Raw genomic sequence first — 55815 nt, 5'->3', positions numbered from 1 at the left:
GTTCAAAGACAGCTTCTGCAAGACCTAGGCAGAGAACCAACGCCAGAGGAAATTGCTGAAGATATGGATTTAACGCCAGAAAAGGTTAGAGAAATTCTTAAAATTGCACAAGAGCCAGTATCTTTAGAAACACCTATTGGTGAAGAAGATGACTCGCACCTTGGTGATTTTATTGAAGACCAAGAGGCGACATCTCCATCTGACCATGCTGCATACGAATTGTTAAAAGAGCAGCTTGAAGATGTACTAGACACGCTAACGGACCGTGAAGAAAATGTACTGAGACTACGTTTCGGACTAGATGACGGAAGAACACGTACGTTAGAAGAGGTTGGAAAGGTGTTCGGCGTCACAAGAGAGCGTATCCGCCAAATTGAAGCGAAAGCTCTGCGTAAATTAAGACACCCAAGCAGAAGTAAACGATTAAAAGACTTCTTAGAGTAGAAACTGGACGGATCTTGAAAGAGATCCGTTCTTTCTTCATCAAAAATGAAAACGCTTTTTTCAATCTGATTATATTTTACTGAATAAATAATAAATTTGCAACGTTCTTAGAGAAAAGATGTATAAAAAATACATCAAAATGTGCTGAAGGCTTCATTTCTCATCTTTGCATCATTTTTGTCTAATCTGTGAACTTGACCAAAGTTTTGTATCATAATTCGTTTACTTTTTGTAAAATTAAAGTAGAATTAGAATTGTTTGTATAGTCTTAAAGGGGTTTTCACAAAGGGGAGGATGAAAGAAATGAAACGGAATCCACTTATACCATTTTTATTGATTGCCATTTTAGGTATTGGACTCACTTTTTTCTTATCAATGAAGGGGCTGAAAGATGAAGAAAAAATCGCCTCTGGAGGCGAGGAGCAAAAGCAAGAAGAAACAGCGAATGCGACGCCGGAAGAATTGTATAAGCAAAACTGTCTGAGTTGTCACGGGGAAAACTATGAAGGCGGTGCAGGTCCTGCATTAAAAGGTGTTGGAGACAAGCTTGAAGTAGCAGACATCAAGAAGAAAATTCAAGAAGGCGGCAACGGGATGCCAGGCGGGCTAATCCCGAATGAAAAGCTCGATGAAATGTCAGAATGGGTATCCAAAATTAAATAATGTTACGCAAAAAGCTCTTTTTGATCAGAAGAGCTTTTTTCATTTGAAAACGACTTTTAAAAAGTCCATAATTTATATAAGATAGACAAGTATGAACATTAAAGAAAAGTAGTGATACGTATGAATGAAATGAATTTATCAAAACGACTAAAAAGAGTCGCAGACTTTTTACCACATGAGGCTGTCTTTGCTGATATCGGCTCAGATCATGCCTATTTGCCGTGCTATGCAATCCTGCATCAAAAAGCATTAAAAGCGGTTGCTGGTGAAATTACAGAAGGACCGCTTCAATCGGCGAAGCAGCAAGTACATAGACTTGAATTAGATGACCAGATCTCGGTCAGAAAAGGTAATGGTCTTGAAGTCATTGAAAAGGGCGAAGTGAATGCTGTAACGATTGCAGGTATGGGCGGAGCACTCATCGCAAGCATTTTAAATGACGGCAAGCATAAGCTCACAGGCCATGAAAGGCTTATTCTTCAGCCGAATATCCATGCTCACCACATTCGTTTATGGCTCTATCAAGAGGGGTATGAATTGATGGGTGAAGTCATTTTAGAAGAGGATGGCAAAATATACGAAATCATCATCGCCGAAAAAGGCGACAAAGATAAAGCCTATGAAGGGATGTCAATTGAAACAGGCATGCTAGTTGGTCCGTTTCTTGCGAAAGAGCAAAATGACGTCTTCCGGCGCAAGTGGATGCAAGAGCTCCAGCATATGGAGAAGATAGAAAGTCAAATTCAGCAGGCAGCGCGAACAGAAGAGAACAAGGAGCGTCTTGAAGAGCTGCATGTAAAAATAAAGATTCTAAAGGAGGTTTTGACTGTTGGCTAAAACAGTAAACGGACATGAAATCATCCAATTATTTGAACAATTTTCACCAAAGGCATATGCCATGGAAGGAGACAAAATCGGTCTCCAGATTGGGACGTTAAATAAAAAGGTAAACAATGTCATGATCACCTTAGATGTACTAGAGAATGTGGTAGATGAGGCGATCGAAAAAAATGTGGATCTCATGATTGCTCACCATCCGCCGATCTTCCGTCCGTTAAAACATGTAGCGACAGATCAGCCAGCTGGACGAATCATTGAGAAATGCATCAAACATGATATTGCAGTATATGTGGCACATACGAATTTAGATGTGGCTGATGGAGGAGTCAATGACTTGCTTGCGGAGGCTTTAGAGCTTGAAGAAACAAGTGTGTTAGTCCCGACATATGAAGATCAAATCAAACAGCTTGCCCTCTATGTCCCGCAGGAATTTGAAGAAGCCATCCGGACAGCTTTAGGAAATGCGGGCGCCGGCCATATTGGCAACTACAGCCATTGTGCGTTTTCAAATGAAGGGACAGGCAGCTTTTTGCCATCAGAAGATGCGGACCCGTTCATTGGTGAGACCGGTCAATTGGAATTTGTTAAAGAAGTACGGATTGAAACCATTTTCCCGGCAAGTATTGAAAAACAAGTCATTCGTGAAATGATCAAAGCACATCCTTATGAAGAAGTCGCTTATAGTGTACACACGACAGACCTTCCTCCTATTCAAAAAGGGCTTGGCCGTATAGGGGAGCTAAGAGAGCCTATGACCCTTGGAGACTTCGCGCGATTTGTGAAGACAAAGCTGGATGTAAATGGTGCTCGCTTTGTAGGTGATCAGGACGCTGTTGTGAAAAAAGTAGCTGTGCTTGGCGGAGACGGAAATAAATACATTCATCAAGCAAAAAGAATGGGTGCTGATGTGTATGTGACAGGGGATCTTTATTTCCATGTCGCCCATGATGCCATGATGCTCGGGCTGAACGTAGTGGACCCAGGGCATTATGCAGAAAAGATGATGAAAGAGGGCGTAAAGGCGAAGCTTCAATCGCTATGTTCAGAGAAAAAGTATGATGTACAGCTCTTTGTTTCTGAATCAAACACAAATCCATTTCAATTTATGTAAACAAAAAACGTCAGAGCATAGAAGCTCTGACGTTTATTTATTTCTTTGTTTTCACGCGCGGTAGTATTTTCGAAAGAGGAACCGATCGTTCAATCTTCCAAGTTGATTCATCATCCGGCTCGTAGTTTTCTAAGAAACGGATCACTTCTTTTGTAATAGGCGTTGGTGTAGAAGCGCCAGCAGTAATGGCAACGGTATTTACGCCTTGCAGCCACTCCAGCTTGAGCTCACTTAGGTCACCAATACGGTAAGCCTGCGTTCCAGCAATCTCCATTGACACTTGTGCCAGACGGTTGGAGTTATTACTTTTTGGATCGCCGACAACAATGGTAAGATCGGCTTGGCCAGCTTGCTGAGATACAGCTTCCTGACGTACTTGTGTCGCAAGACAAATTTCTTGATGGTACTCGACGTGAGGATATTTCTCTTTTATGAGCTCCATCAGATCGTGGACATCCCACTGAGACATCGTTGTCTGATTGGTGATAAGCAATTTATCTGATGTTAAATCGAGCGCCTCAATGTCCGCTTCTGATTCGACAAGATGCACCTTGTCAGGGGCTACTCCGACAGCTCCCTCTGGCTCAGGATGACCTTTTTTTCCGATATAAATAATGTCATACCCATCGGCTGTTTTCTCTGAAATGAGTTCATGTGTTTTCGTTACATCGGGACAGGTTGCATCAATGGCGACAAGACCTTTTTCTTCTGCAATTTGACGAACCTCAGGTGAAACGCCGTGAGCAGTGAAAATAACTGTTCCGCTTTCAACCTGCTTTAAAATGTCCAAGCGGTTTGGGCCGTCCAGTGTGTAGATCCCATCTTCTTCGAAGGCATCTGTCACGTGTTTGTTGTGCACAATCATACCTAATATATAAATTGGGCGTGGCAAGTTTTTATCAAGTGCGGCATTTTTAGCAATGACCATTGCATCTACAACGCCATAGCAATAGCCACGCGGCGAAATTTTAATTACATTCATTTATTCGTCCTCCTGTAGGGAAGTGCTGCTAGAGAAGAACAATATAAAAAGCCGTGGAAAAACGGCTTTTTATCATTCTCTAGCTTCCATTATAGCCAAAGTAAGCGTATATATCAAAGATTGTTATACGCAGGGGACACTTCGCCGTTAAAAGATCACTAGACATATAGTTTTGGAACAGAGCTGCCAGGTCTTTTTTTCGGTTTTGCTTCAGGAGCAGGTGATGTGTGAGGAGCTGCTTTTTTGACGAGGATGTCCTCTGGTTCTTCGTTTTCTTCTATTTCATCATCTCCTGATGCAACCTCTTTTTGCACTTCTGTTTCCTCGCCGATTTCTTTAGGTTCTTCATCTGTACTTGTTTCATCATCATCTGCACTGCCAAGCTGGCTGTACAGCTTAATCATCGCAGGCAAATTTCTGACTAAAGGACCGTATTGCTGAATCATTGGCGTAAATTGCTGCGCCATTCCGAGCACCTTTTGAACATTTCCCAACATGCTTGAGAGGGTTGCAGGATTTGCGAAGCTCTGGATTCCTTGTAATCCCGCACCACCTCCAGAAACCCCTGCTCCCCCTGCGCCAGGAAGAAATTTAGAGAGCAAGCCTTTCATTCCTGCTCCGCCGCCTAGTGCACGGCTTTCGCCTCCTGGAATTCCGCCCATTCCGCGTACACCGCCTCCCTGTACAGACGGGGAGCGAGGCATCATTTGCTGAAATTGATTGCCTTGCCCTTGAAAAGGCTGTTCGATAGGAGCCTGCTGCCTCCTTTGAAAAATTCCGGGCTGTCCGCCATTTCCAAGATGCCGGCGTGAGGGACGGTGCGGCTGAAAATCGCCCATAGGCCTTTGCCCTAACATACTTGTACCTCCCTTACTGCATTCTCTTTCTAATCATAGGTTATGCAAGGAAGCATCAATTGGTTTCCTGTAAGAAAAGCGGACATGGTTTTTTTGCTGAAAATCAGCTATAATGAGGAGATGAGCAAAAAGGCATTGCCTTAAGGAGTGAAAACATGAACGAAACAAAATTTACGACATATGAATTAAAGTCTTTTATAATAGATGCTATTCATGAACTGGGCTTTTATGAGCCAACTGATATTCAAAAAAGAATTATCCCTGCTGTGTTAAAAGGAGAAAGCGTGATTGGTCAATCACAAACAGGAACAGGGAAAACCCACGCGTACTTATTGCCGCTTATTCATTCAATTGATCCAAGCAAAGAGCACGTACAAGTCGTGATTACTGCACCTACAAGAGAATTAGCCAATCAAATTTTCAAAGAAGCCCAAACGATCTTAAAGAAGGCCTCTCCAGAAGAAGAAATTAAAGCAAAGCTTTACATTGGCGGAACGGACAAGCAGAAATCCATTCAAAAGCTAAAAAACCAGCCGCATTTGGTTGTCGGCACACCTGGACGTATTGCGGACCTCATTCATGAGCAGGCGCTGAACGTTTACAAAGCGACATCTCTTGTCATTGATGAAGCGGATTTAATGCTGGATATGGGCTTTTTAGAAGATGTGGACCGTATTGGTTCACAAATGCCAGAGCAGCTGCAAATGCTTGTGTTCTCAGCAACGATTCCAGAAAAACTAAAGCCATTCCTGAAAAAATATATGGACAATCCAAAATATGCCCATGTTGAACCAAAACGGATTACAGCTGAAAACATCCAGCATATTTTAGTCCCATCTAAACAGCGCGACAAGCTAAAATTGCTCCATGAAATGGTGACGAATGTACAGCCTTATTTAGGCATCATTTTTGCCAATACAAAAACAACCGTTGATGAAATCGCATCATTCCTACAAGAAAAAGGAATGAAAGTTGGAGTGCTTCATGGCGGATTAACGCCGCGCGAACGTAAAAAAGTGATGAAACAAATTGATGATTTAGAGTTCACTTATATTGTGGCATCTGACCTTGCAGCCCGCGGAATTGATATTAAAGGTGTCAGCCATGTGATCAACTATGAGCTTCCATCTGATCTTGATTTTTATGTTCACCGTGTTGGTCGAACGGCTCGAGCTGGTTCATCTGGAATTGCGATGACTATTTATGAGCTTGCTGATGAGGATGCACTCATTCAAATTGAGAAAATGGGCGTTGTGTTTGAAAACAAAACCATTGTTCATGGCGAATGGCGAGATGCAGATGACCGCTTGAAGCGTCAAAGACGTAAAAAAGCACCTAATGAAATTGAAGAAAAAGCAAAGCGTCTTGTGAGAAAACCGAAAGCCGTCAAACCTGGATATAAAAAGAAAATGACACGTGAGATGGACAAAATCAAAAGACAGGAACGTAGAAAGTCAAAGCGTAATGGAAAGTAGGGGGAAACATTGTTGAAGGTTGGTTCACATGTATCCATGAGCGGAAAACATATGCTTCTTGCAGCGAGTCAAGAAGCTGCCTCTTATGGTTCGAATACGTTTATGATTTATACAGGTGCACCGCAAAATACGCGCCGTAAAAAAATTGAAGACCTCAATATTGAAGCTGGACAAGCGCATATGAAAGAGCATGGTATGACAGATATCGTCGTGCATGCACCATATATTATTAATATTGGGAACACCGTCAATCCAGCGACGTTTGAGCTTGGTGTGGACTTCCTTCGCTCTGAGATTGAACGTACAGAAGCGCTAGGTGCGAGGCAGATTGTTCTCCACCCAGGTGCACATGTCGGAGCAGGACCAGAAGCAGGAATCCAAAAAATCATTGAAGGTTTAAACGAAGTCATCGTAAAAGGGCAAAAGGTTCAAATTGCACTTGAAACAATGGCTGGCAAAGGATCAGAGTGCGGGAGAAGCTTTGAAGAGCTTGCCCAAATTATCGACGGAGTGACACATAACGAAGCACTTTCTGTCTGCTTTGATACGTGTCACACACACGATGCTGGTTATCCGATTGTGACTGACTTTGATGGGGTGTTAGAAGAATTTGATCGAATCGTCGGTATTGACCGAATCAAGGTTCTTCATATTAATGACAGTAAAAACGTACAAGGCGCAAGAAAAGACCGACATGAAAATATCGGCTTTGGTGAAATTGGCTTCGATGCACTGAACAATATTGTGCATCATCCGCAGCTTCAAGATGTACCAAAAATCTTAGAAACGCCTTATGTAGGTGAAGATAAAAAGAACAAAAAGCCACCTTACAAATTCGAAATTGCAATGCTAAAAGAAAAGCAATTTGACGAAGGCTTACTAGATAAAATTAAGAATCAGTAAAAAAGCATATAACATCATGAGGTGCCGCTAAATGCGGCCCTTTTTTGTTTAACTTGTAAACTGATTAAACAGATCATTGACAGTCTGAGCTGTCTGTTTAGATGTAATCGCTTCTACTTGCTTAAGAAGCCGGCTACGCTCTGCATCATTAAAAATATTGATGTTCTTCCCATTCATGAGTTTGGCCACCTCAGCAGCTTGGTTTGACGTTAAACTGACACCATACTGCTTCGCATACCTTAACAGATCATTTGCTGTGATCTGATTGAGCCGTTGCAGGACAATTTTTTGAATTAAAATCAATTCCATTCCTCCCCTCTGTAACAATGTATGGGCGAAAACGGAAAATGTGCAAAAAATTTTATTTTACCCTGTGAAATGATAAAATAGTAAAGTGAATAAAATGTTCATTGAAAATTTAAGTTGTGTAGAGGGGAGAACGTATGGCAAATAGTAAACAGCATAGAAAGGAATCAGTGCCTCATTTTATATTTAGAATTTTCCTGATTCTAGTAGGAGCTACATGCGCAGCAGTCAGCATTGAATTATTTTTAGTGCCAAACAATATTATCGATGGAGGCATCATCGGCATTTCGCTTATTTTGGATTATCTCTTTACAGATAACCCATTCATCAATTTTGCGACGATTGTTGTCATTTTGAATATTCCATTTATGATATCAGGATACAAACATATTGGCAAAACCTTTCTGGTTTCCACAGTAATTGGGATTGTCAGCTTAGCCGTGATTGAATCTTCACTCCATCATGTAGAGGCATTTACAAATCAGCCAATCTTAGCCACTGTATTTGGCGGGCTATTACTTGGTTTTGGTGTGGGACTTGTCATTCGAAATGGAGGCTCAATGGATGGAACAGAGATCTTAGGCATTCTGCTAACGAAAAAAATTCCATTCTCCGTCGGTGAGTTTGTCATGATCGTCAATGTGTTCATTTTTATTTGGGCAGGCTTTGTCTTCGGACCAGAGCAGGCTATGTATTCTGTTATGACATATTATTTGGCAATGAAAACAATTGATGCTGTCATTCAAGGGCTTGATGAAACAAAAGCTGTCATTATCGTGTCAGATTATTATGATGAAATTTCAGATGCGATTCTTCATCGACTTGGCAGGGGAACGACAAAGCTGAGAGGGAAAGGCGGTTATACAGATGAAGAAAAAGATGTCATCTACGCCGTTGTCACAAGACTTGAAATCACAAAGCTAAAATCCATTGTATTTGAAATTGATAGTCAAGCATTTATTACGATTATGGATACGCATGAAACAAAAGGCGGTAAGTTCAAAACAGCCATTCATTAGCTTTTATTTTACTTTTTAATCTTTCTTTTATATAATGAAATGTATGTATGGACAGAGAAAATGGCAAAAGCCATTTTCTTTTTGTTGTATAAATCGTAATCATTCTTTTTATATTGATTAAAGGTGGAAAGATTCATGGCAAAGCCAATTATTGAAATGAAGGACATTTCGTACTCGTATGGACAGCGAAATGTCATAGATCACATTCATTTAACAGTCGAGGAAGGAAATTTTCTAGCACTTGTTGGACCGAATGGATCTGGTAAAACAACCTTATTAAAGTGCCTGCTTGGGCTCATTAAACCACAGCAAGGTGAATTAAAGCTATTTGGCACGCCTGCTTCAAAATTTAGAGACTGGGATCAAATTGGATTTGTTTCTCAAAAGGCGAATAGTTTTAATACAGGTTTCCCTGCTTCTGTTTACGAAGTCGTCGCAAGTGGATTGACGGCGAAAATAGGTTTATTCAAACGAATGAGCAAGCAGGACAAATGGCAAGTTGAGGAAGCCATTCGTTCAGTTGGGATACAAGATTTAAAGCACCAAAACATCGGGGAACTTTCAGGCGGTCAGCAGCAGCGTGCCTTTATTGCACGTGCGCTCGTCAGTCAGCCGAAGCTGCTCATTTTAGATGAACCGACGGTTGGGGTAGACCAGCGGACAGTAGAAGGCTTTTATCAGCTGCTCGAAACATTAAACAAAGAAAAAGGAATGTCTTTAATTCTCGTCACACACGACGTGGGCACCGTTTCTGATAAAGTCACCCATGTGGCTTGTTTAAATCAGACACTTCATTTCCACGGAGATGCAGCAACGTTTGATTCAATGGATGATCAGGCGTTATCTCAATTTTACGGACATGACATTCAAGTGATTCATCACGATCATCACCATCATGGGGGACATGAATAATGCTATTTCCATTTTTTCATTATGAATTTTTACAAAATGCGTTTATCGCAGGAATGCTGATCGGTTTTATTGCGCCCTTGCTTGGTGTATTTATCGTCGTGAGAAGGCTCTCGCTGATTGCAGATGCCCTCAGTCACGTATCACTTGCCGGTATTGCAGCTAGTTTATTTCTTGATAAAAAGTTTGGCCTCTTGACAGGGGTAAGCCCGCTGTACTTAGGGATGGCGTTTTCTGTTGCCGGTTCGTTATTTATTGAACGCCTGCGCTCTGTGTATAAGCATTATCAGGAGCTGGCGATACCTATTATTTTATCTGGCGGGATTGGGATTTCCGTCATCTTCATTTCACTAGCGAATGGCTTTAATACAGATTTGTTTAGTTATTTGTTCGGAAGTGTCAGTGCGGTGTCGAGATTAGATCTTTGGATTGTTGTTGGGATCTCACTCGTTGTGGTGTTAGTTGTCGTGCTTTTATATAAAGAATTATTTTTACTTTCTTTTGATGAAGAGCATGCAAAGGCTTCTGGTATTTCAGCGAAATGGATTCATTTTATTTTTATCTTAGTTGTCGCACTTGTCATTGCGGCATCGATGCGTATCGTAGGTACACTACTTGTCTCTGCGCTCATGACACTTCCTGTTGCGGCAAGTATCCGCATTGCCAAAGGGTTCAAACAGGCGATTTTCCTTTCGATCTTGTTCGGTGAATTGTCTGTATTGGCGGGATTGATCTTAAGCTATTATCTAGATTTAGCGCCAGGCGGAACCATTGTGATGCTGTCCATTTTGATTTTAATCGGATGTATTTTTATTGGAAAATTCAAAAGGGGGAATCATCATGAACGTACAAGAAGCGCTTGATTTATTAAAGGAAAAAGGCTACAAGTATACAAGCAAACGTGAAGACATGCTTCAACTGTTTTCTGATTCTGATAAATATTTGACTGCTAAAAATGTGCTGACGGCACTAAGTGAAGACTACCCGGGTCTTAGCTTTGATACGATTTACCGAAACCTGTCGCTATATGAAGACTTAGGTATATTAGAAACAACGGAATTGTCAGGTGAGAAGCTTTTTCGTTTTAAATGTTCCTTTTCTCATCACCACCATCATTTTATTTGTCTGACATGCGGTAAAACAAAGGAGATCGATGCCTGCCCTATGGACAAGTTAGACGCCGATCTAGAGGATTATCACATTAGCGGACATAAATTCGAAATATACGGAACGTGTCCTTCCTGCGAACCGAAGGAAGTTCACTCATAAAACAGCCAGCCGCAGAGCTGGCTTTTTCTCTTGTCTTTTTGAAAACGTTTTACAAAGGGCGGCTGTTTCATTAAAATGAGAACAAGGTACTGAAGAAATTTGTGTCTTTTGGAGTAAAGGGAGGGTCAAAAGTGGCGTATTATGTCGTGTTTGATGTAGGCGGGACGAGAACAAAACATGGATTAATGGATCGGGATGGGGGGCTGGTCACGAGCGGTGACTATGAAACGAATTGCCGTCAGCTTGAACCGTTTTTAGAAGCGATGGCGGATGTGGTCAAACAATATCAGAGAACGTCAGATGTTAGCGGAATCGCCATTAGTCTTCCGGGCTTTGTGGACAGTGAAACAGGTTATACAGAATTTGCAGGAGCCATCATTGCCTTAAATGGTCAAAATGTAAAAACTCTTTTAGAAGAGAAAACCTCTCTTCGTGTTGAAGTCGAAAATGATGCGAACTGTGCAGCTCTTGCAGAAAAATACAGTGGCCATGCGAAAGAGTGTGACAGTTTTATTTGTATGACGCTTGGCACAGGTGTTGGCGGTGGTATTTTCGCTGGCGGTCAGCTTGTACGCGGGGCTTCCTTCCGCGGCGGTGAATTTGGCATGATGCTGACAGAGACAGACAATGGACAATTTACAACACTCAACAGCAGTGCTTCAACAGCTGGTTTAATTCGCAGCTATAAAGAAAAGCAAGGAATTCCGCAAAGCACGCAAATAGACGGTCAAGACATTTTTGAAAAGGCAAAGCATGATCCGTCCATTGAAAAGCTAGTGGATCAGTGGTACAAGCGAATCGCCATTGGTATTTACAATGTAGCAACTGTCCTTAATCCTGAGAAAATCCTCATTGGTGGGGGCGTTAGTGCCAGACCAGATTTGCTATCAAATATTGAGAAACATTTACATACTCTGCCTGCGTGGAAGAACATTCAAGTGAAGGTGGAAACGTGCTATTACTTGAATCAGGCAGGCATGAAGGGAGCGCTGTACCATTTCCTCATGACAGAAGGGAAGCTTGCTCCATCAAAAAAGCCGATACATTAGAGTATCGGCTTTTCTGTATTAATAAGCAGTTTCCAAACGCTGCTCGTATTGTTTAATCCATTGAGATGCTTCCTGCCAGTTGTTGACACGTATAATCCTCTCGTCAATGGGCATTTGATTATATGGGGAGTTAAAAAGAATAACCGGGATGTCAGCCTCTTTTGCAATCATTGTGGCATTTCCATGATGATCCTCGAAAAACACATCAATTTTGTGCTTTTGAACAGCTTCGAGCTTATGATGACCGCCAACCAGCTCAATGTCATCATAGTGCACGTGATGTTTGTGAAACCACTCGTAGGTGATATCCGCATGATGCTGCCTTCTCGCTGTAATATAGATCAGCCTGTGTTGATGTTTCATTTGATCAAGCATCTCTTTTGCGTCCTTAGCAGGCTTTGCCTGTTTATATATAAGAGGCTCATGCTGATTCATCCAGCCCCAAAACTCTTCTTGAGAAATATTTAAAAGCTTCGTCAAATCATATTCTGTCATATCATCTAGTGTCATGGCACATTGGAACGACTCATTTAAATAGGGAACAAAGGTGTCCTGCGCCGTCACTGTGCCATCTATATCAATTCCTAAACGTAACATGCCCACACTCCTCATTTTTATACTCTTAAAGTGTAACATAATCAATTCACAATTCCAGCAAGTTTTAGCAAACATGAAACAGACATTTTTGCTCATACTAAAAAAGCTCCTTTCTATTAACCAAAAGGGGGAATTGATCATGGAAAGAGACGAAGATTTCAGAAGAAATGATCGTGAAATCGACACACACTTTAGTAATGATGATGGCTATCTAGAGGAAACAGCTGCTGAAATTGCAGAGCCATATCAGGCTTCAAGAGATCGAGTAGACAGACGAGAACGTGACCAAGTAGGTGACGATTCAGGCAGTAAGGGGATAGGCTATACAGCACTCGCGATTGCGATTATCTCGTTATTTGTCTTGCCGGTGCTATTAGGAGTAGCGGCAATCGTCGTTGGTTATATTGCAAGAAGAAAAGGAGCACATGCGCTTGGCGCATGGTCAATCGGGATCGGAATTGTTTCCGTCATCCTTGGCATATTTATCACCCCGTTCTTTTAACAAGAACAGAAAAACGCCTGACAGTGACGTCAGGCGTTTTTTGTTATGCGTTGGCTTTTGCTTTTTCAGCTTCCATTTTTGCATAATGCTCTTCAGCAATTTTATCGATTTCTTTTTTCAGTTCTTCGACCATTGTTTCTTCTGGCACTTTACGAACAATTTCACCTTTACGGAACAATAGGCCTTCTCCTCTAGCTCCGGCAATTCCGATATCAGCTTCACGCGCTTCACCTGGACCGTTTACAGCACAGCCAAGAACAGCTACTTTAATCGGTGCTTTAATCGTGGAGATATATTCTTCGACTTCATTTGCAATGCTAATGAGGTCAATTTCGATTCGTCCACAAGTTGGGCAAGAGATCAGTGTGGCTGCATTTGCTGCAAGACCAAATGATTTCAACAGTTCACGTGCTACTTTTACTTCCTCAACTGGATCAGCACTTAATGAGATGCGGAGTGTATTCCCAATCCCCATATTCAAGATAGCACCGAGACCAGCTGCACTTTTGACCGTACCTGCAAATAATGTACCTGATTCTGTAATTCCAAGGTGAAGAGGGTAGTCAAATGCTTTTGCAGCTTTTTCGTACGCCTCAATCGCTAGGTTGACATCAGATGCTTTCATGCTGACGATGATATCATGAAAATCTAGATCTTCAAGAATTTTAATGTGGTGCAGTGCACTTTCGACCATACCATCTGCTGTTGGGTAGCCGTATTTATCAAGAATTTTTTTCTCTAATGAACCAGCGTTTACCCCAATACGGATTGGAATGCCTTTTTCTTTTGCTGCTTTCACAACCGCTTCGACTTTTTCTCGTCTTCCGATGTTTCCTGGGTTGATTCGAATTTTGTCTGCACCTGCTTCAATCGCTTTCAGTGCAAGCTTGTAGTCAAAATGAATATCGACAACTAGCGGGATGTTGATCTGTTTTTTTATGTCTGCAATCGCATTTGCTGCACGCTCGTCTGGGCATGCGACACGCACAATTTGACAGCCAGCTTCTTCAAGACGCTTAATTTCAGCTACTGTCGCTTCGACATCATGTGTTTTGGTTGTTGCCATACTTTGAATGACAACCTCATTATTTCCACCTATAGTTAAAGGTCCCACTTTGACGGGACGTGTTTTAGTACGATGTGTGACTTCACTCACTTGTCAATCGCTCCTTAGTGTACAAGCAATTCTTTGCCATGTACGTCTTGTTTTACAGTTCATATTGTAACAGTCTCTTTGTATGAATGACAAGGAATTAACGTTTTATCTCTTATATACCGGAAACTTATATGTGCTGCCTGCCCGAATTTCGTTTGCTTTGACGCCTTGATTCAGCTCTTCAAAATCTTCAATGACTTCATCAAGAGGCTTACTTGTATGGACGATAGAGACGACGGTTTCACCTTGTTTCACTGTGACGTTCTTATATGCTTTTTTCTCAGGTGTTTGAAAGGCATTTGCAGGGACAGCTGGACCTTCTTCAACGGGAATGGTGCCATTTTTTAAATCAAAAAAGATAATAAAGAGGACAAACAAACTGATTAGCAAAAAAATAATACGCCGCATTTCACTCACCGCTTTTAAGAGTTTACTTCAGTCTATGCGTGTCCCGAAATGATAGAACCAATATGAGGAAAAAAGCTGGAAAGGGAGGTTCTAGTTCGTTCTAGTGTGTCTTGTATTGAATTTACGCTCGGCGGTGCTTTTTCAAGCTTCTATCACGATTATGATAAAATAAAAGCAGGGGGGAGAGTTTATGAAGAAAATCAGTCAGCATATATATGTGAGAGCGCTAACAGAAGAAGATGCACAATCACTACTCGCACTTGAACTTGAGAATCGCTCCTATTTTCAGCAATTTACACCTTTGGTCAAAGATGATTTTTTCACGTTATCTCGTCAAATTGAACGAATTCAGCGCAGTGTGGAAAGATGCGTACAGGATGAAGCCTACATGCACGGTATTTTCTTAAATGAAACAGATGCCTTAATTGGGACAATCTCATTAAATTCTGTCGTAAGAGGCCCGGTAGAAGGAGCTTGGCTGGGGTATGTACTTGATGAAAAGCATGGCGGGAAAGGGTATATGACAGAAGCCATTCGTTTAATCATCGATTATGCCTTTGATGAGCTGCACCTGCATCGTATTGAAGCTGGAGTAAAGCCGAGTAATATAGGTTCCATTCGTGTGCTTGAAAAGACAGGTTTTGAAAATGAGGGACTCAATCGTAAAAAAGTAAAGATTAATGGCGTGTGGGAAGATCATTATTTGTTTGCGATCATTCATCCGGATGAATCATAGAGAATGCACATACATAAAAAGCTCCTCCAAGTTGGGGGAGCTTTCATATACTAAATTAATTTTTGACAAGTGGTTTATGTTTAGCGGGTATTTCCTTTACAACAAGGTATAAAAAGATAAAGTTAATGACCCAATTTAATAAAAATGAATTCGCAACAGGCGTGTTTAATGCACTCATGATGGCGAAAAAGACTGTTGTTAATGTGAGTGAGTAAGCAGAGAGCTTCCATAGCATTTGGAAGGACAGCTCTTTTTGCTGCATGCGTTTAATAAATGTACCAAGCATCGCAAGGAAAGTTGCGCTAATGAACATGAGAGCCGCAGTTGATAGATATAGCAGCACACAGATGACTGGGATAATAATCGCTTGATTCTGATTTGTGACGCGGGCGAGTTCGTCTTTTGTCAGCGTCCCACCAAGCAGCTGATACGGGATATCTGTCATTTGCCCATCAATAGCAATCACAGCTTTTTCTTTTAATAATGCGATGGCCGTTTGCTTTGATTCAAGCTCACTTGCTTTTATTTTTTCAGCAGGATCAAAAATGATCGTAATGCCGTTTTCTTCTTTTTCTATCGGTTCACTTTGATCCGCTTGAAGCTTTCCTTTTTCGATTGAGAAATCAGGTAAATCTTTTTTGATCACATGCTGAAATCCTGACATCGCATTCGAGATCTCTTGACTCATATGATAGCCCTGTGGAACTGCTGCGATGATCGAAAGGATAAAAATGAATAAAATCGCTTTGCCAATCCCTGTAAACCGTGCTTTCGCAATATCTTTTGGTGAATAAATGCCTTTTAACAATAGTTTAAATACGTTCAATCAATTCACTTCCTACATTCTTTTCTATTTCTCATATTGTATCAATGTCTATCTAACAAGTACAAGTATGGCCTTCATTGCTGGTTAAGATAGAGGGAATGAGGCATAATGTATACAGCAAATAAAAAGGAGGCGGCTGTGACTTGGACGTGCTGTATTGGATTCTGATCATTTGTGCATTTATCATTGCATTTGTTGGACTTGTTTATCCAATTATCCCTAGTGTGGTTTTTATGGTTCTCGGATTTATTCTATATGGTTTCTTTTTCAGCTTCGAGCCGCTGACACTGACGTTTTGGCTCATTCAAGCCGTATTTACCGCGGTATTATTTGCGGCAGATTATGTCTCGAACCTGATTGGGGTCAAGCGTTTTGGCGGTAGCCGTGCAGCTATTTGGGGAAGCACCATTGGGTTATTAGTCGGTCCTTTTGTGATTCCGATTGCAGGAATTATCATTGGTCCATTTATCGGAAGTGTTATAGCAGAGCTCCTTGTTCATCAAAAAGATGTGAAGACAAGTGTGAAAGTAGGATTAGGCTCGTTAATCGGATTTATATCAGGTGTATTTGCCAAAGGATTGATTCAAGCGCTGATGCTGGGCATCTTTTTATTTTATGTCCTTCGATAAATAGAAAAAGGGCGTTTAAAACTCTTTCTAAAGGGTTAAATACAAAATAAACACTGAAATGTTTCAGATCATGAGCAATAACGTTGAAACAAGCCAATTCTTTTGATACTCTTTGAGTAGGGTGAATTGCTTGCTTACGACCTAAGGAAGCATTTCAGTACATACATTTCTAAGGAGGAATTTAACCATGGCTTTTAAACTTCCAGAATTACCATATGCTTACGATGCATTAGAACCACATATCGACAAGGAAACAATGACGATTCACCACACAAAACACCACAACACATATGTAACAAACTTAAACAAAGCAATCGAAGGTGTATCAGCTCTTGAAGATCAATCAATCGAAGAGCTAGTGGCTAACCTAAACTCTGTACCTGAAAACGTTCGTACAGCTGTACGTAACAATGGCGGAGGACATGCTAACCACTCATTATTCTGGACGCTTCTTTCACCAAACGGTGGCGGCGCACCAACTGGTGAACTTGCAGATGCAATCGAAAAAGAATTAGGCGGATTTGAAAAATTCAAATCTGATTTCGCTGCAGCAGCTGCAGGACGCTTTGGTTCTGGTTGGGCATGGCTTGTTGTGAACAATGGCAAACTTGAAATCACAAGCACGCCAAACCAAGATTCTCCTTTAACTGAAGGAAAAACACCAATTCTAGGACTTGACGTTTGGGAGCATGCTTACTACCTAAACTACCAAAACCGTCGTCCTGATTACATTTCAGCTTTCTGGAATGTTGTGAACTGGGATGAAGTGGCTCGCCTTTACAGCGAAGCTAAATAAACCATTTGATTTGAAAAGACCTGCTCTTTAGAGAAGCAGGTCTTTTTATATTTTCCCTCCTTTTTTTACATATCTGTCTTTTGATGAGACAGACTATTGTGTAGAAAAGGAGAATGAAATATATGAGCAGATTAAAGAAAATGTTCGGGGACATGGATGTTACAAGAGATTTAATGCTCCTCCTCACGATTGGCGGATTATACGCACTTGCCATTGCGCTTTCTAATACGTTTGTAAACGTGTATTTATGGAAACAGTCTGGGAAATTCACAGATCTTGCGATTTACAATCTGGCTATTGTTGTGCTTCAGCCCATTACATTTTTATTCGCAGGCCGGCTTGCTAAAAAAATAGACCGGGCGTTTGTCCTTCGTTTCGGCGTGATCTTCTTAGCCGCTTTTTACTTAATTGTCTTAATAGCAGGAGAGCACGCGGCCGCGCGGCTTGTTTTATTAGGGAGTGTCCTTGGGATCGGCTATGGTTTTTACTGGCTTGCTTTTAACGTACTTACCTTTGAGATCACTGAGCCTGAAACAAGAGATTTCTTTAATGGGTTTCTCGGAGTCCTCACCTCTACAGCTGGCATGATCGGTCCACTGATCGCGGGTATTGTCATTTCTCAATTAACAGATGATACGGGCTATACAGTGATTTTTACTTTATCGCTAATTTTGTTTTCATTAGCGGTTGTGATAAGCTTTTTCCTCAAGAGAAGGCAGTCCAAAGGAAAATTTATCATCAAGCAAATATGGAAAGAACGCCATGCCGACGAGAATTGGCGTAAGATTACAACAGCTCACTTTTTTCAAGGGCTTCGTGAAGGGGTCTTTGTCTTCTTAATCAGTGTCTTTGTGTTTATCGCAACAAACAGTGAGCTTGCTCTCGGGACATTTGGTTTGGTGAACTCAGGTGTTGCCTTTTTCGCTTATTTCTTCGCTACGCGTTTGATTAAGAAAAAATGGCGTAAGAAAGCCATTATGCTTGGCGGGCTGATTTTATACGGCGCCTTGTTCTTAATCGTCTTTCACTTGTCCTATGTATCACTTCTCATGTATGCGGTAGCCATCGCGATAGGATATCCGCTTCTGCTTGTTCCATATGTATCCTTAACATACGATGTCATCGGTCATGCAAGGTATGCAAGGAAAGCCCGAATTGAATATATTGTGGTCAGGGAGCTGTTTTTAAATGCTGGCCGTATTTGTTCCATTGTGTTGTTTCTTCTGTCTGTCACTTTACTTGGTGATGAGCTCGGGATACCTGCATCTCTTGTTGTGCTTGGAGCGGGACATACCCTCATTTATTTCTTTGTAAAAGATATTCATTTGAAAGAAAAAACTGCTGATATGAAAGAGGCAGACGGTCAAAAGCCAGTTTCTCAGACGAACCTTATTAAGGGAGAAAGGTAAAATTTCTTACCAATGGAACATCAAATTTCTAGATAAATAATAGAAAAACCGCTAAAATGATGATGGCACCTTTTATACACAAAAAGGGGTGCCATTTCTTTCTTGATAGAAAAGGTGATGTGATGAGAAACAAGAAAAACAAAAAAGACGCGAAGGAAGGGCGCAAAACACTTCCACTTCGGCTGAATTTATTATTTTTAGCTGCGTTTATTATTTTTACCGGTGTTGTTGTAAGACTCGGATTTGTACAAATTGTCAATGGAGAAGATTATAAAAAGCAGGCAGAAAAACAAGAGGATGTGAATGTCAGCTCATCTGCTCCGCGCGGAAAAATTTACGATCGAAACTATAATACGATTGTCAGCAATAAAGCGCTAAATGCCATTACATATACGAGAACCTCGACGACTTCACAAGAAGAGCGGCTCAAAGTGGCTACAAAATTAGCGGATATGATTCATGTGAGTACGAAAAAAATCACCGATCGTGACAAAAAAGATTTCTGGATTTTAACGCACCCGAATGAAGCGAAAAAGCTTGTTCAAAAGGAATCGGAATTAAAGGGTGACGATAAGGTCGCTGATGATAAATTATATGAGCTTCAGCTGAAACGCATCACGGACAAGGAATTAAATCAACTGACGAAAAAAGACTTACAAGTGCTTGCGATTAAAAGACAAATGGATGCAGGCTATGCACTTACGCCTCAATTCATTAAAAATGATGATGTGAAGCCAAGCGAAATTGCTTACGTCTCTGAGCATTTGGACGAGCTGCCAGGTGTGGATGTCACAACAGACTGGTCACGCAGCTATCCGTATAAAGGACTGCTTCGCAGTATGCTCGGCAGCGTGTCCTCAAGTGATGAAGGACTTCCGCAGTCACTTCTTGAACATTATTTATCGCTCGGCTACAGCCGAAATGACCGTGTAGGAAAAAGCTATCTAGAATATCAATATGAAGATGTCCTGCAAGGCCAAAAGGAAAAAGAGCAGAGTACAACTGATAAAGAGGGCAATGTGACAAGCTCTAAAGTGCTAACAGAAGGAAAGAGCGGGAAAGACCTAGTGCTCACCATTGATATTCAGCTGCAAAAAGCAGTAGAAAAAATCGTTGAAAAGAACTTAAGAAGTGCGAAACAAAGAGGCGGGACAGAGCTTCTTGATCGTGCGTTTGTTGTCATGATGGACCCTAGAAATGGAGAAGTTCTCTCCGTTGCGGGGAAACAGATTTCAAACAAAAACGGAAAATACAAATTTGATGACTACGCATTAGGAACGATGACTTCATCCTATGCGATGGGCTCAGCTGTAAAAGGGGCCACTGTACTGACGGGATATAAAACAGGCGTGATTCATATTGGAAGTACCCAGTACGATGAACCGCTGTATATCGCGCAGTCACCGCCTAAGAAATCCTATCAAAATATGGGACTCATTAATGATTTAACGGCACTCGAACGTTCATCTAACGTGTATATGTTTAAAACAGCGATTGCCGTTGGAAAAGGGGAGTATCGTAAGAACCAGCCGCTCCCAATCGATCCGAAAGCTTTTGATACATTCCGTTATAATTTCAGTAAATTTGGTCTTGGCGTCAAAACAGGGATTGACCTGCCAAACGAAGCGACAGGCTACCGGGGAACGTCTACACAATCTGGTCTCCTGCTTGACTATGCAATTGGACAGTATGATACGTTTACACCGCTGCAAATGGCGCAATACGTTTCAACGATTGCCAATGGCGGATATCGTTTACGTCCGCAGCTTGTTAAAGAAGTGAGAGAGCCAGATCCGCAGCGCGGCATTGGTGCTGTAACAGAATCCGTCAAACCGGACGTATTGAATAAGCTAGACATGACAGGTGATGAGATCAAGCGTGTTCAGCAAGGCTTCAAGCTTGTCATGCAGAACCCAAGAGGGACGGCCTACTCGAACTTTGGCAACAAAAAGTATAACCCAGCTGGCAAAACAGGAACCGCTCAATCATTCTATGACGGCCCAATTAAAAGCAAACGCGGCACACCAACATATAACACAACACTTGTTGCGTATGCGCCTGCTGATAATCCAGAAGTGGCCATTTCCGTCGTTGTACCATGGGTGTATCAAGACTACAATCAGCGCTATCCAATTACAAATGATATCGGTGAACAAGTATTAGACAAATACTTTGAGCTAAAATCAAAACAGGAAAGCAATGATACACAAGCGAAGAACAAAAATAAAATTGAAAATGAAGCAGAAACAAACGACTAGACCTTTTCTAGGTAAAAACGCTCACTTTTTGTGGGCGTTTTTTTACGTTTTCTTCAAAATTTTCGAGATAAATTGACAAAATACATAAAAAACATCGCAAGATCTCTACAAAACTTCGACATTTACAAAACCTTAACATTCCATTTAAACGAAATTAATAAAGAACCTTTAATGTATTACTCGTAGGACAAATTATTCAGGGGGTATTCTTGAAATGAAAAAGAACAAATTATGGCTGCTTACTTTCCTTACTATCGCATTGTTAGCATTCGTCACAGCATGCGGAAACAGCAGCTCAAGCGGAGATTCAAAAGACAGTAAAGGAAATGCTTCAAACAAAGATGAGGCATCAGGTTCCATTACCATCTCAGGATCATCTGCGATGCAGCCTTTAGTTCTTGCGGCAGCAGAAAAATTCATGGATAAACATCCAAAAGCCGATATTCAAGTACAAGCCGGCGGTTCAGGAACAGGACTTTCTCAAGTGTCAGAAGGATCTGTACAAATTGGTAACTCAGATGTATTCGCAGAAGAGAAAGACGGAATCGACGCAAAAGCTTTAACAGACCACAAAGTAGCAGTTGTTGGAATGGCCGCAGCTGTAAACCCTGAAGTGGGTGTCAAGGACATCACAAAGGACGAATTGAAAAAAATCTTCACTGGTAAAATCAAAAACTGGAAAGAGCTTGGCGGGAAAGACCAAAAAATCACTCTTGTCAACAGACCTGACTCTTCAGGAACTCGTGCAACATTTGTGAAATATGCACTTGATGGTGCAACACCTGCAGAAGGAATCACAGAAGATTCTTCAAACACAGTGAAAAAACTGATTGCAGAAACGCCAGGTGCGATTGGATACCTAGCATTCTCTTATTTAACAGATGACAAAATTACACCGCTTAGCATTGATGGTGTGAAACCGGAAGAAAGCAATGTAGAAAGCGGTAAATATACAATTTGGGCTTACGAGCATTCTTATACAAAAGGTGAGCCAGATGGTCTAGCAAAACAATTCTTAGATTACCTCATGAGTGATGAAGTACAAAAAGAAATCGTCAAAGACCAAGGCTACATCTCAGTTGCTAATATGAAAGTAGAAAGAGACGCAACAGGCAAACAAACAGATAAGTAAGAGGTCTTGAATTGCTGATGAAGGAAAAGTGGAGCTTTTCACTTTTCCTTTTATGACATTCATAGGAGTGTAGAAAAAGATGAAGCAGATAGAACATACAGAAGCGAGCGATCGACTGATCAGCTCGAAGAAAAATAGGCAAATGGATGAAGTAAGAGGAAGTATTTTGGTGAGATTTTGCGCATTCTTAATGATTGCTGTATCAATCGCCATCACCATCTTCCTTGGCATTAAGGGTTTACAATCTTTCATCGTAAATGGTGTAAGCCCAATTGAGTTCTTAACCAGTATCAATTGGAACCCAACAGCAGAAAACCCGCAGTACGGCGCATTTCCTTTTATTTTCGGATCAATCGCTGTCACGCTCCTATCGGCACTCATTGCAGCGCCACTAGGCATCGCAGGCGCAATCTTTATGACAGAAATTGCACCTGCTTGGGGACGTAAAATCCTCCAGCCAGTCATTGAATTGCTTGTAGGGATTCCATCCGTTGTTTACGGATTCATAGGTCTTACAGTATTGGTGCCGTTTATCGGACATTTTAAGTCAAGCGGCTCAGGGCATAGCGTGCTAGCAGGAACGATTGTCCTGTCTATTATGATCCTGCCAACCGTTACATCCATTGCGACTGATGCAATGGGTTCACTACCAAAAAGTTTACGTGAGGGATCGTACGCATTAGGCGCAACAAGATGGCAAACGATTAGACGTGTGCTTGTCCCAGCAGCTCTGCCAACATTAATGACAGCGGTCGTTCTTGGCATGGCTAGAGCATTTGGAGAAGCCCTTGCTGTACAGATGGTCATTGGAAACACGCGTAATTTACCAGAGAGCATTATGGATACAGCTGGTACATTAACAACCATTATTACGTTAAACATGGGTCACACAACGTATGGAAGTGTTGAGAACAATACACTTTGGTCAATGGGACTTGTCCTTCTAGTTGTATCATTTATGTTCATACTCATTATCAGATACTTGTCGTCTAGGAGGAAGATTTAATGAATAGCAAAATGACCGATCGTTTTGCCACATTTATATTTGGATTATGTGCTGCCATTATTACGGCGATTCTCGTTGGTTTGTTTTCTTATATCATTTTCAACGGTGCAAAAGAATTAAACTTCGACTTTTTAACAACCCGCTCAAGTGCGATTGGCTCTGGCGGCGGTATCAGGGATCAGCTCTTTAACTCGTTTTATATTTTGTTTATTACGATGCTGATTACAGTACCGCTTGGCGTCGGCGGCGGAGTGTATATGGCAGAGTACGCGCCTCAAAACAAAGTCACAGACTTTATTCGTACATGTATCGAAGTGTTGTCTTCACTTCCGTCTATCGTCATTGGTATGTTTGGTTTACTCATGTTTGTGAATTTAACAGGCTGGGGCTATACGATTATTGGAGGAGCTCTTGCGCTCACTGTGTTTAACCTGCCGGTGATGGTCAGGGTGACAGAAGATGCGCTGCGCTCTGTACCGAAGGATCAAAAGGAAGCATCACTAGCGCTTGGTGTAACGAAGTGGCATACAGTCAAAACGGTCCTTATTCCAGGTGCGCTTCCGTCTATTATCACTGGTGCGATTTTAGCATCAGGAAGAGTCTTTGGTGAGGCGGCTGCTCTTCTTTTTACAGCAGGTCTCTCCACACCGCGCCTTGATTTCACAAACTGGAGTCCTTTTTCTGATACGTCACCGCTGAATGTGTTTAGACCGGCAGAAACATTAGCCGTTCATATATGGAACGTCAATACACAAGGAATCATTCCAGATGCAGAGGCCATTGCAAATGGTGCATCAGCTGTACTTGTGCTTTCAGTTTTATTGTTCAACCTAGCTGCTAGATGGCTTGGTTCATTTATTCATAAAAAGCTTACGTCAAAATAATGTGAGAGAGGTGTGAAGGGGATATGGTTCAAATGCTAGCAGAAAAAAAAGAGATTGCAGCGAAAAAGGCTCCACTTCAGGCGGAACAGATTTTACAGGTGCAGGATTTAAGCATTTATTATGGTGAAAAAAGAGCGGTCAATCACATTTCATTCGAGATTGAGAAGAATGCAATCACCGCATTAATCGGCCCATCCGGCTGCGGGAAATCTACCTTTTTACGCAGCATTAACCGCATGAACGACTTAATTTCAGGTGCGAGAAGTGAAGGGGCGATCATGTACGAAGGATTAAATATTTTGGATGACCGTATTAATGTGGTGAATTTAAGAAGAGAAATCGGCATGGTCTTCCAAAAACCAAATCCATTTCCTAAATCGATCTACAATAACATCACCCATGCGTTAAAGTATGCCGGGGAAAAAAGAAAATCTGTGCTTGATGATGCGGTTGAGGAAAGCTTAACAAAGGCGGCGTTATGGGATGAGGTCAAAGATCGTCTGCACCGATCTGCTTTGTCATTGTCAGGCGGTCAGCAGCAGCGACTTTGTATTGCACGTACACTTGCGATGAAACCTAGTGTCTTATTATTAGATGAACCGGCTTCTGCCCTAGACCCTATCTCAAATGCGAAAATTGAAGAGCTATTAGGCGAATTAAAAAATGATTATTCAATCGTCATTGTGACACACAACATGCAGCAAGCGCTCCGTGTATCAGATCGTACGGCCTTTTTCTTAAACGGAGATCTAGTAGAATATGATGCCACAGAACGTATCTTTACACGTCCTGCACAGCAAAAAACAGAAGACTATATCAATGGTCGATTTGGATAAGGCGGGTGATTTGATGAATGCAGTAGCAACTAAAGCAGCAAAAAAAGAAGTGTTTCGTGTGAATGATATGAATCTTTGGTATGGACAGCATCATGCATTGAAGCATATTGACTTAGCGATTAGAGAGCATGAAGTCACAGCGATTATCGGCCCGTCTGGCTGCGGAAAATCAACGTTTATTAAAACGTTAAATCTTATGGTCAAAACAGTGCCAGGTGTGAAAATCACCGGGGATATGATGTATAAAGATGACAACATTTTAAAAGGTCGTGTCGATTTAGTCGAGCTGCGTAAAAATGTCGGGATGGTGTTTCAAAAAGGAAATCCATTCCCTCAGTCTATCTTTGATAATGTCGTATACGGACCAAGAATTCACGGAGTAAAGAGCAAGCAGCAATTAAAAGAAATCGCGGAAAAAGCGCTTCGAGATGTTGCACTTTGGGATGAAGTGAAAGATCGATTAAGTGCTCCCGCTCTAGGCCTTTCTGGCGGTCAGCAGCAGCGTCTTTGTATTGCAAGAGCCATTGCTACAAGCCCAGACATCTTATTAATGGATGAACCAACATCAGCGCTTGATCCTGTCTCAACATTAAAGATTGAAGAATTGATTATGAAATTGAAAGAGAAATATACGATTGCCATTGTGACGCATAACATGCAGCAAGCGGCTCGGGTATCAGACCGAACGGCATTCTTCTTAATGGGGGAGCTTGTTGAGGTCAATGATACGAATGTGATGTTTTCTGAGCCAAACGATCAAAGAACGAATGATTATATATCTGGTCGATTTGGATAAGAAAACCCCCCTGGAGGTCAGTGCCGCCAGGGGGGGTTTGTTGTTATTTTGTTAAGGCTTTGACAATCTGTTTGAATGTCATTCCTGTTTTTAAATTGAACTTGCCTGCACGAATTTCTTTATGGTAGCCGGCGTCAATTACGTAATCATTAAAATCTTTAGACGAGTTGATGATGCCGTCCTTTTCAAGCATGTCTGAAACATCACTTGTACTCATACCGTTTTTAATCACAAATTTGATCGATTTGCCTTTAGGCTTGTCCTCTTTTTGTTGATCACTTTTAGAATCTCCGTCTTCATTTGCCTTCAGCGCTTTTTCCTTATAGTCAAGAAGCTGCTGGTACGTTTCACGGCTGACAGTGACTTCTTTTTTGGAGTCTAAATAGTTTTTCACGTCAGTGTCTGTTACTTTCTGTGCGAGGGTTTCTTTTGTTGTTGTATCAGCTGCTGCCTCGTCTTTCCCAGTGAGGAAAAAGACAATCGCAAGAACCCCAGTTGCAAGAATCATACCTGCTGCAAACGTTTGGATGCTTTTTTTCGTCATACAAGCACCCTCTCGTTGTCTTTAATGATCATGTTGACATCTTCTACAGATACATGCTCAGCGCGCGCAATGGCCTCAGGAGACATGCCATTTTGGTGCTTTGAAATGATCTGTCTTGCGATGGATGGATCAATTTCTGAATGCTTGCGGACGACGATGTTTGTTTCAAGTAATTCTTCTTCAAGCACTTTCATTTTCTTTTTCAGTTTATAGATTTCTTGCATTGCAGATAGTTGAAGTGTTTCAAGTTCCTGCTCGACTTCTTTAATCGGTTCTCTTTGAAAATATGAGAATGCGATCAGTACAATACTGACAACAAGCAATCCGATAATTGCAATTTCCATGTTTCATCACCTTTTATTCATATTTTAATGCTGAAAGCCATAAAAGGCTTCCAAGATTGTTTCAGACAGTTTTCGACCCTTCTTTTTTATACCATAAAAAAGCTAGTTTCAAAAGGAATTGCTGAAGAAAATCACCTTTTTTTCATCTTTTTTCTTTTTATATGTAAAACGGGTATGAAAACCTTGCCTCGCTGTCAAAATAAATGAAAGCGGCGGGGAGAAGAGGGTCTCTCATGTATACAGTACGACAAAGGATCAGGTTTTATAGGGGAGCAGACGATTTTTCATGACATAAGCATGCGATATGTAAGTGGATGCACTCAAATTGAAATTGGTGAAAAAACATTCTAGCATTCCTAAGCTAGAAGTGGTATTATAGTTAGGTCTGAATGTGAATTGATTTTAGTTTGGAGGGAAAAATATGCGCGTAAATATTACTCTAGCTTGCACTGAATGCGGTGAGCGTAACTATATTACTAAAAAGAATAAGCGAAACAATCCAGATCGCGTTGAATTCAAAAAGTATTGCTCACGTGATAAAAAACAAACTGTACATCGTGAAACAAAGTAAGCAGCAGGGAATTTTCCTGCTGTTTTTTTATGATGGGAGATGATCTGTATGAAAAAGGAGCTTCGCCTTCAAACATTAGCCAAGCTTGATCAGATAAGCCCTGAAGAATTTGAGCGCAGCACGGCTTTACTTCATGAGCACTTATTGCAGCTGCCAGCATGGAAACAGGCGAAAACGATCGCTTTGACGATGTCTAGAGGAAAAGAGATACCGACAATGCCTCTAATTGAAAAAGCGTGGGAAGAAGGAAAAACAGTATGTATCCCTACCTGTTTTCCGAAAACAAAAGAGATGATGTTTTATGAATATACACCCGAAACAAAGATGACATCCAGCTACTTTGGGCTATTGGAACCAGACCCTCAAGTATCAACAGCTGTACATAAAGAAACCATTGATTTAATCATTGTGCCTGGGGTATGCTTCGATCAAAAAGGCTACCGGATTGGATTTGGGGGCGGCTATTATGACCGCTACTTAGCTGACTATCACGGGGGAACCATTGCACTTTGTCTGTCTTTACAGCAAATCAGGCATGTGCCGACTGAAGCGCACGACATACCGGTGTCTATGATTGTCAGTGAAAAAGGCACGTTATATCAAAAGTAAAAGTCCGCTGATTGTCCAAAGAACGGGCTTTTTGTTGTTTCATAAGGTCATGTCATGTGAGCTGATAGGAGGTCCGTTTTGAAAAAATTTCGTGGAAAGAAAAGATACTTCCGCAATATGTGGGAGGAAGTGAATACTTGTGATCTCAAACTTGATCAGGATTCATGGTTTTATTTTTGGCATACACACCTTGATTTTTTTGGGGTCGGGGAAAATAGCTTAATAATAAGAAGAGAGCATATCAAAGCCCATATCGCTTTATATCATAGGCTGTTAAAACAGCTTGAAGGCTTTGAAAAGCCATACCAAACATGGATTTGTATTCACGAACATGACCCTGGTTTAGACGCTGTATATGTTCATACACCAAATCCATACGACAGTTACTTCCCTCACAAGATGGAAGAGGTAGAGCAGAATTGTAAGCTGCCTCATACGTTCAAGGATTTAATCGATCTTCATCAATTTGACGTTTCTTATGATCAATCTGAGTGTGAAGAGGTCTATTATATTCAATCAAAAGAACAAGGGATTAGAGTGTGAAAACATATCGCATGGTAAGCGATAAAAATGATGGTTCATGCATAAACACATCCTATTTAAGCCACGATACGAACATAGGAGGGAATATGATGAATAAAATGATTTGGAGCATTGTGTTCACATTGTTTGCATTCGTTCTCGTGCAAAATCGTTACCGGCTGATGAATTTGATCTTAGGTCAAAATCAAGTGCGTCACTTTTTTATTAAGTGGCTGATGAAAATCCCATATTTTCGGACGAAATTTATTCGCCAAGCATTCTAATCCCGCAGACGCCGGGATTTTTTTGTTCAGAAATGCGGATCAGAACGATTCTTGTTATAATAATGTAAAAAATGGAGCGCGAATGAATGAATGTCATAGATAGTTTATTTTGGCGAGTTGTTGATGAATTAAGACAAAAAGGGTACGAGATGATTCAAAGTCCGTTTCCAGAAGATGAAATATTTTTTGAAGCACCACGAAACTCAGGGTATGATCTCATCCGTCTATATAGAAAAGATGTGAATTTTAAACAGGAGATCGTTCGAGATATCGAAGAACAGACGTATCGGATGGATCAGCTGAGAGAGGCCATGCGTAAACGTTCTCTGCATCTCTTACAGCTCCAATTTACAGCTGACGACCCTGTAGATGATTGGGAGGACCTAAACGGTCAACCGCAAAAAAAGCAAAAGGTGACGGTTACACCTGTATTACTGAATGCAGACACTCTTCAACACGACGTAAATGAGCTGCAAAAATGGCTCAATACATCGCTGACAGTGGATGTAGAAGAGGCAAAAAGAGACACAGCTGAAGATGTCATCCAGCTTAAAGTGAGCGTACTTCAAGCATTTGATGATCAGGAAAAGCAGCGTGAACGAGAACGGGCCGTTTTTCAAAATGGCAGACCGATTTTCACCTACCTGTTCATCGCTGTTCAAGTGGTGATGTTTCTTTTACTTGAACTATTTGGCGGAAGTACCAATACGGCAACTTTGACAGCGTTTGGTGCTAAAAATAATGGGCTGATCTTAGATGGAGAATGGTGGCGTCTGATTACACCAATGTTTTTGCATATTGGCTTGACACACTTACTCTTTAATACATTTGCTCTTTGGTCTGTCGGAGCGGCTGTTGAGAAAATTTATGGCTCATGGAGATTTTTGCTCATCTATTTCATTTCCGGCATTTTTGGTTCCATAGCGAGCTTTGTCTTTAATACGGCCATCGCAGCCGGTGCATCAGGCGCGATCTTTGGATGCTTAGGTGCACTATTATATTTGGCAATTTCTAACCGCAAGCTCTTCTTCCGGACGATGGGGACAAATATTATTGTGATCATCCTCATCAATTTAGGGATCGGCTTTACCGTATCAGGTATTGATAACGCAGGGCACCTTGGCGGTCTGGTTGGCGGTTTTTTAGCGGCTTTAGCTGTCCGGCTTCCTAAACAAGTGAAGCCTGTCAAAATGTTTCTTGCTAGTATTGTTCTACTGTTGATTGGTGGTTTTGGATTGTATACAGGGTTTCATTCAGACGATCAAAAGGAAGCGGCAGCAGTAAGTGAGGCAGCAAGTTTATTTGATGACAAGAACTATAACGAAGCAAGTAAACGTCTAGAGGAATATGTACATCAAAAGGATGCATCAGCTGAGGCTCTACATATATATGCACTATCGGAAGCCCAGCTCGGACACCTTGACAAAGCGATTGGATTTTTACAAAAGTCGCTTAAAAAAAATCCAGATGATCCAAATAAACTGTATCATTTATCGTTGTTGTACGTAGAAAAAGGAGAGACAGCGAAAGCAGAGGATCTAATAGAAAAAGGGTTAGACCAAGATCCAAAAAATGATCAATTTTTAAAGCTGAAACAATATATTGAAAACACGCAAACACATTGAATGACTTGACTGAAAGCGCATTTATGAATACGCTTATTCTATCTGTTGATGAGAAGAAATGGTGGAAACAATGAAAACGTTATATGATGTACAGCAGCTGCTCATGAGATTTGGAAATTATGTGTATTTCGGAGATCGTGAAGTGGAATTAGAATTTATGGCAGATGAACTGAAGGAAATGTATACATCGGGCATTATTGACCGGACAGAATGGTCAAACGCAATGACGATTCTTCAAATGGAACTAGCCAAATTAAATCGAAAAACAATGTGAAGGTGGAGGGCATATGATCGGGGATTGGTTTGTAGGAGTTGATCTTGGCGGTACGACAATTAAGCTTGCGTTCATTAATCTATATGGTGAAATTCAGCATAAGTGGGAGATTCCTACGGATAAATCAGGGCAGACGATCACAGTCGATATTGCCAAATCAATTGACCACAAACTAGTCGAAATCAGTATGCCCAAATCAGCGCTGATTGGGATTGGAATGGGTGCACCTGGGCCTGTAGATAAAGTATCTGGGATTGTCTATAAAACAACGAATCTCGGCTGGACAAACTATCCACTCAAAGATCACCTAGAGGCAGAGACCGGACTTCCATCTGTCATCGAAAATGATGCGAATATTGCTGCACTCGGTGAAATGTGGAAGGGTGCAGGCGATGGCGCAAAAAACATCCTGATGGTCACACTTGGCACAGGTGTTGGCGGCGGCATTATTGTAAATGGTGAAGTTGTTCAAGGTGAGACAGGGGCTGGCGGAGAAATTGGCCATATTTGTGCCGTTCCATTCCAAGGAGCACCTTGTAATTGCGGGAGAACAGGCTGTATTGAAACCATTGCATCTGCGACTGGCATCGTCCGGCTTGCAAAGGATAAATTAGTAACAGAGCAGCATACATCTTCACTTGGCACGCTCACTTCACTGACTGCAAAGGAAGTGTTTAAGGCCGCTGAAAGTGGAGATGATCTTGCCATGCGTGTCGTAGAAGAAGTGACGACTCATCTTGGGCTTGTGTTAGCGAATCTTGCCAGTGCGTTAAACCCAACAAAAATCGTGATTGGCGGCGGTGTTTCAAAAGCAGGTGAGCTCCTTCGCAGTAAAGTAGAGCGCGTTGTTAAGCATCACGCATTTCCGCCTTGCGCTGATGATGTCGAAGTCGTGATTGCCTCTCTCGGAAACGATGCAGGAGTCATCGGCGGTGCATGGATGGCAAAAAACAAATGGTTGTCTTAAACAAAAAAGTCATCATGATGTCATTTTTATTAAAAAAAGCGATAGATGGGCATGAAATGAAATGTTTAGCATATTCATAAGTTTGTCATGAGGAAAAAGACATTGATTTTCCAGCACATACAGGATAAGATATAGTTTAGTTATTTTTGAAGAAGCACCAATAATTAGGGTGTATCCCTAGCTTGAGTGCTCGCTTAGCATAAGGAGGTTACAATGCGAAAGAAAAGATTAAAGGCGATTTCATTTTTACTGATTGCGACATTGCTCATGTGGGTCAAAACCTATGTTATCTATAAATCTAGCTTCAATATTAAAATAGAAAATTTCATGCAGGAGTTCATCCTGTTTATTAATCCGCTTAGCTTTATCTTGTTTATCTTCGGAATCGGTTTATTTATGAAAGAAAAAAATCGCAATCGATATATCATCGTGACGAGCTTTATTCTGACATTTATTTTGTTAGCTAACATTGTGTTTTACCGATTCTATAGTGACTTTTTAACCATCCCCGTCCTATTTCAAACAAACAATATGGGTGACCTCGGGTCAAGTATTACCTCTTTAATTGAACCAGTCGATTTTCTAATGTTCGTTGATATTATCATTTTAATGTGGCTCTATAAAAAGCAGCCTTCCTTTAGAACGGATGTCACCATTTCACGAAAAGAACGAGCAGCCTATTATTTATTTGTGGCAGCGACTTTCTTCTTTAACCTTGGTTTGGCTGAAACAGAGAGACCAGAACTGCTCACTCGCTCATTTGACCGTGAGATGCTGGTAAAAAATATCAGCTTATATAATTTCCATATTTATGATGGAGTGCTGCAATCGAAGCAGTCTGCTCAACGAGCCCTTGCTGACAGCAATAGCTTAACAGAAATTGAAAACTATATAAGTGCAAATCAAACCGACCGTAATGAAAAGACGTTTGGTCAAGCAAAAGGACGAAATGTCATTCTTGTCTCACTTGAATCTACACAAAGTTTCGTGATCAATGAAAAACTAAACGGGAAAGAAATCACCCCGTTTTTAAACAAATTAATCAAGAAAAGCTACAACTTTACTAATTTCTATCATCAAACAGGTCAAGGGAAAACATCTGACTCAGAGTTTATTGTTGATAACTCTCTCTATCCACTTGGAAGAGGGGCTGTGTTCTTCACAAATCCAAGCAATGAGTTTACAGCCACACCTGAGCTGTTAAAGGATGAGGGGTACCATTCTTCTGTCATTCATGCGAATAACAAAAGTTTCTGGAACCGTGACCTGATCTACGATAGCTTTGGCTACGATAAGTTTTTTGATATTAAATCATTTGATGTAAATGAAGAAAATTCAGTTGGCTGGGGGCTGAAAGATGGTCCATTCTTCGAACAGTCAGCGGAATTGATGAAATCGATCCCGCAGCCTTTCTATACGAGATTGATTACATTAACGAATCACTTTCCGTTTGATCTAGATGAAGAAGATAAGCTCATTGATGAATATGATTCTAAGAGCAAAACGCTAAACAAATATTTCCCTACAGTGCGTTATCAAGATGAAGCACTTAAGCTTTTCTTTAAGAAGATGAAGGAAGCTGGGTTATACGATAACTCCATTTTTGTTTTGTATGGGGATCATTACGGAATTTCTGAAAACCATAACGAAGCCATGGGGCAATTTTTAAATAAAGAGATTACGCCATTTGAAGAAGTACAGCTTCAAAAAGTCCCGTTTGTTGTACACATTCCAGGGATCACAGACCAACATCCAAAAGAAATTGATACGGTAGGTGGTCAGGTCGATCTCCGCCCAACTGTACTCAATCTATTAGGAATTGATACAAGTAAACAAATTCAATTTGGCCATGATCTTTTATCGAAAGATACGAATAATTTTACCGTGCTTCGTGATGGCAGTTTTATTACGAAGGACAGTGTTTTCACAGATGGTGTTTGCTACAATAAAAAAACGGGTGAGCCAAGAGATGATGAGACTGTGTGTCAGTCTTATGAAGAGAAAGCAAAGCAAGAGCTCCAATTCTCTGATCAAATCATCTATGGGGATCTCCTTAGATTTTATGACCGGAATAGCCCGGACCATTCTCCATCCAAAAAAGAAGATGAAACTCAGCTAAAAAAGGCGTCCTAACATACGAGAAAACCTCTGTTATTTTTACATGCAGAGGTTTTCTTTTTTGGTCTGCCGGCTCATATAGTATGAGAGGAGGGATGTAAATGAAGACAACGTCGTTTGGGAAAATTGAATGGCACCTAGATGGAGAGGAAAAGGATCATGTAGCAAAGCAGTTAGGGATAGGGAATGCAGCTTTCCATTTATCCAATCAAATCAGCAATGAGTACCTCCTTTTACCGGGATACCGACTTCCGGAAGGCATCCATTCATTTTCTTCCATAGGTGAGCTGCAGAAATTTATTGCGCCTTACAGGCTGCAGCAATCCGATGATTGGATCAATGGAACCTTTGAATATGATAGTGCTCAATTAGAAGAAGAGCTGAGCTACTTGAAAGCCGCATTTCCTTTTCTTCAAATGAGCATCATAGGTCATTCAGTGCTTGATACACCTATTTATGAAATCCGAACAGAGCCTGTTCAGCATTTACATTCTATTCATTTGAATGCCTCTTTTCATGCAAATGAATGGATCACGACGTCTGTTTTAATAAAATGGCTGAAATCGCTGTGTTTGGCTGCATCTGACCCGGTGCAAGCAAGGCATCATGAAGCCGTTCATATTCTGCGAACCACAGCTCTCTCTATCGTACCATTGGTGAATCCAGATGGTGTGGACCTCGTACGAAATGGACCAGAGTCACTTGGTCTGAGCAGTGAAGAATTTACACCGCTACATGATGGATATGCTGACTATCAGGAGTGGAAAGCAAATATACGAGGGGTGGATTTGAACAATCAATTTCCTGCTTATTGGGAGATCGAATACTACCGTCATGAGACTAAGGCTCCGTCCAATCGAGGTTTTCCTGGGTATCAGCCGCTAACAGAACCAGAAGCGAAAGCGATGGCAAATCTAGCGTTACGAAAACGCTTTGACAGGCTTGTTGCTCTCCATACACAAGGAGAAGAGATATACTGGGGGTTTCTTGGTCATGAACCAGCCATCTCAAAAGAAACGGTCAAACGATTCGAACAAGTAAGCGGCTATAAACCGATTCAATATCTTGACAGCTATGCAGGCTATCGCGATTGGTTTATTTATCAATGTCACAATGAGGGGTATACAGTCGAGCTTGGCCTAGGAAAAAATCCTCTTTCCATGAATCAATTTGACACGATCTATGAGAAAACAAAGCGGTTGTTATGGGAAGCATGTAAGTGTTAAAAAGCACCTGTCAGGTGCTTTTTACATTTGAACATGAAGCAATTTCTTATTGTCAATAAAAATAATGTTAGGGCAATTGACGAAGGCCGAATTGTGAGCTATTGTGAAAGGTATGGATGTAAAAAAAAGGATATGTTTTAGGGAGATGTCGATCATTGAGTGCTCAAAGCCTGTGGAAAAGGAATTTCACTTACTTATTTATGTCTAAAATGTGCAAAATAACAGCTGATAGTTTATCTTTCAACACCATCTTGTGGCTTTTAGTACTAGGCGGAAAAGGGGCAATTGGAACAGCCTTTTTTATTGCGGTCAGCTTTGTTCCGCAAGCCATTGTTGGGCCGCTAATTACCCCAATGATGAAGCCGCATCAATTGAAATTTTGGATGTGTTTTGCTGATTTAACAAGAGGAGCGATAATTCTTGTGATTGTGGTCAGTTACTTTTATGGTTTCACGCCATTAGCACTTGTTATTGGGTGTATGCTGCTTCATTCGGCAACTGGTGGCTCCTACGAACCGGCGTCTGTATCAATTATTCCAAAGCTTGTCCATGAGGACCTAATACAAAAAGCGAATGCAACTATTCAATCAGCAAGTCATGTAGTCAGGCTTGTGACGGTCACGGTTTGTGGTGTCATGATTGCGTTTGTAGGGGTAGGATATACAATGCTTGTGATTATTCCTCTTTATCTCTTGTCCGCTTTACTTGTATTAATCATTACATATGAAACAGAAATCATCATTGATAAAGCCAAAAAAGGGGTATCATACGGCAAAAGATTGATTCGGGGATTTTCACTTGTGAGAAGGCATCATATTTTGTTCCCATTGGCGATTTTTTGTGTCTGCTCAAACTTTGCTGCCGCACCATGGGAAGCATTGTCTGTTATTTATTTAACAGAGGATTTACATAGTGGACCCGTGATCTATTCATTTATTAAAGTCACAACGGCACTAGGTGCATTCTTGATGGGGTTTGTTTTGACAAAGGTAAAAGTGAACCGGTATGGGCTGCTGTTTATAGGTGCCGGGATTGTTGATGGAATCTCGTTTTTCATCACAGGTATGAACGCATTTTTACCACTTGTGTTTATATCAGCTTTTGCATTAGGTGCCGCCATCAGTGCAGTCAACGTGCCTGAACATACAATGATTCAATTGTCAGTAAAAGCAGAGGATCAGCCGCAAGTGTATGCAATTATCAATATGATCTCCTTCTTCATGATCCCGTTAGGCGCTCTCATTGGCGGCTATATGGCGACATTATTTGGTTCCGGATATGTCATTGCGGCTGGAGGCATCATTGAAGCTGTATCAGGGATATGCCTGCTGATATTCACAAAAATTGGGAAGGTAGAGAGGGCGGATTTGACGATAGAACGGGACAAACCTTCTTTAAATGCAACGTGAGCATGGCATGATGGATTGCGAATAGGTTACAATGAGGACGAGAAAACATGAGGATTTGAGTGGAAAGGGGCAATAAACATGGCCATAGCAGATGTCACTATCATTCCAATAGGCACGGAAACACCAAGTGTCAGTGCTTATGTAGCAGATGTACAAAGAATTTTAGAAGGCTTTCAAAAAGAAGGGAAAATTAATTATCAACTAACACCAATGAATACATTAATTGAAGGTGAATTATCCGTTTTATTTGAAGTCATTCAGCACATTCATGAAGCACCTTTTGAAAAGGGACTGCACCGTGTAGCGACCAATATCCGCATTGATGACAGGCGGGATCAAACCACAACACTTACAAGTAAAATAGAAAGCGTGAATAAGCACTTGAATCAATAAAAAAAGCCTGCTAAATGCAGGCTTTCAGCGTGTAGACAAACCCTCGCATTCGGTGTCAGTCCTGCGTGCCGGTGCTCACGAATATCAAATTCGCTCCGCTCCGGTACTCGTCCTTCCTAGGCTGCAAAGGTTTTCTATCAAGCTGAAAAGAAGACAAAGGGCTAAAATCAAGATCATTTTAGCCCTTTGTCAATAATCTAAAAGCCTGCCATATGCAGGCTTTTTAATGTGCAGTTGGATAACCGCTATAGATGATGGTCATGACAGTAAACCAGCCAAAAACCAAAAATGTCGCGCCAGCAAAAGCGATGGCAAGTACGTTCATTTTTTTAAGTGAGCGATAGATCCCGAGTGCAGCTAAAATCGTGACTAGACCAAAAATAATGACGAGCATCATGTGAAAGTCCCCCTTTGTCATCAATCCCCTTGATTTCCTTTCTTTTCATTTTAACCGTTTTCATAAAGCTTGTCGAGTAGATTCCAGTTGACGATTGTTTGAATTTTTATTGTGTAGCCTTCATAATAAAAAAGAATGAATAAAGTAGGTGATGAAAATGAATTGGAGAAGAATGCCACTAGGCTATGTACAAGCGAATGCGTATATTTGGAAAAATGAGCACGGAGAATGTTTAATCTTTGATCCAGGCGGTGAAGCACAAAAGCTAATTTCCTATGTAAAAGAAAAACAGCTCACACCGCTTGCGGTCTTATTGACACATGCTCATTTTGATCATATCGGTGCCGCAGATGAAGTGCGCGCAGAGTGGGGAGTGCCACTCTATGTACACGAGAATGAAAAAGAATGGCTCACGAACGCTGAATTAAACGGTTCAGCTCGATTGATTGGAAATGGAATTACGGTCAAAGAAGCTGAAAAATTAATTACGTCAGAAGGAACTCTTCAAATTGGATCGTTTACATTAGAGATGTTCCACACTCCTGGGCATTCACCAGGCAGTGTGTCTTACTATTCGGCGGAAGAAGGATTTGTGATTTCTGGTGACACGCTATTTGAAGGCGGCATCGGGAGAACAGATTTAGTAGGGGGCAGTCAAGAAGTGCTGCTTCAATCAATTCATAACAAATTATTGTCTTTACCAGAATCAACTCTTGTTTTAAGTGGACATGGCGGAGAAACCACTGTACTCACGGAGCAGGAACAAAATCCATTTATCAATGGCTTTTCTCTTTAAACGTATGAAAAAAAGCATCTCTTTTTATAGAGATGCTCAGCGTGTAGACAAACCCTCGCATTCGTTGTCAGGTCTGCGCTCCGGTGCTCACGAATGTCAAATTCGCTCCGCTCCGATGCTCGTCCTTCCTAGACTTCAAAGGTTTTCTATCACGCTGAAAAGAAGACAAAGGGCTAAAATAAAATCATTTTAGCCCTTTGTCAACAATCTGAAGCATCTCTTTTTATAGAAATGCTTTTTTCAATTAATGTCCGGTACCGGGAACCATGATGAAAATCGAATAATATGTAAATCCGGCAAAGAAAATCGTCAAGTACGCTCCGAAAATGTAAATATACATTCTTTCGGATAAATTCAAGTAGGATAAAAATACAAAAAGAACGGTTTGACCGAAGAACAGCAACGATGCATCTTTCATATGCCCTAAATAGAACATGACAGCAAAAATACCCGTCCAAAAGCCAAGCACGCGGAACATGCGATTCATTTCTTTCCCTCCCCTTAAAAAAACCCCTTTGATTCATATTATAGCTGATCACCACTTGTTATGTAAACATTTACATTTTTGACAACGTGTGAACATTTATTTTACGAGTAGAAAAATTTTTTTGAAAAAGTGATCAAAACGTGTTTATGCTGAAATACATGAGGGTACTTACTCCATAAGAGAAAAGGTTAACGACCTAAGGAGGAAGACTAATGAGTGACATTACTTTTTATTCATACCCGAGCTGCACGTCTTGCCGCAAAACAAAACATTGGTTAAAGGCGAATCAAATTGATTTTAAAGAGCGTCACCTTTTCAGAGAAACGCCAACACTAGAAGAATTAAAAAAGATCCTTTCCTTAACAACAGAAGGAATGGATGAAATTTTAGCCACACGAAGTCAGGCTTTTAAAAGCTTAAATTTAAATATTAATGATTTAAAAGTAAACGAGGTTCTTCAGCTTCTCATTGAAAAACCAAAACTGCTCCGAAGACCAATTATCATTGATGGAAATAAATTAGTAGTAGGCTATAATCCAGGCGAACTCATGAAATTATCAAAAAAGAAAGCGATACATCAATCAGTTTCCTAATAAAAACGAAGATCAGCTGAAACATGCTTCAGCCGTCTTCGTTTTTGTGCTGAACTGGGCTAGCTGGGTTCGAACCAACGATCACGGAGTCAAAGTCCATTGCCTTACCACTTGGCTATAGCCCAATATCAAACGTGTAATGATATTGTTCACCATCTGCGGTCATTTATACATAAAAGTTGTATGTCACGAGTTTTAAGTGAAAAAGGAGCGGAAGAAGTAAATGAAAAATGAAAAATCGAAGCAATTATATGAATTTATCCTAAAAGAAGCCCCTGTCATGACCGAAGAATGGCTGAAAACAAGAACAGAAGAAGGCTCATTATATTCCAAACATGCTTCAGAGGAAACGGAAATGAAGTTGAAGGAACAGAACACAGCGTTTATTCAAACCATTGCAGCAACGCTTGTGACGCTGTCAGACAAAGTAGAAAATCATTTGAAAAAGTGGTCTGTTGATATCGCACGTGATCGAGCCGTTCACGAAGTGCCTTTATATGAAATCATTGGACAATTTAAGATATTTCGTCAGATTTTCTGTTCGAGAATCGAGAAATTCATACTAGAAACTGAGCTTGAAGTGACGCTCCAAGATGTATGCGGGTGGAATCAGCATTTTCATTCCACGTTTGATGATATGATCGAGCGTTTATCAGAAGAATACGACCGCGTGACACTGAGTCAGCTAAATGCACAAAGAGAGATGATTCAGGAACTGAGTGCTCCTGTTATTCCAGTTTCAAAGGAAATCGGAATTTTGCCGCTCATCGGAGAGATTGATACGTACCGGGCCAAAATTATTTTGGAATCCGTGCTAGAACAGGCTTCAAGACTGCGTCTAACGCATTTGTTTATTGATATATCAGGCGTACCGATCGTTGATACGATGGTTGCTTATCAGCTGTTTAAAGTGGTGGATAGTGCGAAGCTTCTAGGCATTGAGACGATTATTTCAGGCATCCGCCCAGAAATTGCTCAAACCGTTGTGAAACTCGGCATTGATTTCTCAAAAGTAAATACAGAACATAGCCTTGCAAAAGCCTTGGAAAAAAGAGGATTTCGTATTTTTGAAGAACAGCCGCAAGAAGCCACATGACTAAAAAACCTGTACTTGTAAAAGTCAGGTTTTTTTATATGCACTTTTTTAAAAAACCACGTTTTCCATCGCAAGCTGATGATTTTTTCGATTGATTAGGCATTAAAATGATAAATTGCTCTTTTGTCATACTGGTTCCTCTGACTTACAATATGGTCAGAGAAGGGAGTGGACCATTTGTATGGGATTGAATACTTGGGACAAGAGCTGCTAGAAGAAGCATGCCGCATGAGAGCATCTGATGTGCACATTGTTCCAAAGGAAAAGAAAGCGTCGGTATCTTTCCGCGTAGACTCAGATTTAATTCAGCAGCGAACCATTGATAAAAAAAGCGGCGAGCGGCTCATTGCTCATTTTAAATTTTTATCATCCATGGATATCGGAGAAAAACGGAGACCGCAAAATGGGTCATTAGCTGTGATGCTAAGAAGGGGTCAGGTGTTTATTCGGATGTCTACCCTACCAACTGTAAATGATGAGAGCTTAGTGATTAGAATATTGCCGCAGGATCATGTTCCAAAAATAAAACATCTGTCACTATTTCCGAAAGCATCCACCAGGTTATTATCATTTTTGAATCATTCGCATGGGCTCATTTTATTTACCGGTCCAACCAATTCAGGGAAAACAACAACCCTTTATTCATTGATCCAGTTTGCAAAAAAGAATTTCAACAGAAATATTATTACACTTGAAGATCCTGTGGAAACGAGAAATGAAGATGTGCTGCAGGTTCAAGTAAATGAAAAAGCCGGTATCACATATGCGGCAGGATTACGCGCTATTTTAAGACATGATCCAGATATGATTGTGCTAGGAGAAATAAGAGATGCTGAAACGGCTCGAACGGCAATTAGAGCAGCACTGACAGGCCATTTAGTGATGAGTACACTCCATGCGAAAAATGCAAAAGGAGCCCTTTATCGTATGCTTGAATTTGGTGTCACGATGAATGAACTCGAACAAACGATGGTGGCGATTGCTGCGCAGCGATTAATCGAGCTCACCTGTCCTTTTTGCGGAGAAACATGCCAGCTTTACTGTAAATTAAATCGACCGGTCAGACGAACAAATGTATTTGAACTGCTGTTCGGAAAGGAGCTTGGTGAGTGTATCAAGGAGGCTAAAGGAGAATATGCTCACTCGTCATATGAAACATTGCAAAGATTAATTCGTAAAGGAGTGGCACTAGGCTATTTATCGAAAAACACCTATCATCGCTGGGTTTATGAAGAAGCAAGCCTCTAAAGCATGGTCTAAAAAGGATCAAGCGGAATGTCTATCAAAACTTGCTCAATTGATTCAGGCTGGATATACACTGATTGAGGCATTAACGATGTTGAATATCCAGTTGTCGAACAAGCAGCAGCAACAATTAGCACCGGGCATTCAGTGGCTGCTCGAAGGGGAGCCTTTTTATGTGGTGCTAGAAAGACTCCATTTTCAGCGGGAAGTCATCGCTATTTTAAGCTTCTCCGAAAAGCATGGAAGTCTAGCAAAAGCACTTGAACAAAGCGCACGGTTTTTAGAGAAAAAAATTAAACAGGTAGATACGTTTAAACGCATATTACGTTACCCGATTTTCCTCATCTTTACAGTTTTGATCGTGCTCATACTCGTTCAGCAAATGATCATTCCTCAATTTTCTCTCTTGTACTCCTCGATGGATACCCGAATGTCATGGCTGATTCAAGGTATGTTTGGACTCTTTCAATTGCTGCATGTATCTCTCCTCCTCATCGGCTGTGTGTGTATCTGTCTGACTGGATACTATGCTTTCTTTTTTAGGAAAAAATCTACCCTTGAGAAGCTGAGGGTGATCAGCAGGTTTCCTTTTTTATATAAAGGAATGCGGCTGATGCATACGTATCTTTTCTCTCTACAGTTAAGCGGACTGCTTCAGGCTGGATTATCGATGTACGAGAGCTTGCTAGCTTTTAAGCAGCAAAGCTACTTACCCTTTCTTCAAGAAATATCAGAACAGATGATTAAAGAGTTAAGAAAAGGAGAGAGAATGGCACATCAAGTGAGCCTGTCTCCTTTTTTTGAAAAACGTTTTGCAGCCGTCATCGAGCATGGTGAAGCGAGCGGGATGCTTGCAAGAGAAATGTACACGTACAGTCAATTTCTATTAGAGAATGCAGAGCTGAAAATTGAAAAATGGATGTCGTGGCTGCAGCCGGTTATCTATGGACTGACGGCAATTCTTATACTCATTGTGTATTTATCTATTCTTTTACCAATGTATCAACTGATGGAGCAAGTGTAAGGAGGAGGGCAAAGACATGAATGATAAAGGATTTACTCTGTTAGAAATGTTAATTGTCATGCTTGTGATTTCGATTCTTTTACTTATTACCATTCCGAATATTACTCGTCACCACCAAACGATTCAAGCAAAGGGCTGTGAAGGGCTTAAATCAATGGTGAGCACTCAGGTGATGGCATATGAATTAGAGCACGATGGCAAGACACCATCTTTAGCTGAATTAGAAAAAGAAGGCTATGTTAAAAAGGGATTAACGTGTCCTAATGGAAAAGCGATTGTCATTCAAAACGGCCATGTGAAGCATGAATAAATTAATTTTTCATGAAAAGGGTTTTACCCTCATAGAACAGCTAATGATCTTACTGGTTCTATCGATTCTATTGTCGATCATAGGAGTAAAAATCCCAAATTTAATAGAAGACGCTGAAGCCAAAAAACAAGTGAACATCATGAAACAAGATTTTCAATTGGCTGCTAATACTGCATTTGTCAAAAAAACACGTGTATATGTTGAATTCCATCCGCCACAAGTATCGTATCAAGTAATCGATCAAAAGGATGGCGAAGTCATTGCTTCTTTTCAGCAACAAAAGGGAAGCATTCAGGCTTCTACATTTCCACAAGGTATCTATTTTAATGTAAACGGACATCCAAGCAGCGGCGGGTCTCTCATCATTCAATTTGGCAGTCAAACGTATAAGCTCACGATCTATTTAGGAAGCGGGCGAATCCATGTTCAAAAGCAATAGTGGGTTTAGTACGATAGAAGCGCTGTTTGCTTGTCATATCTTCCTATTTGCAGCCCTTGTGCTTATGCCGGCCTATGAAAAAATCATAATAGGGAAAAATGAAGTAAGAGCCAAACTTGAGGCTTATCAAATTTTGCATGAACAGATGAATGAATCGTTCATAGAGGGTACAAAATCTTCTGTCAAAAAGAAGCGAGGCGACATCACATATGTATTCAATTGGAGTAAAGAGAAGGGATGTGTATCATACAACATACAAAAAAAGCAGACCATATGCTTTCATCAGGTTGCTGAACGGTGAACAAGGTTTTACCTTTGTCCAGGCTTTATGGCAATTGCAGCTATTTTTGTTCCTTTCTTTTGGCTGTGTACTGATCTTTTCTACAGCTGAGAAAGCCCGTCCTTTTGAAGAGATTAACCGATTTTCGCAAATGGAGTGGAAACAGACTGTTCTGCAATTAGATGAGGAATTAAGCCGAGCAACGGCTGTTCGATCGGTGCAAGGAGGTAAAGCGTTAGAGTATGTATCTGATCAAGGGCGAGTCGTAACGATTGAGCCATATCAAGAGATGCTTCGGAAGCGAATGGATCAAGCAGGCCATCTCCCTTTATTGCAAAAGGTGAAAGAATTTCGCGTGAGAACAAATCAGCATAGAGCTATCCTTAAAGTCATAGATGAGTCTGGTAAGGTGTATGAAGCTGTTTTTTTCATATATAAAGGGGTGGTTCCTACATCGTGAAAAGGGAAGGAGGATTTATCTATCCGCATGTACTGGCTGCAATTCTATTTTTTCTCTTGATCCTAGGGGCGATGACGATAGGGTTTCAAAAAGAGCTGAGAAGTGCAGAGCTGACGATTTCGTTTTATAAAAAACAACAGCTTTTCAGGGTGGGTGCGAGTGAAGCTGCCCGTACATTCCATCGTTTGTGTGAACAGCAGCAAACTCATATTCACACTGAAGAAGGCCGCGTGACATTAAAGAAGATAACATGCGATCAAAAGAAAAAGCGTATCCACATGTTAGTCAGGGTGAAAACAAAAGATGGTTTATCAGATGAACGGGAACTCGTGCTGAATTGGAAGACCCGTGAAATCATGAAATGGGCAAACCGTGAATAGCCAGTGTATAAAATGATCCTCTTCCTGGTAACACTTGAAGAAAGAAGAGGTGAATGTGCTTGAAAACAAATGACTATGTAAAATATATGACACAGGAAATCATTAAATATATGAATACACCACGTGACGAACGGAAAGAACATAAACAAGAGAGAATGGAAACGAAACCGCCATTTTCACAGCGTTTATTTGGGGTTCTGCCGTTTGGGTTTTCAATGATGCTAAAAAAACGTAAGCGACATCGACAAAAGTAAAAAGCCGCCAGCAGGCGGTTTTTTTATGCCCCATTAGCTGTATTCTTCCACAACAATCACTTTATTGACCTTGTTTGAGTAAGGGTTATAAGAAATAGTGACAAATACCCCAAATTCTTTGGTGTGGTCTTTTAACGTAATATGATACTGTTTCACAGATTCCTTCTCACGATGACGGTCCCATACTTTTTGTTTGAATAAGACTTGCGTTAGCGGATATCGTTTCTTTGCTTCTTTGACTGCTCGCGTTTCCCATTGATCTGCGGCGGCAGTGAAACCTCTCGCATCCGCAGGATTGGCGTCTTGTATCATAGGAATCAACAGTAAACTGAGCATGATTATCATCTTTCCATATTTCACTTCACATCACCTCACCTGCTATTATTCTGACCAAATGCTGCACTTTTATGTAAATTTTTAAGAAGTACAAATGTCACACAAAAAAATATTGAATACGGCGAAAGAATGAGAAAATGGAAGAATTTTCTCGTAATCATTCTTGTTTAAGAACAAAATGGACTAATTTGACGTTTTGGGTTTTATAGGTATTTCCTTATACTGTATGTAATCGTTCTTATTAAAGAACAATCGTTCAAGGAGTTGGAGAATGAATGAAACAGTCGTTCTTTGTACTTTTTTGTGCCATTTGTTTGATTTTCACGTCACTCTTGATCTCAACAACGAACGCTTCTTTTAACGATATTGAGCACTCAAATTTTGTCATGAAAACATGCGAAAATTTTGAACAGACGGACCAGCATTGTCAGCCTTCCAAATGGGATAGAAGTCATTTGGAGCTCATTGATCAAACGATGATCAAAGGAACAGTCTGCGCGCCTCAAAGCTTGAGCATGACACTAAAAAATAGTGGACAACCTATTGCACACTCTGAATGGAAATGGGAATTACATAAAGTGAAAAGTGAGCAAAAGCCGTTACAAGATGGTCATATTCTTGAAAAAGGCTCTATACAGTCCCTTCTTTCTCAACAAACAACGACTGTCACGACAGATAAAGCAAAAACGAATGGAATCTATGTGTTTAAAATCTATTACCCTAAAGGTTTTGAAGGATCTGGAGAAGCATTTATATGGTCTAAACATATGCAGCTCGCAAAGTGTCAAGAAAAGGCATCCTAAATGGAGCTGTCTTCTAAATGAAACAATGATAGGCGAAGGGGAGAAGAGGTCATGAAAAAATGGATGAAAATGTCTGGAAGTATTCTTTATGTGGTGGTGTTCACGGTGATGATTGCATGTATTATTGTCGTATTGTCATCAAGAACTACAGGGGGAGATCCTCAAATTTTCGGTTATCAATTCAAGCAAGTATTATCTGGCTCAATGGAACCAGAATTTTCGACTGGCTCACTCATTGTCGTAAAAGAAGTGACTTCACCGGAGGCACTTAAAAAAGGGGATATTATCACATTTCAAACGAAGCAGGACCAGTCTTATGTGACCCACCGAATTGTTGGGGTGAAAGGAAAGGGAGCAAATAAAGCCTTTGAGACGAAAGGTGACCACAATATGTATCAGGACGGCACGCTAGTAAAAGCGGATCAGGTGGCTGCGCAGTATACGGGTGTGACCATTCCATATGCAGGAAAGCTTCTTTCGTATGCAGGGACTTCGGCTGGAACCGCGTTGCTGCTCATTATACCAGGTGTGATGCTGCTCGTTTATTCGACTCTTCATTTTGTAGGCGCTGCAAAACACCGAAGACACACGGCCGATTTACAGATGTCAGAGGAACAAGCTTAAATTTTCGTTTGTAACCTAATTAGGTTTCAATAAAACAATTTATTAGGGGGTTCATTCATGGCAAAGAAAAGATCAATTCGTTTAGGTGTATTATCAGGGGCTTTAGGCCTGGCATTAATTGGTGGGGGGACATGGGCGGCGTTTAACGATGTAGAAACGGCAAATGCGGTCTACTCGACAGGAGAGCTGGATTTATCTGCAAAAGAGAACTCCGGCGCCATCAACCTTTCAAACTTAAAACCTGGTGATCGCATCAAGAAAGAATTTAATTTTGAAAATAAAGGATCACTTGCGATCAATCAAGTGCTGATGAGTCTTGATTACAGCCAGTTTCAAGATGGAGCTTCCTCGAAAAATGGCGGTAAGAATACAGCTGAAGAATTTCTCAGTCAGTTTCAGGTGAGTGTTCTGACGGTTGGAGCCGAAGGTGGAAATGGTTATCCGAAAAATATTATCTTAGATGCTGCAAACCTGCTTGACTTGCATGAACTAACGGCAAAACAGGATCAGACTGCATTTGAAAAGCTTCGTCATGCCGTCGATGAGAAGTTTTTACATGAAAGTGGGAAGATTAATGTAGCAACTGTTGATGGAACAGTGGCTCCAGAGTATGACGGCATACCAAAGAACCCGTTTGATTACGATAAAATGGAAATGATCATTGAATTTGTCAATGACCAGACGAAGGATAAAGCTGGTCACTATATCCAAAATAAATACCAAGGCGATGCGATTCAAATTGATCTTTCCTTCGAAGCGACTCAGTGGAATGGTTTAACGATCAATCCCAAAAAGCATACGGATGAAAAAGGCTACGTGAAAGAAAACGAAAAAGCACACAGCGAAGATAAAAAATAAAGTCAGTCTTTAGACTGATATCAAGTTCTGCATAGCAATTGGAGGAGTATGCGCTAAAATGTGCGCTTTACTCCTCTTCTTGCTTTTTTCTCCAGATTTGATAATCTAAAAATTCACGAAATTGCTTTTTCGAAACCCCTGATGTCATTGCATCTCGAACTAGTTTTTCCCATTCACTATCTAATTGACCATCGTATTCGGTTTCATCTTTTTCGTGTAACAGTGTATGAACCGAGACGTCCAGAACAGCGGAGACTTTTTCAAGAAATTGAATGGAGGGGTTTGTTTGCAAGTTTCTTTCTATTGAGCTTAAATAAGACTTCGCTACCCCAGCCTTTTCGGCCAGTTCTGATAGTGAGTAGCCTTTTTCATTGCGGTATTGTTTAATACGCTGGCCAATCAATGTCATCACCTTCCTTTCGATATTATAGCACATTCAGAAAGGTTTGATAGAATGACTTCTTACCAGAGGGTGAGACTCAGAGGACTTTTCACTTGATTTGAGGAATTGACGGACTTCTTCTACTGTTAGCCCTGCTTTACGAGCTTCAAGTAATAATTGAACCCATTCACTGTCTAATATGTTCGTTTTCTTTTCCATACAAATACCCTCCTAAAATACTGAATCATGTATTTCAGGCACTTAACGCATGAAATGGAAAGACACAGGTGGTAAGACCTCATAGTTTGCTTGCGTCATTTTTCCGCCCAATACAAACAGACAAACGTTGCTTTTGGCTGATCGAAAATTGTACGTCACATGAAAGGGAGGGGACCTATAGGTCAACCTCCTCTTTTTTGCTGTAAGTAAAAAAGTCCGCCATTTTCAATCGTTAGACTGATTTTTGGTTCGTATAAAGTTTTGAGTGCTTGTCTTTCTATTTCATATTCTACAGACGTGTCTGAAGTCCCTTCATAAAATTGGTTTAAAAGTTCAGTGTCTTCTTTCCATTTTTGAACAGCTCTTACCGCCCAATCATCTGGTTCCTCATGGGCGTAATGCTCCATTAAACTGTAGAGCCGTTTGACGCCGCTTTCTGGCTTGATCATTGTACTCATCGTAAAGCAGTAATCGGGAATTTGAGATGACAGCTCACGGGTTTCCAGCTTTTCTTGAAATTGTTCAACGACTTCTCCGCGTATTAGATGAAGTCCTAGTGATAAAAGCTTATCCTTCTTTCGATCTGCCAGATAAGAAATTTTCACATTGAGACCAAGCCAGGGCTCGAGTGCGATCTGGCTGGCCATGAGCGGGGTGACTCGTTCATAGAGACGGATAAATCGGCTCTGCTGCTTGATGGCTTCAAAAATTTGAAATAAACGAGGGGAGCCGAAGTGGATAAATTCACCCTCAATGGTATCATCCACTTTTTTTTGATCGGTGATGAGGGTCAATTGCCGCGGCTCCGGAACACCACCAGTTTTTTCAAGCCAGTGCCAATAAAAAGGGCGGTTCATAATCAATTTATCCATATCGATGGTTAGTTGTACGGTCATATGTCCAGCACTTTCTTCTAGTATGTCGCATTGATTTGCCTGAAAGAAACGGAGAAGAAAGGTATGTATGTCACGCTGCTTCATTGATCAACTCTCCTTTATGAGCCTTGCTGTCTTTTTTCTAAAAGCGGTGTTTTTGCTTCTGTTAAATAGGAAGCAAACTGAGTTAATTTCTTTTTCATGTCACCGTCTGATTCGTGCTGAAAGAGAATCTGATGCAGTTCTGATTCGGCATCTTTGATATCGATTCGCGTTAAAATATCATCTAGATCGCCAATGACGTTTTCAAACAGCTGAATTTTTTCATATAAAAGCTTTAAGATGTGTTCCTCAACGGTACCGTTAGTTGCCATATTGTAAATGTGGACATCTCGCTCTTGTCCAAGGCGGTGGATTCGTCCAATCCGCTGTTCTAAACGCATCGGGTTCCACGGAAGATCGTAGTTGATGATTTGGTTACAAAACTGAAGGTTGATTCCTTCGCCGCCGGCTTCTGTAGCAATTAACACTTGCGCCCGTTCTCTAAATAAATCTTTCATCCAATCCTTTTTGCCCCGCTTAAAGCCGCCCCGAAAAGGAACGGAGCTGATGCCATTTTGCTGAAGAAACCATTGTAAATAAATTTGTGTCGCGCGGTATTCGGTGAAAATAATGACTTTTTCATTTAACTGTTGAATAAGCCTAACGACTTCAAGCGCCTTTGTGTTTTGCTGCACTTGATTGATTTTCTCCATAATTTGCGCTATAGCAGAGGATCCAAGGATATGTTTTTCATCTTCCTGCATTTTTTTAATTGTCATATAGACCGCCTCGCGACTTGAACAGCATTCTCGTTCCAAGGTCATGATGGAAAACATATGTTTAGTATAGGACGGGTTCTCTTTCAGCTTGCAGATTTCATCATATAATGCTTGTTCCGTCGGAGAGAAATCAATGGAAATCGTTTTGACATGCCGTTTTGTCCACTCGATGCCCGTGTCTTGCCTTCGGTTACGAATCATCACTTTATTCACAAGCTGTTTTAAACGATCATGGTCTTCTAGCTGTAAATCCTTTTTGGCAAAGACATCTTTAAACTGATGTTCATTCCCTAGGTGACCTGGCTTCAGAAGGGAGACAAGATTAAATATTTCTCCAATACGGTTTTGGATAGGCGTCGCTGTCAGCAGCAAGCAGAATTTCTTATTTAGATTTCTCACAAATTCATAGTTTTTCGTTTTATTGTTTTTCAGTTTGTGTGCTTCATCAATAATGACCATATCGTAGGCAATGGATAAAATAGTGTCTCGATGCGGCTGCCTTTTGGCTGTATCAATGGAGGAAACCACGACGTCACACTGCTCCCACACATAGCTCTTTTTTTGTTCGACAGCATCAATATAAAATTTCGTCCGCAGCTCCTGTACCCATTGAGATACGAGAGAGGCGGGGACGAGTATGAGAATTTTTTTGGCAAGTCCACGAATCATGTATTCTTTGATAATAAGTCCTGCTTCTACGGTTTTTCCAAGTCCCACTTCATCTGCTAAAATGGCTTTTCCGTTCATCTCTTCTACGACTCTTCTGGCTACTTCAAGCTGATGTTTTAAAGGCGTGAATGCAGGCAGATGGGCAGGAGCTTGCAGTCCTTCAAATGAATCAATGGCTGTGACTTTTTGGACCTGCGTCGCTAAACGGTACATTTCCCAGTTCGCCCAGGGGCCGTCTGCTGCAAGCCGCTGCTGAAATTCACTTGCCCATTCTTGATCAAAAATCGTTTGAATATTCAATGTGGTCGCCTGCCTTTCTAGTAGGTTGAGGATAAAATTGTTCTGTATTTAAACGCTTCATTTTTTAAGAGGTCTTGAAAAGACTAGATATTTGAATAAAAGCGAACGATAATGAATGGTTATTTAAAAAATGTTAATGATTTTTCTGTTGCTCTTCATCCGTTTCTAATGGTAGGATGTTGGTAAGTGATCTAGCAAATAAGTCACCCATTTTGATAGTATGTCCAATAAATGTGAAGAATATGAGCGGATGATGGTATGGGGAGAGACTTGGCGGTATTTAGCACTGGCAGGCGCCGAAGGAGCAAGCTGAATCGTTTCAGTGAATCTCTCAGGCAAAAGTACTCTTACCGGACGCAACTCTGGAGAGTGTTTGCTCATCGTTTTTTTAGCAAACCACCAAAGGGGAAAACGCACAATGATGTTGTGCTGTAAACTTTCAGGTGCAAGGACAGAGACTTCTTTTTGATAAAAGGGAGCGCTCTGTCCTTTTTTGCTGTGATTTTTTTCTGAAAATTCAGCTTGTGATCTGCACTGAAAGAAAAAAGGGGGAAACGATTGATGTTGAAACGAACACCGCTTTTTCATGCGTATGAAACGTTTGGCGCAAAAACCATTGACTTCGGGGGCTGGGAATTACCTGTCCAATTTTCTTCCATTAAAGAAGAGCACGAAGCTGTTCGAACAAAGGCAGGGCTTTTTGATGTGTCTCACATGGGTGAGGTGGAAATCAAAGGTCCAGATGCCCTTCCTTTTTTACAAAGGTTATTAACCAATGATGTGTCTAAGCTGACAGACGGCAAGGCACTATATACAGCCATGTGCTATGAAGATGGCGGGACAGTGGATGATCTGCTCGTCTACCAAAAAGAAAAGAACGATTATTTACTTGTCATTAATGCATCAAATATTGAAAAAGATGTGGAATGGCTACTTCAGCATCAAGGTGAGAACGACGTATTGATCCAAAATGTCTCTGATCAAATCGCTTTGCTAGCCCTTCAAGGACCTCTTGCCGCTGACATCATGAAAGATGTGGCGGATGAAGAAGTGACATCGCTCAAGCCGTTTACATTTTTATCAAAAGCTGTGGTTGCTCAAAAAGAGGTGCTTGTTTCAAGAACTGGCTACACAGGAGAAGATGGCTTTGAAATCTACTGCCAGTCAGAAGATGCGGTCCACATTTGGTCGGCTTTATTAAAAGCAGGCGCACCAAAAGGATTAATACCGTGCGGGCTCGGTGCACGTGACACCTTGAGATTTGAAGCAAGACTTCCGCTTTATGGGCAGGAGCTAACAAAGGATATCTCTCCATTAGAAGGCGGGATTGGCTTTGCTGTCAAAACGGATAAAGAAGCCAATTTTATTGGCAAAGAAGCGCTCAAGAAGCAAAAAGAAGAAGGGCCGAAGCGAAAGCTTGTCGGCATTGAAATGATAGATAAAGGGATTCCGCGCACAGACTACCCGGTCTTTTCAGGAGAAAAGCAGATTGGGGTAGTCACAACGGGCACACAGTCCCCAACATTAAAGAAAAATGTCGGGCTTGCTTTAATTGAATCTGCTCAGGCGCAGCTTGGAACAGAGATAGAAGTACAAGTTCGCAAAAAACGTCTAAAAGCGAAAATCGTCGCAACACCATTTTATAAAAGAGCCAAATAACGAGGGGGAATAGAGGATGAAGCATAGGTATTTGCCGCAAACCGAGCAAGATCAAAAAGAAATGCTGGATGTCATCGGCGTTCAGTCGATTGATGAGCTTTTTTCAGATATCCCAGAAAAAGTGAGATTTAAAGGAGCATACAACATTAAAGCAGCCGCATCTGAAACAGAGCTTGTAAGGGAATTATCCCGATTAGCTGCAAAGAATAAAGATACGGTCTCCTATGCATCGTTTCTTGGTGCCGGTGTATATGATCATTACCAGCCTGTCATTGTGGATCATGTCATCTCACGTTCTGAATTTTATACAGCATACACACCTTATCAGCCGGAGATTTCGCAAGGTGAACTACAAGCCATTTTTGAATTTCAAACAATGATTGCTGAGCTGACGGGTATGGATCTTGCTAACTCCTCGATGTATGATGGCGGGACAGCATTAGCTGAAGCGGCAATGCTAGCTGCTGGGCATACAAAAAAGAAAAAAGTGGTTGTTTCTGAAACGGTTCACCCTGAAGCAAGAGCCGTGCTAAAAACATATGCCAAAGGACAGCACATCGAAGTTGTTGAAGTGCCTGCGAAAAAAGGGCAGACGGACCTAGCAGCATTAGAAAAGGCTGTCTGCGAAGATACAGCAGCAGTTCTTGTGCAATATCCAAACTTTTTTGGTGTCGTCGAACCGTTAAAAGACATCGAACCTATTGCCCATCAAGGGAAAAGTCTGTTCGTTGTCTCTAGTAATCCACTTGCACTAGGGTTACTGACGCCGCCAGGAAAACTTGGAGCAGACATTGTCGTTGGTGATGCACAGCCGTTTGGTATTCCAGCAGCGTTTGGCGGGCCACATTGCGGATATTTTGCTGTGACGAAAAAGTTGATGCGAAAAGTGCCAGGTCGATTAGTCGGGCAGACAGAAGACGAAAATGGTGTTCGTGGGTTTGTACTAACCCTTCAAGCGCGTGAGCAGCATATTCGAAGAGATAAAGCGACGTCTAATATTTGTTCGAATCAGGCATTAAATGCATTAGCCGCTTCCGTTGCCATGACAGCACTCGGAAAAACAGGCATCAAAGACATCGCCTATCAAAACGTACAAAAAGCCCACTATGCGAAGACGCAGGCAAAAGCATATGGACTGCTTGCTGATGTAGAAGGGGCCCATTTCAATGAATTTGTAATCAAATTACAAGAACCTGTAAAAGAAGCCAATAAACGATTGCTTGAAAAAGGAATCATCGGCGGCTATGACTTAGGGAGAGACTTCCCAGAGCTCCAACATCACATGCTTGTCGCCGTGACAGAGCTAAGAACAAAAGAAGAAATTGATACGTTCATGAAGGAATTGGGGGATCGCCATGAATAAACAAGATCAGCCGCTTATTTTTGAATTATCCAAAGAAGGAAGAATTGGTTATAGCCTGCCTGATTTAGATGTACCTGAACAGGAAATCCCAGCTTTATTTGATGACACGTATATCCGTCATGATGATGCTGAGCTTCCTGAAGTATCTGAGCTTGATATTATGCGTCATTATACAGCATTATCAAGACGTAATCACGGGGTCGATTCCGGATTTTATCCTCTTGGCTCTTGTACAATGAAATATAATCCAAAGATTAATGAAAAGGTTGCACGCCTTGCAGGCTTCGCGCAAGTCCATCCACTACAAGAGGCAGACACTGTGCAGGGAGCATTAGAATTGCTGTATGATCTAGGTGATCATCTTGAAGAAATTACGGGGATGGACGCTGTGACATTACAGCCTGCGGCAGGAGCACACGGGGAATGGACAGGACTCATGATGATCCGTGCGTACCATGAAGCAAGAGGAGATCATAAACGAACAAAAGTCATTGTGCCGGATTCTGCTCATGGAACGAACCCAGCATCTGCGACAGTGGCTGGGTTTGAAACCATTACCGTCGCATCTGATGAGAATGGGCTTGTTGATTTAGAGGACCTGCGCCGTGTTGTCAATGAAGAAACTGCGGCTTTAATGCTGACGAATCCGAATACACTCGGCCTATTCGAAGAAAATATTTTAGAAATGGCTGAAGTCGTTCACGGAGCTGGTGGCAAGCTTTATTATGATGGAGCGAACTTGAATGCCGTTTTGAGCAGAGCAAGACCGGGGGATATGGGATTTGATGTCGTTCACTTAAATCTTCATAAAACCTTTACAGGTCCACATGGAGGCGGAGGCCCTGGTTCAGGTCCTGTAGGCGTAAAAAAGGATTTGATTCCGTACTTGCCAAAGCCGGTGCTTGTGAAGAAAGAAGGCCGCTTTTACTTCGATGATGATCGACCAGAATCAATTGGCCGAGTGAAGCCGTTCTATGGTAACTTCGGCATTAACGTCAGAGCATATGCGTATATTCGCTCTATGGGCCCAGACGGCTTAAAGGCTGTCACTGATAATGCCGTGTTAAATGCGAACTATATGATGCGCCGCTTAAGTACTCATTTCGATTTGCCATTTGACCGTCACTGTAAGCATGAATTTGTCCTTTCAGGTAAACGTCAGAAAAAATTAGGTGTACGCACACTGGATATTGCCAAGCGATTACTTGATTTTGGCTATCATCCGCCAACGATCTACTTCCCGCTCAATGTAGAGGAATGCATCATGATTGAACCAACTGAAACAGAATCAAAAGAAACACTTGATGCCTTTATCGAAGCGATGATTCAGATTGCAAAAGAAGCGGAAGAGAATCCAGAAGTCGTGCAGGAAGCGCCGCATACAACGGTCGTCAAACGAATGGACGAAACAAAGGCTGCCCGGAATCCAGTTCTCGTTTTTGAAAGATAAAGAAAAAAGACTCAGGGGGATCATGCTCCCAGAGTCTTTTTTGTTAGTTCTTCGTTTTAATGCGGCCGCCCCATTTTTTAAAGCCGCCTTTTAAATTATAAATCTCACGACAGCCGTTTTTACGTAACGTTTGCGCTGCTTTTCCGCTTCTCAAATTGTTTTGGCAATAAAGATAAACAGGCTTGTCAGGACGAATTTCATTTTTGCGCTGCTTTAGCTGGGAAAGGGGGATGTTTCTTGCCCCTAAAATATGTCCGCCATCAAACTCATTTGGCTCTCTCACATCAATGAGTTGAGCTTTGCGGTAACCTTTAATAAATTCTTCTTCCGTCAGCGTTTTCATAATACGCTGCTGATAAATGTAGCTGCCGACAGAATAAAGAACGAAAAGTCCACAAAGTGAGAGGACGATATAGTTGAACATTGACAATACAACTCGACTCCTTCTTGAGCATCAGCACAGTGGCCTGTCTGATGGTACGTTTTAGACAAATACTATTATAGTAAAGCAAAAGAAACTTGTCATCATAAATGGTAAGAATTATTTTAAATTCGTTCCCTATTTGATAGACTGATGGAGAGAGAATATCGGTGGTCTGACCATCATCTAATATAGACTACGTAAAAGAGAAGGGATTTTTATATGCAAAAAGAGAAATGGTGTTTCATTGATACAGGAAATCAAGACCCTGCCTTTAACATGGCAATGGATGAAGCCTTGCTTTATTGGCATAGTGAGAAGCTGATCCCGCCTGTCATCCGCTTTTATGGATGGAATCCTGCGACATTGTCTGTTGGGTATTTTCAGCATGTTGAAAAAGAAATTAACATGGAAGCAGTCGAGCGCTATGGCCTTGGGTTTGTCCGCAGACCAACTGGAGGGCGGGGGGTTCTTCATGATCAGGAGCTGACCTACAGCGTGATTGTGTCAGAGGAACATCCAGAAATGCCGGCGACGGTGACAGAGGCGTACCGCGTCATTTCAGAAGGCATTTTAGAGGGCTTTAAAGA

68 protein-coding genes, 1 tRNA gene and 2 riboswitches (2 of these 71 only partly in view) are annotated in these 55815 nt (G+C 41.2%); of the genes, 51 read left to right on the top strand and 18 right to left on the bottom strand.

Going from position 1 to position 55815, the window contains the following annotated elements; genetic code table 11:
- The 4 genes from rpoD to MHB79_RS11585 all read left to right on the top strand — a co-directional run.
- Positions 1-444, top strand: partial view of an RNA polymerase sigma factor RpoD gene (gene rpoD / locus MHB79_RS11600; protein WP_008342392.1) — the 3' end only. The gene continues 678 nt to the left of window position 1, outside the view; only the last 444 of its 1122 coding nucleotides appear in the window; its start codon lies beyond the left edge, outside the window; it ends in the stop codon at positions 442-444.
- A 303-nt stretch (positions 445-747) separates the two neighbouring features.
- Positions 748-1107, top strand: a complete 360-nt coding sequence (gene cccA, locus MHB79_RS11595; protein ID WP_034319511.1) for a cytochrome c550 — start codon at positions 748-750, stop codon at positions 1105-1107.
- Between the two features lie 120 nt (positions 1108-1227).
- Positions 1228-1944, top strand: a complete 717-nt coding sequence (locus tag MHB79_RS11590) for a tRNA (adenine(22)-N(1))-methyltransferase (RefSeq protein WP_339160171.1) — start codon at positions 1228-1230, stop codon at positions 1942-1944.
- The gene (locus MHB79_RS11585) at positions 1937-3058 is read left to right on the top strand and encodes a Nif3-like dinuclear metal center hexameric protein (RefSeq protein WP_003217458.1); all 1122 of its coding nucleotides are present in this window, start codon (positions 1937-1939) and stop codon (positions 3056-3058) included. The genes MHB79_RS11590 and MHB79_RS11585 overlap by 8 nt, the downstream gene beginning before the upstream one ends.
- 37 nt (positions 3059-3095) lie before the next feature.
- Here the strand turns inward: MHB79_RS11585 and MHB79_RS11580 are convergent, their stop codons facing one another.
- Positions 3096-4040 carry a 4-hydroxy-3-methylbut-2-enyl diphosphate reductase gene (locus MHB79_RS11580; protein ID WP_003217509.1) on the bottom strand — a complete coding sequence of 315 codons (945 nt, stop codon included), beginning with the start codon at positions 4038-4040 and terminating at the stop codon, positions 3096-3098.
- 158 nt (positions 4041-4198) lie between these two features.
- The gene (vrrA, locus tag MHB79_RS11575) at positions 4199-4897 is read right to left on the bottom strand and encodes a VrrA/YqfQ family protein (protein WP_106029137.1); all 699 of its coding nucleotides are present in this window, start codon (positions 4895-4897) and stop codon (positions 4199-4201) included.
- A gap of 155 nt (positions 4898-5052) precedes the next feature.
- Here vrrA and MHB79_RS11570 point away from each other — a divergent pair, with 155 nt between their 5' ends.
- Entirely contained in the window at positions 5053-6372 is a 1320-nt protein-coding gene (locus MHB79_RS11570) for a DEAD/DEAH box helicase (protein ID WP_003217519.1), read from the top strand.
- Positions 6373-6381: 9 nt separating this feature from the next.
- The gene (locus MHB79_RS11565; protein WP_340989797.1) at positions 6382-7275 is read left to right on the top strand and encodes a deoxyribonuclease IV; all 894 of its coding nucleotides are present in this window, start codon (positions 6382-6384) and stop codon (positions 7273-7275) included.
- 48 nt (positions 7276-7323) lie between these two features.
- Here MHB79_RS11565 and MHB79_RS11560 read toward each other — a convergent pair whose 3' ends face one another.
- A complete protein-coding gene (locus MHB79_RS11560; protein WP_003217420.1) occupies positions 7324-7578 on the bottom strand; it encodes a DUF2624 domain-containing protein in 255 nt (84 codons plus the stop codon).
- Between the two features lie 140 nt (positions 7579-7718).
- Between MHB79_RS11560 and MHB79_RS11555 the strand changes: the two genes are divergently transcribed.
- From MHB79_RS11555 to MHB79_RS11535, 5 genes are all read left to right on the top strand, one after another.
- A complete protein-coding gene (locus MHB79_RS11555; RefSeq protein ID WP_003217308.1) occupies positions 7719-8600 on the top strand; it encodes a YitT family protein in 882 nt (293 codons plus the stop codon).
- A gap of 135 nt (positions 8601-8735) precedes the next feature.
- Complete coding sequence (locus tag MHB79_RS11550) at positions 8736-9512, top strand: metal ABC transporter ATP-binding protein (protein ID WP_050943751.1); 777 nt, start codon at positions 8736-8738, stop codon at positions 9510-9512.
- Entirely contained in the window at positions 9512-10372 is an 861-nt protein-coding gene (locus MHB79_RS11545; RefSeq protein ID WP_003217436.1) for a metal ABC transporter permease, read from the top strand. Before MHB79_RS11550 ends, MHB79_RS11545 begins: the two co-directional genes overlap by 1 nt.
- Positions 10350-10778, top strand: a complete 429-nt coding sequence (locus MHB79_RS11540) for a Fur family transcriptional regulator (RefSeq protein WP_003217433.1) — start codon at positions 10350-10352, stop codon at positions 10776-10778. The genes MHB79_RS11545 and MHB79_RS11540 overlap by 23 nt, the downstream gene beginning before the upstream one ends.
- A gap of 131 nt (positions 10779-10909) precedes the next feature.
- Positions 10910-11827, top strand: coding sequence for an ROK family protein (locus MHB79_RS11535; protein ID WP_050943752.1), 918 nt, complete (start codon positions 10910-10912; stop codon positions 11825-11827).
- An 18-nt stretch (positions 11828-11845) separates the two neighbouring features.
- On the opposite strand, the gene MHB79_RS11530 is transcribed toward MHB79_RS11535, so the two are convergent.
- Positions 11846-12424, bottom strand: a complete 579-nt coding sequence (locus MHB79_RS11530; RefSeq protein WP_310426258.1) for a 5' nucleotidase, NT5C type — start codon at positions 12422-12424, stop codon at positions 11846-11848.
- Between the two features lie 139 nt (positions 12425-12563).
- On the opposite strand from MHB79_RS11530, the gene MHB79_RS11525 reads away from it, so the two are divergent.
- Entirely contained in the window at positions 12564-12926 is a 363-nt protein-coding gene (locus tag MHB79_RS11525; RefSeq protein ID WP_003217474.1) for a DUF308 domain-containing protein, read from the top strand.
- Between the two features lie 43 nt (positions 12927-12969).
- Here MHB79_RS11525 and ispG read toward each other — a convergent pair whose 3' ends face one another.
- Both ispG and MHB79_RS11515 read right to left on the bottom strand, forming a co-directional pair.
- Positions 12970-14082: a flavodoxin-dependent (E)-4-hydroxy-3-methylbut-2-enyl-diphosphate synthase gene (gene ispG, locus MHB79_RS11520; RefSeq protein WP_003217392.1), complete on the bottom strand. Its 1113-nt coding sequence runs from the start codon at positions 14080-14082 to the stop codon at positions 12970-12972.
- 105 nt (positions 14083-14187) lie between these two features.
- Positions 14188-14490 (bottom strand): hypothetical protein, encoded by a 303-nt coding sequence (locus MHB79_RS11515; protein WP_003217371.1) that lies wholly within the window; start codon positions 14488-14490, stop codon positions 14188-14190.
- A gap of 190 nt (positions 14491-14680) precedes the next feature.
- Here MHB79_RS11515 and MHB79_RS11510 point away from each other — a divergent pair, with 190 nt between their 5' ends.
- Positions 14681-15226 carry a GNAT family N-acetyltransferase gene (locus MHB79_RS11510; RefSeq protein WP_137054966.1) on the top strand — a complete coding sequence of 182 codons (546 nt, stop codon included), beginning with the start codon at positions 14681-14683 and terminating at the stop codon, positions 15224-15226.
- Positions 15227-15281: 55 nt separating this feature from the next.
- Here MHB79_RS11510 and MHB79_RS11505 read toward each other — a convergent pair whose 3' ends face one another.
- A complete protein-coding gene (locus MHB79_RS11505) occupies positions 15282-16052 on the bottom strand; it encodes a DUF1189 domain-containing protein (protein WP_003217320.1) in 771 nt (256 codons plus the stop codon).
- A 143-nt stretch (positions 16053-16195) separates the two neighbouring features.
- Here MHB79_RS11505 and MHB79_RS11500 point away from each other — a divergent pair, with 143 nt between their 5' ends.
- The 9 genes from MHB79_RS11500 (at position 16196) to pstB (MHB79_RS11460) (ending at position 25798) form a co-directional block, all read left to right on the top strand.
- Positions 16196-16681 carry a DUF456 domain-containing protein gene (locus MHB79_RS11500; protein WP_003217408.1) on the top strand — a complete coding sequence of 162 codons (486 nt, stop codon included), beginning with the start codon at positions 16196-16198 and terminating at the stop codon, positions 16679-16681.
- A gap of 187 nt (positions 16682-16868) precedes the next feature.
- Positions 16869-17477, top strand: coding sequence for a superoxide dismutase SodA (gene sodA, locus MHB79_RS11495; RefSeq protein ID WP_003217313.1), 609 nt, complete (start codon positions 16869-16871; stop codon positions 17475-17477).
- A gap of 122 nt (positions 17478-17599) precedes the next feature.
- Positions 17600-18886: an MFS transporter gene (locus MHB79_RS11490; protein WP_335355989.1), complete on the top strand. Its 1287-nt coding sequence runs from the start codon at positions 17600-17602 to the stop codon at positions 18884-18886.
- Between the two features lie 122 nt (positions 18887-19008).
- Positions 19009-21144 (top strand): peptidoglycan D,D-transpeptidase FtsI family protein, encoded by a 2136-nt coding sequence (locus MHB79_RS11485; protein ID WP_113387145.1) that lies wholly within the window; start codon positions 19009-19011, stop codon positions 21142-21144.
- A 214-nt stretch (positions 21145-21358) separates the two neighbouring features.
- Entirely contained in the window at positions 21359-22276 is a 918-nt protein-coding gene (locus MHB79_RS11480; protein ID WP_003217324.1) for a phosphate ABC transporter substrate-binding protein, read from the top strand.
- A gap of 79 nt (positions 22277-22355) precedes the next feature.
- The gene (gene pstC, locus MHB79_RS11475; RefSeq protein WP_003217329.1) at positions 22356-23282 is read left to right on the top strand and encodes a phosphate ABC transporter permease subunit PstC; all 927 of its coding nucleotides are present in this window, start codon (positions 22356-22358) and stop codon (positions 23280-23282) included.
- The gene (pstA, locus tag MHB79_RS11470; protein WP_003217489.1) at positions 23282-24166 is read left to right on the top strand and encodes a phosphate ABC transporter permease PstA; all 885 of its coding nucleotides are present in this window, start codon (positions 23282-23284) and stop codon (positions 24164-24166) included. Before pstC ends, pstA begins: the two co-directional genes overlap by 1 nt.
- A gap of 23 nt (positions 24167-24189) precedes the next feature.
- Positions 24190-25002 carry a phosphate ABC transporter ATP-binding protein PstB gene (pstB, locus tag MHB79_RS11465; protein ID WP_034620835.1) on the top strand — a complete coding sequence of 271 codons (813 nt, stop codon included), beginning with the start codon at positions 24190-24192 and terminating at the stop codon, positions 25000-25002.
- Positions 25003-25015: 13 nt separating this feature from the next.
- A complete protein-coding gene (gene pstB, locus MHB79_RS11460; RefSeq protein WP_034620853.1) occupies positions 25016-25798 on the top strand; it encodes a phosphate ABC transporter ATP-binding protein PstB in 783 nt (260 codons plus the stop codon).
- Between the two features lie 43 nt (positions 25799-25841).
- Here the strand turns inward: pstB (MHB79_RS11460) and MHB79_RS11455 are convergent, their stop codons facing one another.
- Both MHB79_RS11455 and MHB79_RS11450 read right to left on the bottom strand, forming a co-directional pair.
- Complete coding sequence (locus MHB79_RS11455) at positions 25842-26342, bottom strand: endolytic transglycosylase MltG (RefSeq protein WP_003217472.1); 501 nt, start codon at positions 26340-26342, stop codon at positions 25842-25844.
- On the bottom strand, positions 26339-26686 hold the full coding sequence (locus MHB79_RS11450) for a hypothetical protein (protein ID WP_003217285.1): 348 nt from the start codon (positions 26684-26686) through the stop codon (positions 26339-26341). Before MHB79_RS11450 ends, MHB79_RS11455 begins: the two co-directional genes overlap by 4 nt.
- A 421-nt stretch (positions 26687-27107) precedes the next feature.
- Between MHB79_RS11450 and rpmG the strand changes: the two genes are divergently transcribed.
- The 11 genes from rpmG (at position 27108) to MHB79_RS11395 (ending at position 36684) form a co-directional block, all read left to right on the top strand.
- On the top strand, positions 27108-27257 hold the full coding sequence (gene rpmG / locus MHB79_RS11445; RefSeq protein ID WP_012010579.1) for a 50S ribosomal protein L33: 150 nt from the start codon (positions 27108-27110) through the stop codon (positions 27255-27257).
- A gap of 48 nt (positions 27258-27305) precedes the next feature.
- Entirely contained in the window at positions 27306-27866 is a 561-nt protein-coding gene (locus MHB79_RS11440; protein ID WP_253622426.1) for a 5-formyltetrahydrofolate cyclo-ligase, read from the top strand.
- A 78-nt stretch (positions 27867-27944) separates the two neighbouring features.
- Positions 27945-28409 (top strand): hypothetical protein, encoded by a 465-nt coding sequence (locus tag MHB79_RS11435; protein ID WP_340989793.1) that lies wholly within the window; start codon positions 27945-27947, stop codon positions 28407-28409.
- Between the two features lie 89 nt (positions 28410-28498).
- A complete protein-coding gene (locus MHB79_RS11430; RefSeq protein WP_017367602.1) occupies positions 28499-28672 on the top strand; it encodes a hypothetical protein in 174 nt (57 codons plus the stop codon).
- An 86-nt stretch (positions 28673-28758) separates the two neighbouring features.
- Entirely contained in the window at positions 28759-30297 is a 1539-nt protein-coding gene (locus tag MHB79_RS11425) for a rhomboid family protein (protein ID WP_226803665.1), read from the top strand.
- 70 nt (positions 30298-30367) lie between these two features.
- Complete coding sequence (locus tag MHB79_RS11420; protein ID WP_008342322.1) at positions 30368-30571, top strand: YqgQ family protein; 204 nt, start codon at positions 30368-30370, stop codon at positions 30569-30571.
- A gap of 13 nt (positions 30572-30584) precedes the next feature.
- Positions 30585-31538: an ROK family glucokinase gene (locus tag MHB79_RS11415; protein ID WP_003217302.1), complete on the top strand. Its 954-nt coding sequence runs from the start codon at positions 30585-30587 to the stop codon at positions 31536-31538.
- 213 nt (positions 31539-31751) lie between these two features.
- Positions 31752-33671 (top strand): LTA synthase family protein, encoded by a 1920-nt coding sequence (locus tag MHB79_RS11410; protein ID WP_212045907.1) that lies wholly within the window; start codon positions 31752-31754, stop codon positions 33669-33671.
- A gap of 86 nt (positions 33672-33757) precedes the next feature.
- A complete protein-coding gene (locus MHB79_RS11405) occupies positions 33758-34882 on the top strand; it encodes a M14 family metallopeptidase (RefSeq protein WP_253622430.1) in 1125 nt (374 codons plus the stop codon).
- 155 nt (positions 34883-35037) lie between these two features.
- Complete coding sequence (locus MHB79_RS11400) at positions 35038-36291, top strand: MFS transporter (protein ID WP_321999340.1); 1254 nt, start codon at positions 35038-35040, stop codon at positions 36289-36291.
- A gap of 78 nt (positions 36292-36369) precedes the next feature.
- On the top strand, positions 36370-36684 hold the full coding sequence (locus MHB79_RS11395) for an MTH1187 family thiamine-binding protein (RefSeq protein WP_003217504.1): 315 nt from the start codon (positions 36370-36372) through the stop codon (positions 36682-36684).
- A gap of 223 nt (positions 36685-36907) precedes the next feature.
- Here MHB79_RS11395 and MHB79_RS11390 read toward each other — a convergent pair whose 3' ends face one another.
- Complete coding sequence (locus tag MHB79_RS11390; RefSeq protein WP_135009244.1) at positions 36908-37081, bottom strand: DUF2759 domain-containing protein; 174 nt, start codon at positions 37079-37081, stop codon at positions 36908-36910.
- Between the two features lie 157 nt (positions 37082-37238).
- Here MHB79_RS11390 and MHB79_RS11385 point away from each other — a divergent pair, with 157 nt between their 5' ends.
- Positions 37239-37877 (top strand): MBL fold metallo-hydrolase, encoded by a 639-nt coding sequence (locus MHB79_RS11385; protein ID WP_003217463.1) that lies wholly within the window; start codon positions 37239-37241, stop codon positions 37875-37877.
- Positions 37878-38121: 244 nt separating this feature from the next.
- Here MHB79_RS11385 and MHB79_RS11380 read toward each other — a convergent pair whose 3' ends face one another.
- Positions 38122-38364, bottom strand: a complete 243-nt coding sequence (locus MHB79_RS11380; protein ID WP_003217440.1) for a DUF2626 domain-containing protein — start codon at positions 38362-38364, stop codon at positions 38122-38124.
- A 212-nt stretch (positions 38365-38576) separates the two neighbouring features.
- Here MHB79_RS11380 and MHB79_RS11375 point away from each other — a divergent pair, with 212 nt between their 5' ends.
- Entirely contained in the window at positions 38577-38957 is a 381-nt protein-coding gene (locus MHB79_RS11375) for a Spx/MgsR family RNA polymerase-binding regulatory protein (protein WP_003217382.1), read from the top strand.
- Between the two features lie 54 nt (positions 38958-39011).
- On the opposite strand, the gene MHB79_RS11370 is transcribed toward MHB79_RS11375, so the two are convergent.
- Positions 39012-39082: transfer RNA gene (locus tag MHB79_RS11370), tRNA-Gln, on the bottom strand.
- Positions 39083-39180: 98 nt separating this feature from the next.
- Here MHB79_RS11370 and MHB79_RS11365 point away from each other — a divergent pair.
- The 9 genes from MHB79_RS11365 to MHB79_RS11325 all read left to right on the top strand — a co-directional run bounded on the left by MHB79_RS11365 (position 39181) and on the right by MHB79_RS11325 (position 44445).
- Positions 39181-40053, top strand: a complete 873-nt coding sequence (locus MHB79_RS11365; RefSeq protein WP_003217438.1) for an STAS domain-containing protein — start codon at positions 39181-39183, stop codon at positions 40051-40053.
- 177 nt (positions 40054-40230) lie between these two features.
- Complete coding sequence (gene comGA, locus MHB79_RS11360) at positions 40231-41301, top strand: competence type IV pilus ATPase ComGA (protein WP_340989789.1); 1071 nt, start codon at positions 40231-40233, stop codon at positions 41299-41301.
- Positions 41282-42322: a competence type IV pilus assembly protein ComGB gene (gene comGB, locus MHB79_RS11355; protein WP_113387139.1), complete on the top strand. Its 1041-nt coding sequence runs from the start codon at positions 41282-41284 to the stop codon at positions 42320-42322. The genes comGA and comGB overlap by 20 nt, the downstream gene beginning before the upstream one ends.
- A 16-nt stretch (positions 42323-42338) precedes the next feature.
- Positions 42339-42632, top strand: coding sequence for a competence type IV pilus major pilin ComGC (comGC, locus tag MHB79_RS11350; protein WP_003217322.1), 294 nt, complete (start codon positions 42339-42341; stop codon positions 42630-42632).
- Entirely contained in the window at positions 42625-43071 is a 447-nt protein-coding gene (gene comGD / locus MHB79_RS11345) for a competence type IV pilus minor pilin ComGD (protein WP_340989786.1), read from the top strand. The genes comGC and comGD overlap by 8 nt, the downstream gene beginning before the upstream one ends.
- Positions 43055-43372: a competence type IV pilus minor pilin ComGE gene (gene comGE / locus MHB79_RS11340; RefSeq protein WP_340989784.1), complete on the top strand. Its 318-nt coding sequence runs from the start codon at positions 43055-43057 to the stop codon at positions 43370-43372. Before comGD ends, comGE begins: the two co-directional genes overlap by 17 nt.
- Positions 43281-43811: a competence type IV pilus minor pilin ComGF gene (gene comGF / locus MHB79_RS11335; protein ID WP_340989782.1), complete on the top strand. Its 531-nt coding sequence runs from the start codon at positions 43281-43283 to the stop codon at positions 43809-43811. Before comGE ends, comGF begins: the two co-directional genes overlap by 92 nt.
- Positions 43808-44191, top strand: coding sequence for a competence type IV pilus minor pilin ComGG (locus MHB79_RS11330; RefSeq protein ID WP_003217479.1), 384 nt, complete (start codon positions 43808-43810; stop codon positions 44189-44191). The genes comGF and MHB79_RS11330 overlap by 4 nt, the downstream gene beginning before the upstream one ends.
- Before the next feature lie 59 nt (positions 44192-44250).
- The gene (locus MHB79_RS11325; protein ID WP_034620826.1) at positions 44251-44445 is read left to right on the top strand and encodes a YqzE family protein; all 195 of its coding nucleotides are present in this window, start codon (positions 44251-44253) and stop codon (positions 44443-44445) included.
- 33 nt (positions 44446-44478) lie between these two features.
- Here the strand turns inward: MHB79_RS11325 and MHB79_RS11320 are convergent, their stop codons facing one another.
- Positions 44479-44757, bottom strand: a complete 279-nt coding sequence (locus MHB79_RS11320) for a DUF3889 domain-containing protein (protein ID WP_003217457.1) — start codon at positions 44755-44757, stop codon at positions 44479-44481.
- Between the two features lie 299 nt (positions 44758-45056).
- Here MHB79_RS11320 and tapA point away from each other — a divergent pair, with 299 nt between their 5' ends.
- From tapA to tasA, 3 genes are read left to right on the top strand one after another with little or no spacing between them, the layout of a single operon-like run.
- Positions 45057-45584 carry an amyloid fiber anchoring/assembly protein TapA gene (gene tapA / locus MHB79_RS11315; protein WP_137054980.1) on the top strand — a complete coding sequence of 176 codons (528 nt, stop codon included), beginning with the start codon at positions 45057-45059 and terminating at the stop codon, positions 45582-45584.
- Positions 45585-45635: 51 nt separating this feature from the next.
- Complete coding sequence (gene sipW, locus MHB79_RS11310) at positions 45636-46208, top strand: signal peptidase I SipW (protein ID WP_003217306.1); 573 nt, start codon at positions 45636-45638, stop codon at positions 46206-46208.
- 57 nt (positions 46209-46265) lie between these two features.
- Positions 46266-47066, top strand: coding sequence for a biofilm matrix protein TasA (tasA, locus tag MHB79_RS11305; RefSeq protein ID WP_003217403.1), 801 nt, complete (start codon positions 46266-46268; stop codon positions 47064-47066).
- Between the two features lie 67 nt (positions 47067-47133).
- Here the strand turns inward: tasA and sinR are convergent, their stop codons facing one another.
- The 4 genes from sinR to MHB79_RS11285 form a co-directional block, all read right to left on the bottom strand.
- Positions 47134-47469 carry a transcriptional regulator SinR gene (gene sinR, locus MHB79_RS11300; RefSeq protein WP_012010555.1) on the bottom strand — a complete coding sequence of 112 codons (336 nt, stop codon included), beginning with the start codon at positions 47467-47469 and terminating at the stop codon, positions 47134-47136.
- A 33-nt stretch (positions 47470-47502) separates the two neighbouring features.
- Positions 47503-47667 (bottom strand): anti-repressor SinI family protein, encoded by a 165-nt coding sequence (locus MHB79_RS11295; RefSeq protein ID WP_003217357.1) that lies wholly within the window; start codon positions 47665-47667, stop codon positions 47503-47505.
- 182 nt (positions 47668-47849) lie between these two features.
- Positions 47850-48647: a YqhG family protein gene (locus MHB79_RS11290; protein ID WP_050943767.1), complete on the bottom strand. Its 798-nt coding sequence runs from the start codon at positions 48645-48647 to the stop codon at positions 47850-47852.
- A 14-nt stretch (positions 48648-48661) separates the two neighbouring features.
- Positions 48662-50332, bottom strand: coding sequence for a DEAD/DEAH box helicase (locus MHB79_RS11285; protein WP_050943768.1), 1671 nt, complete (start codon positions 50330-50332; stop codon positions 48662-48664).
- Positions 50333-50582: 250 nt separating this feature from the next.
- Positions 50583-50689, top strand: a riboswitch (glycine riboswitch).
- A gap of 3 nt (positions 50690-50692) precedes the next feature.
- Positions 50693-50789: riboswitch (glycine riboswitch) on the top strand.
- A gap of 104 nt (positions 50790-50893) precedes the next feature.
- Between MHB79_RS11285 and gcvT the strand changes: the two genes are divergently transcribed.
- Genes gcvT through gcvPB form a run of 3 tightly spaced genes read left to right on the top strand, consistent with a single transcriptional unit; the run spans position 50894 to position 54804 of the window.
- Positions 50894-51991 carry a glycine cleavage system aminomethyltransferase GcvT gene (gene gcvT, locus MHB79_RS11280; RefSeq protein WP_340989777.1) on the top strand — a complete coding sequence of 366 codons (1098 nt, stop codon included), beginning with the start codon at positions 50894-50896 and terminating at the stop codon, positions 51989-51991.
- A gap of 16 nt (positions 51992-52007) precedes the next feature.
- Positions 52008-53354 carry an aminomethyl-transferring glycine dehydrogenase subunit GcvPA gene (gcvPA, locus tag MHB79_RS11275; protein WP_113387137.1) on the top strand — a complete coding sequence of 449 codons (1347 nt, stop codon included), beginning with the start codon at positions 52008-52010 and terminating at the stop codon, positions 53352-53354.
- On the top strand, positions 53347-54804 hold the full coding sequence (gene gcvPB / locus MHB79_RS11270) for an aminomethyl-transferring glycine dehydrogenase subunit GcvPB (protein ID WP_003216118.1): 1458 nt from the start codon (positions 53347-53349) through the stop codon (positions 54802-54804). Before gcvPA ends, gcvPB begins: the two co-directional genes overlap by 8 nt.
- A gap of 43 nt (positions 54805-54847) precedes the next feature.
- On the opposite strand, the gene MHB79_RS11265 is transcribed toward gcvPB, so the two are convergent.
- Entirely contained in the window at positions 54848-55228 is a 381-nt protein-coding gene (locus tag MHB79_RS11265; RefSeq protein ID WP_034620482.1) for a rhodanese-like domain-containing protein, read from the bottom strand.
- A 219-nt stretch (positions 55229-55447) separates the two neighbouring features.
- Between MHB79_RS11265 and MHB79_RS11260 the strand changes: the two genes are divergently transcribed.
- Positions 55448-55815, top strand: the beginning of a protein-coding gene (locus MHB79_RS11260; protein ID WP_003216009.1) for a lipoate--protein ligase family protein. Its footprint extends 469 nt past the window's final position; 368 of the gene's 837 nt are visible here — the first part of the coding sequence; its start codon is at positions 55448-55450; its stop codon lies off the right edge, out of view.

This window comes from Bacillus sp. FSL M7-0558, assembly GCF_038003245.1.
Classification (GTDB): Bacteria; Bacillota; Bacilli; order Bacillales; family Bacillaceae; genus Bacillus; species Bacillus pumilus.
Note: the sequence above shows the minus strand (reverse complement) of the source record. Positions and strands in the feature narration are given on the sequence as shown.

Excerpts from the sequence above, each read along its gene's own strand:
- MHB79_RS11545 (WP_003217436.1), top strand. The coding sequence starts at position 9,512 with ATGCTATTTCCATTTTTTCATTATGAATTTTTACAAAATGCGTTTATC.
- gcvPB (WP_003216118.1), top strand. The coding sequence starts at position 53,347 with ATGAATAAACAAGATCAGCCGCTTATTTTTGAATTATCCAAAGAAGGA.
- MHB79_RS11515 (WP_003217371.1), bottom strand. The coding sequence starts at position 14,490 with ATGCGGCGTATTATTTTTTTGCTAATCAGTTTGTTTGTCCTCTTTATT.
- MHB79_RS11440 (WP_253622426.1), top strand. The coding sequence starts at position 27,306 with ATGAAAAAGGAGCTTCGCCTTCAAACATTAGCCAAGCTTGATCAGATA.
- tasA (WP_003217403.1), top strand. The coding sequence starts at position 46,266 with ATGGCAAAGAAAAGATCAATTCGTTTAGGTGTATTATCAGGGGCTTTA.
- MHB79_RS11320 (WP_003217457.1), bottom strand. The coding sequence starts at position 44,757 with ATGATACAAGACGCCAATCCTGCGGATGCGAGAGGTTTCACTGCCGCC.
- rpmG (WP_012010579.1), top strand. The coding sequence starts at position 27,108 with ATGCGCGTAAATATTACTCTAGCTTGCACTGAATGCGGTGAGCGTAAC.
- MHB79_RS11540 (WP_003217433.1), top strand. The coding sequence starts at position 10,350 with ATGAACGTACAAGAAGCGCTTGATTTATTAAAGGAAAAAGGCTACAAG.
- MHB79_RS11410 (WP_212045907.1), top strand. The coding sequence starts at position 31,752 with ATGCGAAAGAAAAGATTAAAGGCGATTTCATTTTTACTGATTGCGACA.
- tapA (WP_137054980.1), top strand. The coding sequence starts at position 45,057 with ATGAAACAGTCGTTCTTTGTACTTTTTTGTGCCATTTGTTTGATTTTC.
- MHB79_RS11530 (WP_310426258.1), bottom strand. The coding sequence starts at position 12,424 with ATGTTACGTTTAGGAATTGATATAGATGGCACAGTGACGGCGCAGGAC.
- vrrA (WP_106029137.1), bottom strand. The coding sequence starts at position 4,897 with ATGTTAGGGCAAAGGCCTATGGGCGATTTTCAGCCGCACCGTCCCTCA.
- MHB79_RS11525 (WP_003217474.1), top strand. The coding sequence starts at position 12,564 with ATGGAAAGAGACGAAGATTTCAGAAGAAATGATCGTGAAATCGACACA.
- MHB79_RS11425 (WP_226803665.1), top strand. The coding sequence starts at position 28,759 with ATGAATGTCATAGATAGTTTATTTTGGCGAGTTGTTGATGAATTAAGA.
- MHB79_RS11385 (WP_003217463.1), top strand. The coding sequence starts at position 37,239 with ATGAATTGGAGAAGAATGCCACTAGGCTATGTACAAGCGAATGCGTAT.
- MHB79_RS11570 (WP_003217519.1), top strand. The coding sequence starts at position 5,053 with ATGAACGAAACAAAATTTACGACATATGAATTAAAGTCTTTTATAATA.
- MHB79_RS11295 (WP_003217357.1), bottom strand. The coding sequence starts at position 47,667 with ATGGAAAAGAAAACGAACATATTAGACAGTGAATGGGTTCAATTATTA.
- comGE (WP_340989784.1), top strand. The coding sequence starts at position 43,055 with ATGTTCAAAAGCAATAGTGGGTTTAGTACGATAGAAGCGCTGTTTGCT.
- pstB (WP_034620853.1), top strand. The coding sequence starts at position 25,016 with ATGAATGCAGTAGCAACTAAAGCAGCAAAAAAAGAAGTGTTTCGTGTG.
- MHB79_RS11550 (WP_050943751.1), top strand. The coding sequence starts at position 8,736 with ATGGCAAAGCCAATTATTGAAATGAAGGACATTTCGTACTCGTATGGA.
- MHB79_RS11375 (WP_003217382.1), top strand. The coding sequence starts at position 38,577 with ATGAGTGACATTACTTTTTATTCATACCCGAGCTGCACGTCTTGCCGC.
- pstB (WP_034620835.1), top strand. The coding sequence starts at position 24,190 with ATGGTTCAAATGCTAGCAGAAAAAAAAGAGATTGCAGCGAAAAAGGCT.
- MHB79_RS11405 (WP_253622430.1), top strand. The coding sequence starts at position 33,758 with ATGAAGACAACGTCGTTTGGGAAAATTGAATGGCACCTAGATGGAGAG.
- comGB (WP_113387139.1), top strand. The coding sequence starts at position 41,282 with ATGAAGAAGCAAGCCTCTAAAGCATGGTCTAAAAAGGATCAAGCGGAA.
- MHB79_RS11590 (WP_339160171.1), top strand. The coding sequence starts at position 1,228 with ATGAATGAAATGAATTTATCAAAACGACTAAAAAGAGTCGCAGACTTT.
- pstA (WP_003217489.1), top strand. The coding sequence starts at position 23,282 with ATGAATAGCAAAATGACCGATCGTTTTGCCACATTTATATTTGGATTA.
- MHB79_RS11430 (WP_017367602.1), top strand. The coding sequence starts at position 28,499 with ATGAATAAAATGATTTGGAGCATTGTGTTCACATTGTTTGCATTCGTT.
- sodA (WP_003217313.1), top strand. The coding sequence starts at position 16,869 with ATGGCTTTTAAACTTCCAGAATTACCATATGCTTACGATGCATTAGAA.
- MHB79_RS11390 (WP_135009244.1), bottom strand. The coding sequence starts at position 37,081 with ATGATGCTCGTCATTATTTTTGGTCTAGTCACGATTTTAGCTGCACTC.
- MHB79_RS11420 (WP_008342322.1), top strand. The coding sequence starts at position 30,368 with ATGAAAACGTTATATGATGTACAGCAGCTGCTCATGAGATTTGGAAAT.
- gcvT (WP_340989777.1), top strand. The coding sequence starts at position 50,894 with ATGTTGAAACGAACACCGCTTTTTCATGCGTATGAAACGTTTGGCGCA.
- MHB79_RS11555 (WP_003217308.1), top strand. The coding sequence starts at position 7,719 with ATGGCAAATAGTAAACAGCATAGAAAGGAATCAGTGCCTCATTTTATA.
- MHB79_RS11485 (WP_113387145.1), top strand. The coding sequence starts at position 19,009 with ATGAGAAACAAGAAAAACAAAAAAGACGCGAAGGAAGGGCGCAAAACA.
- MHB79_RS11490 (WP_335355989.1), top strand. The coding sequence starts at position 17,600 with ATGAGCAGATTAAAGAAAATGTTCGGGGACATGGATGTTACAAGAGAT.
- MHB79_RS11580 (WP_003217509.1), bottom strand. The coding sequence starts at position 4,040 with ATGAATGTAATTAAAATTTCGCCGCGTGGCTATTGCTATGGCGTTGTA.
- MHB79_RS11450 (WP_003217285.1), bottom strand. The coding sequence starts at position 26,686 with ATGGAAATTGCAATTATCGGATTGCTTGTTGTCAGTATTGTACTGATC.
- MHB79_RS11455 (WP_003217472.1), bottom strand. The coding sequence starts at position 26,342 with ATGACGAAAAAAAGCATCCAAACGTTTGCAGCAGGTATGATTCTTGCA.
- MHB79_RS11380 (WP_003217440.1), bottom strand. The coding sequence starts at position 38,364 with ATGAATCGCATGTTCCGCGTGCTTGGCTTTTGGACGGGTATTTTTGCT.
- MHB79_RS11510 (WP_137054966.1), top strand. The coding sequence starts at position 14,681 with ATGAAGAAAATCAGTCAGCATATATATGTGAGAGCGCTAACAGAAGAA.
- pstC (WP_003217329.1), top strand. The coding sequence starts at position 22,356 with ATGAAGCAGATAGAACATACAGAAGCGAGCGATCGACTGATCAGCTCG.
- gcvPA (WP_113387137.1), top strand. The coding sequence starts at position 52,008 with ATGAAGCATAGGTATTTGCCGCAAACCGAGCAAGATCAAAAAGAAATG.
- MHB79_RS11395 (WP_003217504.1), top strand. The coding sequence starts at position 36,370 with ATGGCCATAGCAGATGTCACTATCATTCCAATAGGCACGGAAACACCA.
- MHB79_RS11415 (WP_003217302.1), top strand. The coding sequence starts at position 30,585 with ATGATCGGGGATTGGTTTGTAGGAGTTGATCTTGGCGGTACGACAATT.
- sipW (WP_003217306.1), top strand. The coding sequence starts at position 45,636 with ATGAAAAAATGGATGAAAATGTCTGGAAGTATTCTTTATGTGGTGGTG.
- MHB79_RS11290 (WP_050943767.1), bottom strand. The coding sequence starts at position 48,647 with ATGAAGCAGCGTGACATACATACCTTTCTTCTCCGTTTCTTTCAGGCA.
- comGC (WP_003217322.1), top strand. The coding sequence starts at position 42,339 with ATGAATGATAAAGGATTTACTCTGTTAGAAATGTTAATTGTCATGCTT.
- cccA (WP_034319511.1), top strand. The coding sequence starts at position 748 with ATGAAACGGAATCCACTTATACCATTTTTATTGATTGCCATTTTAGGT.
- MHB79_RS11365 (WP_003217438.1), top strand. The coding sequence starts at position 39,181 with ATGAAAAATGAAAAATCGAAGCAATTATATGAATTTATCCTAAAAGAA.
- MHB79_RS11480 (WP_003217324.1), top strand. The coding sequence starts at position 21,359 with ATGAAAAAGAACAAATTATGGCTGCTTACTTTCCTTACTATCGCATTG.
- comGD (WP_340989786.1), top strand. The coding sequence starts at position 42,625 with ATGAATAAATTAATTTTTCATGAAAAGGGTTTTACCCTCATAGAACAG.
- MHB79_RS11265 (WP_034620482.1), bottom strand. The coding sequence starts at position 55,228 with ATGTTCAACTATATCGTCCTCTCACTTTGTGGACTTTTCGTTCTTTAT.
- comGF (WP_340989782.1), top strand. The coding sequence starts at position 43,281 with ATGTATTCAATTGGAGTAAAGAGAAGGGATGTGTATCATACAACATAC.